At 36.9% G+C, this 57671-nt stretch carries 50 protein-coding genes, 1 tRNA gene and 2 pseudogenes (1 of these 53 running past the window's edge); 20 read left to right on the forward strand and 33 right to left on the reverse strand.

Annotated elements, in window-relative coordinates; genetic code table 11:
* The first annotated feature begins 160 nt into the window (after positions 1-160).
* Positions 161-688, forward strand: a complete 528-nt coding sequence (gloA, locus tag KO509_RS17130; protein ID WP_159820038.1) for a lactoylglutathione lyase — start codon at positions 161-163, stop codon at positions 686-688.
* Between the two features lie 139 nt (positions 689-827).
* Here the strand turns inward: gloA and KO509_RS17135 are convergent, their stop codons facing one another.
* Entirely contained in the window at positions 828-1232 is a 405-nt protein-coding gene (locus tag KO509_RS17135) for a GNAT family N-acetyltransferase (protein WP_252727694.1), read from the reverse strand.
* 128 nt (positions 1233-1360) lie between these two features.
* Between KO509_RS17135 and KO509_RS17140 the strand changes: the two are divergent.
* A pseudogene (locus KO509_RS17140) lies at positions 1361-1492 on the forward strand (IS110 family transposase); the annotation flags it as partial.
* A 351-nt stretch (positions 1493-1843) separates the two neighbouring features.
* Positions 1844-1975, forward strand: a pseudogene (locus KO509_RS17145) (IS110 family transposase); the annotation flags it as partial.
* 217 nt (positions 1976-2192) lie between these two features.
* On the opposite strand, the gene KO509_RS17150 reads toward KO509_RS17145, so the two are convergent.
* The 6 genes from KO509_RS17150 to KO509_RS17175 all read right to left on the reverse strand — a co-directional run bounded on the left by KO509_RS17150 (position 2193) and on the right by KO509_RS17175 (position 8653).
* Positions 2193-2690: a hypothetical protein gene (locus tag KO509_RS17150; RefSeq protein WP_215974484.1), complete on the reverse strand. Its 498-nt coding sequence runs from the start codon at positions 2688-2690 to the stop codon at positions 2193-2195.
* Between the two features lie 672 nt (positions 2691-3362).
* Positions 3363-4016 carry a hypothetical protein gene (locus tag KO509_RS17155; protein ID WP_215974485.1) on the reverse strand — a complete coding sequence of 218 codons (654 nt, stop codon included), beginning with the start codon at positions 4014-4016 and terminating at the stop codon, positions 3363-3365.
* Between the two features lie 108 nt (positions 4017-4124).
* On the reverse strand, positions 4125-4901 hold the full coding sequence (locus KO509_RS17160) for a hypothetical protein (RefSeq protein WP_215974486.1): 777 nt from the start codon (positions 4899-4901) through the stop codon (positions 4125-4127).
* Positions 4902-5009: 108 nt separating this feature from the next.
* The gene (locus KO509_RS17165) at positions 5010-5282 is read right to left on the reverse strand and encodes a hypothetical protein (protein WP_129947049.1); all 273 of its coding nucleotides are present in this window, start codon (positions 5280-5282) and stop codon (positions 5010-5012) included.
* 1028 nt (positions 5283-6310) lie between these two features.
* Positions 6311-6401, reverse strand: a tRNA-Ser gene (locus KO509_RS17170).
* Between the two features lie 455 nt (positions 6402-6856).
* Positions 6857-8653, reverse strand: a complete 1797-nt coding sequence (locus tag KO509_RS17175; RefSeq protein WP_215974487.1) for an acyl-CoA dehydrogenase C-terminal domain-containing protein — start codon at positions 8651-8653, stop codon at positions 6857-6859.
* A gap of 512 nt (positions 8654-9165) precedes the next feature.
* Here KO509_RS17175 and KO509_RS17180 point away from each other — a divergent pair.
* The 6 genes from KO509_RS17180 to KO509_RS17205 all read left to right on the forward strand — a co-directional run bounded on the left by KO509_RS17180 (position 9166) and on the right by KO509_RS17205 (position 14437).
* Positions 9166-9828, forward strand: a complete 663-nt coding sequence (locus tag KO509_RS17180) for a nitroreductase (protein WP_215974488.1) — start codon at positions 9166-9168, stop codon at positions 9826-9828.
* 5 nt (positions 9829-9833) lie between these two features.
* The gene (locus tag KO509_RS17185; RefSeq protein ID WP_215974489.1) at positions 9834-10769 is read left to right on the forward strand and encodes an alpha/beta hydrolase; all 936 of its coding nucleotides are present in this window, start codon (positions 9834-9836) and stop codon (positions 10767-10769) included.
* A gap of 92 nt (positions 10770-10861) precedes the next feature.
* Positions 10862-11989 carry a DUF2855 family protein gene (locus tag KO509_RS17190; protein WP_215974490.1) on the forward strand — a complete coding sequence of 376 codons (1128 nt, stop codon included), beginning with the start codon at positions 10862-10864 and terminating at the stop codon, positions 11987-11989.
* Between the two features lie 50 nt (positions 11990-12039).
* Complete coding sequence (locus KO509_RS17195; RefSeq protein WP_215974491.1) at positions 12040-12978, forward strand: bile acid:sodium symporter family protein; 939 nt, start codon at positions 12040-12042, stop codon at positions 12976-12978.
* 128 nt (positions 12979-13106) lie between these two features.
* The gene (locus KO509_RS17200; RefSeq protein WP_215974492.1) at positions 13107-13715 is read left to right on the forward strand and encodes a glutathione S-transferase family protein; all 609 of its coding nucleotides are present in this window, start codon (positions 13107-13109) and stop codon (positions 13713-13715) included.
* Between the two features lie 29 nt (positions 13716-13744).
* Positions 13745-14437, forward strand: coding sequence for a crotonase/enoyl-CoA hydratase family protein (locus KO509_RS17205; RefSeq protein WP_215974493.1), 693 nt, complete (start codon positions 13745-13747; stop codon positions 14435-14437).
* Between the two features lie 100 nt (positions 14438-14537).
* Here KO509_RS17205 and KO509_RS17210 read toward each other — a convergent pair whose 3' ends face one another.
* Both KO509_RS17210 and KO509_RS17215 read right to left on the reverse strand, forming a co-directional pair.
* Complete coding sequence (locus tag KO509_RS17210) at positions 14538-15446, reverse strand: haloalkane dehalogenase (protein WP_215974494.1); 909 nt, start codon at positions 15444-15446, stop codon at positions 14538-14540.
* A 118-nt stretch (positions 15447-15564) separates the two neighbouring features.
* Positions 15565-16563: an NADP-dependent oxidoreductase gene (locus KO509_RS17215; protein ID WP_215974495.1), complete on the reverse strand. Its 999-nt coding sequence runs from the start codon at positions 16561-16563 to the stop codon at positions 15565-15567.
* On the opposite strand from KO509_RS17215, the gene KO509_RS17220 reads away from it, so the two are divergent.
* A complete protein-coding gene (locus tag KO509_RS17220) occupies positions 16562-16747 on the forward strand; it encodes a hypothetical protein (RefSeq protein ID WP_215974496.1) in 186 nt (61 codons plus the stop codon). The genes KO509_RS17215 and KO509_RS17220 overlap by 2 nt on opposite strands.
* Here the strand turns inward: KO509_RS17220 and KO509_RS17225 are convergent.
* The 12 genes from KO509_RS17225 to KO509_RS17280 form a co-directional block, all read right to left on the reverse strand.
* Positions 16736-18394, reverse strand: a complete 1659-nt coding sequence (locus KO509_RS17225; protein WP_215974625.1) for an AMP-binding protein — start codon at positions 18392-18394, stop codon at positions 16736-16738. The two genes, KO509_RS17220 and KO509_RS17225, sit on opposite strands and share 12 nt — an antisense overlap.
* A gap of 119 nt (positions 18395-18513) precedes the next feature.
* Positions 18514-19695, reverse strand: coding sequence for an acetyl-CoA C-acyltransferase (locus KO509_RS17230; protein WP_215974497.1), 1182 nt, complete (start codon positions 19693-19695; stop codon positions 18514-18516).
* 119 nt (positions 19696-19814) lie between these two features.
* Positions 19815-20735 carry an SDR family NAD(P)-dependent oxidoreductase gene (locus KO509_RS17235; RefSeq protein ID WP_215974498.1) on the reverse strand — a complete coding sequence of 307 codons (921 nt, stop codon included), beginning with the start codon at positions 20733-20735 and terminating at the stop codon, positions 19815-19817.
* A gap of 37 nt (positions 20736-20772) precedes the next feature.
* Complete coding sequence (locus tag KO509_RS17240; protein WP_215974499.1) at positions 20773-21234, reverse strand: MaoC family dehydratase; 462 nt, start codon at positions 21232-21234, stop codon at positions 20773-20775.
* Between the two features lie 99 nt (positions 21235-21333).
* Positions 21334-23139, reverse strand: coding sequence for an acyl-CoA dehydrogenase (locus KO509_RS17245; RefSeq protein WP_215974500.1), 1806 nt, complete (start codon positions 23137-23139; stop codon positions 21334-21336).
* A 101-nt stretch (positions 23140-23240) separates the two neighbouring features.
* Positions 23241-24002: an SDR family oxidoreductase gene (locus KO509_RS17250; protein WP_215974501.1), complete on the reverse strand. Its 762-nt coding sequence runs from the start codon at positions 24000-24002 to the stop codon at positions 23241-23243.
* A gap of 151 nt (positions 24003-24153) precedes the next feature.
* Complete coding sequence (locus KO509_RS17255) at positions 24154-25185, reverse strand: phosphotransferase family protein (protein WP_215974502.1); 1032 nt, start codon at positions 25183-25185, stop codon at positions 24154-24156.
* A gap of 85 nt (positions 25186-25270) precedes the next feature.
* On the reverse strand, positions 25271-26479 hold the full coding sequence (locus KO509_RS17260; RefSeq protein ID WP_215974503.1) for an acyl-CoA dehydrogenase family protein: 1209 nt from the start codon (positions 26477-26479) through the stop codon (positions 25271-25273).
* Between the two features lie 64 nt (positions 26480-26543).
* Positions 26544-27659 carry an NADH:flavin oxidoreductase gene (locus KO509_RS17265; protein ID WP_215974504.1) on the reverse strand — a complete coding sequence of 372 codons (1116 nt, stop codon included), beginning with the start codon at positions 27657-27659 and terminating at the stop codon, positions 26544-26546.
* A 146-nt stretch (positions 27660-27805) separates the two neighbouring features.
* The gene (locus KO509_RS17270; RefSeq protein ID WP_215974505.1) at positions 27806-28573 is read right to left on the reverse strand and encodes an SDR family oxidoreductase; all 768 of its coding nucleotides are present in this window, start codon (positions 28571-28573) and stop codon (positions 27806-27808) included.
* Positions 28574-28609: 36 nt separating this feature from the next.
* A complete protein-coding gene (locus KO509_RS17275) occupies positions 28610-29341 on the reverse strand; it encodes a histidine phosphatase family protein (RefSeq protein WP_215974506.1) in 732 nt (243 codons plus the stop codon).
* 464 nt (positions 29342-29805) lie between these two features.
* Positions 29806-32271: a TonB-dependent receptor gene (locus KO509_RS17280; RefSeq protein WP_215974507.1), complete on the reverse strand. Its 2466-nt coding sequence runs from the start codon at positions 32269-32271 to the stop codon at positions 29806-29808.
* 544 nt (positions 32272-32815) lie between these two features.
* On the opposite strand from KO509_RS17280, the gene KO509_RS17285 reads away from it, so the two are divergent.
* From KO509_RS17285 to KO509_RS17310, 6 genes are all read left to right on the forward strand, one after another.
* Complete coding sequence (locus KO509_RS17285) at positions 32816-33424, forward strand: DNA-3-methyladenine glycosylase I (protein WP_215974508.1); 609 nt, start codon at positions 32816-32818, stop codon at positions 33422-33424.
* Between the two features lie 140 nt (positions 33425-33564).
* The gene (locus KO509_RS17290; protein WP_215974509.1) at positions 33565-34233 is read left to right on the forward strand and encodes a Bax inhibitor-1/YccA family protein; all 669 of its coding nucleotides are present in this window, start codon (positions 33565-33567) and stop codon (positions 34231-34233) included.
* Positions 34234-34357: 124 nt separating this feature from the next.
* Positions 34358-34756 (forward strand): sulfurtransferase complex subunit TusD, encoded by a 399-nt coding sequence (tusD, locus tag KO509_RS17295; protein WP_252727695.1) that lies wholly within the window; start codon positions 34358-34360, stop codon positions 34754-34756.
* Entirely contained in the window at positions 34756-35127 is a 372-nt protein-coding gene (gene tusC / locus KO509_RS17300; protein WP_215974510.1) for a sulfurtransferase complex subunit TusC, read from the forward strand. Before tusD ends, tusC begins: the two co-directional genes overlap by 1 nt.
* Positions 35128-35183: 56 nt before the next feature.
* Positions 35184-35513 carry a sulfurtransferase complex subunit TusB gene (gene tusB / locus KO509_RS17305; protein ID WP_215974511.1) on the forward strand — a complete coding sequence of 110 codons (330 nt, stop codon included), beginning with the start codon at positions 35184-35186 and terminating at the stop codon, positions 35511-35513.
* Complete coding sequence (locus tag KO509_RS17310; protein ID WP_215974512.1) at positions 35504-35836, forward strand: TusE/DsrC/DsvC family sulfur relay protein; 333 nt, start codon at positions 35504-35506, stop codon at positions 35834-35836. The genes tusB and KO509_RS17310 overlap by 10 nt, the downstream gene beginning before the upstream one ends.
* Before the next feature lie 291 nt (positions 35837-36127).
* Here the strand turns inward: KO509_RS17310 and KO509_RS17315 are convergent, their stop codons facing one another.
* From KO509_RS17315 to gndA, 3 genes are all read right to left on the reverse strand, one after another.
* Positions 36128-37579, reverse strand: coding sequence for a glyceraldehyde-3-phosphate dehydrogenase (locus KO509_RS17315; RefSeq protein WP_215974513.1), 1452 nt, complete (start codon positions 37577-37579; stop codon positions 36128-36130).
* A 539-nt stretch (positions 37580-38118) separates the two neighbouring features.
* On the reverse strand, positions 38119-38490 hold the full coding sequence (msrB, locus tag KO509_RS17320) for a peptide-methionine (R)-S-oxide reductase MsrB (protein ID WP_215974514.1): 372 nt from the start codon (positions 38488-38490) through the stop codon (positions 38119-38121).
* Between the two features lie 55 nt (positions 38491-38545).
* Positions 38546-40075 (reverse strand): NADP-dependent phosphogluconate dehydrogenase, encoded by a 1530-nt coding sequence (gndA, locus tag KO509_RS17325; protein ID WP_215974515.1) that lies wholly within the window; start codon positions 40073-40075, stop codon positions 38546-38548.
* A 353-nt stretch (positions 40076-40428) separates the two neighbouring features.
* Here gndA and gap point away from each other — a divergent pair, with 353 nt between their 5' ends.
* Entirely contained in the window at positions 40429-41433 is a 1005-nt protein-coding gene (gene gap / locus KO509_RS17330) for a type I glyceraldehyde-3-phosphate dehydrogenase (RefSeq protein WP_215974516.1), read from the forward strand.
* Between the two features lie 253 nt (positions 41434-41686).
* Here gap and pyrF read toward each other — a convergent pair whose 3' ends face one another.
* The 9 genes from pyrF to gyrA all read right to left on the reverse strand — a co-directional run bounded on the left by pyrF (position 41687) and on the right by gyrA (position 52681).
* Positions 41687-42379 (reverse strand): orotidine-5'-phosphate decarboxylase, encoded by a 693-nt coding sequence (gene pyrF / locus KO509_RS17335; protein ID WP_215974517.1) that lies wholly within the window; start codon positions 42377-42379, stop codon positions 41687-41689.
* Positions 42380-42681: 302 nt separating this feature from the next.
* Positions 42682-43851 carry a lipopolysaccharide assembly protein LapB gene (gene lapB, locus KO509_RS17340; RefSeq protein ID WP_215974518.1) on the reverse strand — a complete coding sequence of 390 codons (1170 nt, stop codon included), beginning with the start codon at positions 43849-43851 and terminating at the stop codon, positions 42682-42684.
* Positions 43852-43865: 14 nt separating this feature from the next.
* Positions 43866-44111 (reverse strand): LapA family protein, encoded by a 246-nt coding sequence (locus KO509_RS18145; protein ID WP_215974519.1) that lies wholly within the window; start codon positions 44109-44111, stop codon positions 43866-43868.
* 153 nt (positions 44112-44264) lie between these two features.
* Positions 44265-44552, reverse strand: coding sequence for an integration host factor subunit beta (gene ihfB, locus KO509_RS17350; RefSeq protein ID WP_215974520.1), 288 nt, complete (start codon positions 44550-44552; stop codon positions 44265-44267).
* A gap of 145 nt (positions 44553-44697) precedes the next feature.
* Positions 44698-46359: a 30S ribosomal protein S1 gene (rpsA, locus tag KO509_RS17355; RefSeq protein ID WP_215974521.1), complete on the reverse strand. Its 1662-nt coding sequence runs from the start codon at positions 46357-46359 to the stop codon at positions 44698-44700.
* A gap of 144 nt (positions 46360-46503) precedes the next feature.
* Positions 46504-47184: a (d)CMP kinase gene (cmk, locus tag KO509_RS17360; RefSeq protein WP_215974522.1), complete on the reverse strand. Its 681-nt coding sequence runs from the start codon at positions 47182-47184 to the stop codon at positions 46504-46506.
* Between the two features lie 85 nt (positions 47185-47269).
* The gene (gene aroA / locus KO509_RS17365; RefSeq protein WP_215974523.1) at positions 47270-48550 is read right to left on the reverse strand and encodes a 3-phosphoshikimate 1-carboxyvinyltransferase; all 1281 of its coding nucleotides are present in this window, start codon (positions 48548-48550) and stop codon (positions 47270-47272) included.
* Between the two features lies 1 nt (position 48551).
* Positions 48552-49640, reverse strand: a complete 1089-nt coding sequence (serC, locus tag KO509_RS17370) for a 3-phosphoserine/phosphohydroxythreonine transaminase (protein ID WP_215974524.1) — start codon at positions 49638-49640, stop codon at positions 48552-48554.
* A 323-nt stretch (positions 49641-49963) separates the two neighbouring features.
* Complete coding sequence (gyrA, locus tag KO509_RS17375; RefSeq protein WP_215974525.1) at positions 49964-52681, reverse strand: DNA topoisomerase (ATP-hydrolyzing) subunit A; 2718 nt, start codon at positions 52679-52681, stop codon at positions 49964-49966.
* A gap of 305 nt (positions 52682-52986) precedes the next feature.
* On the opposite strand from gyrA, the gene ubiG reads away from it, so the two are divergent.
* The 3 genes from ubiG to nrdB form a co-directional block, all read left to right on the forward strand.
* Positions 52987-53715, forward strand: coding sequence for a bifunctional 2-polyprenyl-6-hydroxyphenol methylase/3-demethylubiquinol 3-O-methyltransferase UbiG (gene ubiG, locus KO509_RS17380; protein ID WP_215974526.1), 729 nt, complete (start codon positions 52987-52989; stop codon positions 53713-53715).
* A gap of 465 nt (positions 53716-54180) precedes the next feature.
* The gene (nrdA, locus tag KO509_RS17385) at positions 54181-56451 is read left to right on the forward strand and encodes a class 1a ribonucleoside-diphosphate reductase subunit alpha (protein ID WP_215974527.1); all 2271 of its coding nucleotides are present in this window, start codon (positions 54181-54183) and stop codon (positions 56449-56451) included.
* 151 nt (positions 56452-56602) lie between these two features.
* Positions 56603-57671, forward strand: partial view of a class Ia ribonucleoside-diphosphate reductase subunit beta gene (nrdB, locus tag KO509_RS17390; RefSeq protein WP_215974528.1) — the 5' portion only. 62 nt of this gene lie beyond the right edge of the window; 1069 of the gene's 1131 nt are visible here — the first part of the coding sequence; it begins with the start codon at positions 56603-56605; its stop codon lies off the right edge, out of view.

A 57671-nucleotide genomic window follows, 5' to 3' on the forward strand; every position in this document is an offset into this window, starting at 1 on the left:
AGTCTGTGTTGTTCAAATTTAAACAACTGTCTCTGTTAATTCGATTCGTCAGTTAATTCGTCAATGCTTTTTAGGCAGTTTAAATTAAAACTTCGGTTGATTATAATAACTTAAGCATTATATCTATGCTTTCGCTTTATAAACTTTAGAAAGGATCACCATGTCTAGCTATAACGAATCTCCAGAGGAAATTGAACAAGCCACTAAAGGCTATGTGATGCAACAAACCATGTTGCGTATTAAAGATCCAAAGCCGTCGCTCGAATTTTATCAAAATGTATTAGGTATGAAGTTATTAGGTAAGTATGACTTTCCTGACATGAAGTTTACTTTGTACTTTTTAGGCTACGAACCAGAGCAACCGCAAGGTGATGATAAAACAAAAGCTAAATGGGTATTTGGTCGCCCTGCACTAATTGAGCTTACTCATAACTGGGGAACTGAAAACGACGATAGCTTTGAAGGCTACCACAGCGGCAACCAAGAGCCTAAAGGCTTTGGTCATATTGGTATTAGCGTGCCAGATGTTTATGCAGCCAGTGAACGCTTTGCAAAATACGATGTAGAGTTTGTAAAAAAACCGGATGATGGCTCAATGAAAGGCCTAGCATTTATAAAAGACCCTGACGGCTACTGGATAGAAATACTCTCACCAGAGGGCATTACCGATATTATTTTTGGTAAATAACCTGCTTACTAAATCCTAAAAAACCAGCCGTAAAGCTGGTTTTTATTCAAATAAACAATTACCTATAAGTAAAAGTCACTTCATCCATTTAGCTGGAGTTAGAGCGACTGTCCTCATTAATTTAATTAATTTAAACGTACTATAAAGCAATTTTCATTTTAAAGTAAGAAACATCAGCTTTATAAAAACGTTCTCCGTATGGCTGCATACCGAAACGCTGATAGAAAGTTAAAGCTGATTCTCTAGCATCACACCAAAAAAAATTTACAACCGTATTATTAAGAGAGTGAAGAATAAATTTTAGCATTTGAGAGCCAATGCCTTGGCCTTGACAATCAGTTTTAGTAGCAAACTTACGTAGGCGAGCTTTATTTGATTTTATGTATACGGAAGCAACACAAACAAGCTCGTCATTAGCAAAGGCACCAAAATGCATTGCGTCATGATCACCATCTACATGGCAATATTCAGGAGGCTTGTTTGGCCAAAGAACACTTTGTCGAAGCGGGATTGTTTGCTCCCAGGAAATATTGCGAATTTCCATATAATTTTGTAGAGCCTCCATAGGCATATAGACACAATGACTCCCCACAAGATACTAGCCTCTGAACGTGGGTTAATTTTACAAGCCAGAGCCATAATATATGTCAACAATATACAACAGAGGTTAGCATGACAAAACATAACATACTTTTCATTAGTTTAGATATACATAAAACACTCACTGAAGTGGCTTATATAGAAGACCAACGCGGAGCTAAGCCAATACACTTAGGTAAAATTCTAAGCAACAAAGCAGCCTTTTAACAAATTAGCAAAATTAAAAGAGCACCCATTTATAAAGCATTAGCTGCCAAGTCTGTGTTTTTCAAGTTTGAGCGACTGTCCCTGTTAATTCTTATTGAATTAGATTGGCTTGTATTTACACTTATTTGTGGGGATACCGTCAGATTAACACTTGGTGATGGATTATTAGTTAACGATTGACTAAAAGTTGCTTTAATTCTGATATATAAGTTTGAGCGACTGTCCCTGTTAATTCTTCCATAGGCATATAGACACAATGACTCCCCACAAGATACTAGCCTCTGAACGTGGGTTAATTTTACAAGCCAGAGCCATAATATATGTCAACAATATAAAACAGAGGTTAGCATGACAAAACATAACATACTTTTCATTAGTTTAGATATACATAAAATACTCACTGAAGTGGCTTATATAGAAGACCAACGCGGAGCTAAGCCAATACACTTAGGTAAAATTCTAAGCAACAAAGCAGCCTTTTAACAAATTAGCAAAATTAAAAGAGCACCCATTTATAAAGCATTAGCTGCCAAGTCTGTGTTTTTCAAGTTTGAGCGACTGTTCCTGTTAATTCTCTACTACAACAAGATATGCCAGAAGTTAAATATTTTATGGATATGTTTTTATAAGCTTGTTCTGCAACTGTAGATAAGCTTTTCACACAAAAATAAATAACTTCTTCGGGTTATATCTCTATCTACTTTTTAAGTAGCGCAAAAATGTAGGTATACGCATATAAAGTAGTAAAAAGAATACTTGGTGCAACCGTTAACAATAAATTAGGTGTTTGATTAATAATATTCACTAACAATACCAAACTGGATTGCACCGCGATAGGAAAAATAGGTGCAAACAAAGTCCCTGCTAATTTTTTATCTTCCAAATACGACGCTGACAATGTAATCGCATTATTAAAGCTTTGTCGAATTGCAATATTTTGCGGTGTTTTAGAATGAAACATACACAAAATGGGCGTTACAAAAGCTAAAGAAATGCAGCTTCCTCGGTACTTATTAACAACTTTCTCTAAGATAAAAGTAAAAAATAAGGTTACAAAACCACTGTACCCACCTTGAACTAAAGCCGCTTGAAGCGTAACAGACTGAGGAATATTATCTGCACTATTAGCCCAATATGCCCAACCAAAATAAAAAACAAAAGACACAACACCAGATAAAATAAGTCGACCGTTCAATTTAATTCCTTAATATCATACTAAAACAATTTAAATAACAATTAAGCACTCATACCTAAAGACTGATGCCTAATAACTAATGCCCAATGACTCATAAGACCGTAAATCTGATGGTTTCATTCATAACATAATCAACTTCAGCTTAACTTAATAAATCACTCTAATGAATTAAATAAAAGAAATAGATAAGGAAAGGTAAATTTTTTAACCTAAAAAGTAGATTTTATGGCACAGTTTAGCTTGCACAATTAAAGTGGCTGTCTAGTTTAATTTCTAATGCTGGCCTTTCAAAAAACGGTAACAGAGATACTTATATTGCAGCCACATTAGAAAAGTTGCTTGAAAATATGCAAAGAAATATTGATTTTCACAAAGACAAATCCAATCCCAAGTTGCTATACATTCTTGCTCATTATCAAGAACTCGCCGATGGCAACATTGATTACTTAGATAAGTTGCAAGGTTTGTTATTATAATAAGTAGTGTTAGCGAACTGCGTATTAAAAAATTTGAGCGACTGTCCTTGTTAATTGGTCCTTGTTAATTGTTATTTAATAGATAATCTCATTTTTTTAAATGCCGATGTGAAGGCAAATATAACGCCGCCAGCACGTGCTGCTATGTAGTGGAGGCGAAGCCGCAACTGAAAAGCTGTCGCCGTGACTGGCTTTGTTATGAATTCTCTGGTCCATGAACCATAACTCGCTCCCAAACTTCCTGCTTATATTCAATACCAGCTTTGGAAAATGCTAGCATTGCATGATCTTCCCACTGAACGTCATTTTCTAAGGAAAACTTCTTTCCTGAATCGATGCTGTTGAGGTAACTAATAACCTCAACAGCATCGATGATTAGACGAGCCGTACAAGGAGTAGGAACATTAGCAGACCCTTTCTGTTCATACCAAGTTGTTGCCTCGTCTCTTTGGTGATCTTTTTTTGGAATTCCACTAATTTTAGTTTTAAGATTCAAAATCAAGCCTCGTTGATCTTTTGTAAGAATCCTGTTCACGGCAATTAGTTCAACTACAAGTGAGTCAATACAGCTCATATCAACTTGGCTAAAACCCGAATACGAGGGGCGTAAAGGATTCTCGAACTCATCAACTAGCTGCTTTAGCCAACCTTGAAAGTAATTCTTTATCAGGTGCACCTCATTATCCAGTCCACGTTCTAAGGCATCAGCACGTTTACTATGCGTTCGTATAGTAAGCCAATGTCCGATATACACAGACAGCAGTGTGAATAGAGCCCCAGCAAGAGCTATAAGCCAAGGTTGATATTCGAATATTGTGGCTACTATATCTTTACAGCTATCAAATTCCATTCCAGCACCATTCATAACGCCTAATTAACAGGCAAAAAGTAGTTGGCTAAAATAAGTGAACGGAGTGAACAAAAAGCCAACTGTTTTTTGTCCTTGTTTAATTTCTTGTTAGGTTAATACATCATCAGGCATCAAATTTAACATTGATAGTAATGCCTTTATGGAATGATTAACAAATAATTGATGCTCTTTATATGGGTCGATTATTAAATAAATAATAACAAGAATAAATACAACACTTTTTTTGTGTTTTAGGAAATCCCCCATACTCTCAACGGTAGGTATTCCATTTGTATGAGCATATATTATTTCGTTTCTTTTATTAGCCTGTTTTTTAACATATTTAAGAATCTCATCAAATTCAGATTCATTTGCTATTTGATTTAGCTCATTAGCAAAGTCATATTCTCCTCCGTTGTACTTAAAAGAAAAGTTAAGGGGAGGATATGGGTATGCCCATTTTTCTTCAATGTTATTAAATGAGTCTTGAAAGAATTGTGTATACCTTATTCTTACAAGCGTTTCACCGTTAGGTGATAGTTCCTCATTTAACACTATTTTAGGGTCTTTAATAACCTCTTTTAGCTGAGCAAGATTTCGAGTAATAGCGCACACAAATGGGTAAATCGCAGATTTATGAACATGGCTCCTAAAATTTAGTGACTTTGATCCAGGATATTTTAGCCTTTTTAGTGATTTAATTATCGCTGTTGCAGCTTCTTCTTCAGCGCAAATAGCTCTAAATACAGCCATCTCAGGATCAATATTTTCTATTTTAAAAGCCATTTCTATATGATTAATGGCAGCTCTTGCAGAGTGCTTTGCTGGTGCGGGCCTCTCTTCTAAAAGCTCTATGATTTTATCTTCGAACTCGGTAGTGAGCATAAATCCCTTTATTAACCTAACGCCACGCTAAGCGGCAAAAAATTGTTGGCTAAAATAGCGAGGAACGAGCAAAAGCCAACTGTTTTTTGTCCGTTCTTGAGCGCCTTGTTATATCTGAGGTTGAACGAAGCTTGGTTGAATTAGTGGGCTTCCTTTTTCAATAGATTTTTTCTGAACTTCTGTTTGATCTTTCATTCGTTCAGTCAAATTCTTTTCCCACTCTTTGCGAACAGCTTCATCGCCTTTTAAAAACTGAATGTCGGCTTCTGTTTTTTTCTCAATAAGTGTTACATAAGCCTTAACTAATTCGGAATTTTCAGGGTTGGCTTCAATAACTCTTTCCAAAAAATTCCTACAATTGTTGAAATTGAAATCATTCATTACATACTCCTTGTAAGATATAACAGTATATTATCCATAATTCACGATAGTAACGGATTATGAAATAAAAGAATAACAAAACAATAATAATTAAATCATTACCTGTCAAAGCTTTATAGTAAAATAGGTGATTTTATTTTAAACATTAAGTTTGTAGAAACTAAGCACTGCGTCATACTCAGCTATTTTGTGCTGAGTATGACGCAGTGCTTAAAAATTTAAATACCATAAATCAATAAATTAGAAATTCACCTATGTAAAAAGTGAGCATATTAGTGCTCACTTTCTACACAAAAAAACTGCGTTTTTGTTGAAAACACATTATAACTGTATAAATACACAGCTAGCTGGGATGTTTTTATAATTATCAAATCTCCTTTTTTACTGTCGCTTCAAGATGTAATTCGAGTTAAACGTTACAGATAACAAACAGAAAAAACTTGAACTCTACTCGAAGATGCAGCGCTACAAACCACGGAGTTGTATTTAGCAAACTTTAGACGAAAAAAAACCGCAACTCGTTAAAGTTGCGGTTTCTTAGAATGTGGCGGTGAGATAAAAATTTGAACTCTACTCGAAGGTGTAACGCTACAAACCTTATTTCCTATATTACTAAAAGCAAAAAACCCGTTAATCTCTCGATTAACGGGTTTCTCTAAATGTGGCGGTGAAAATAGCGATTTGAACTCTACTCGAAGATGTAACGCTACAAACCACGGAGTTGTATTTAACAATCTCCAGACGAAAAAAAACCGCTATAAATTAATATAGCGGTTTCTTAGAATGTGGCGGTGAAAATAGCGATTTGAACTCTACTCGAAGGTGTAACGCTACAAACCTTATTTCCTATATTCCTAAAAGCAAAAAACCCGTTAATCTTTCGATTAACGGGTTTCTCTAAATGTGGCAGTAAAAATAGCGATTTGAACTCTACTCGAAGATGCAGCGCTACAAACCTCGGGTTTATATTTAACAATCTCCAGACGAAAAAAAACCGCTATAAATTAATATAGCGGTTTCTTAGAATGTGGCGGTGAGATAGAGATTTGAACTCTAGAAGGGCTACAAACCCTTGCCGGTTTTCAAGACCGGTGCTTTCGACCACTCAGCCATCTCACCTGAAGTTAAAAAGCATTGCTGCTTCAGAACGAGGCGAATATTAAAGTTTCGTTACGCTCTTGTAAAGTGCTAATTTCGCTTATTTTGCATTTTTTTACTTTATTTTGATTAAGTGCTGAATTAATCATCAGAAACTAATGGTTCTTATGTACTTTGTTCATATTTCAGGCATTTTTATTTATGTTTATATTTTCGCTTATGCCCCCTTTTATTAGTTTCATTAATATTCTGGCTTTATTATTAGGTTGTTATTTTTCACTATTGGCTTTTTATTGGCAATAATTAGCCTGAGTTCAGGCTAATTAAACTAAATTACATTGTTTATAAAAAACAAAAGTAGTTACCAACGCTATGAGCCAACATTAGTTACTACTTTGTATTACTATTTTATATTGCTGTGCTTATGAAATTTAACCATTAAAATATTACTGACGCTAACGTTGCGTTAATAATAATTAAAAGGCGAAGTTTTCACTTGGTATTGCCATCATTGAGTCAACACCACCTTCAATACAAGCTGCGTGTCCTTGAGCGCGCGGCAATATACGTTTAAAGTAAAAATCTGCGGTTTGAAGTTTTGTTTCATAAAAAGCTTTATCTTCACCAGCACTTTCTAATTTACTGTGAGCTACTGCTGCCATTTTCGCCCAAAAATAAGCTAAGGTTACATAACCAGCAAACATTAAGTAATCTACCGATGCGCCACCAATTTCATCAGCATTGCTCATTGCTTTTTTACCCACGTCTGTCGTAATTTCTTGCCATTGTTTACAGTAAGCACCTAATGCTTGTATATGTTGCGCCATTGCAGGATTACCAGCATTTGCCTGACAAAATGCGCCAATATCAACCATAAATGGTTCTAGAATCGCACCTTTACTGCCTAATACTTTACGTGCAAGTAAGTCTAAGGCTTGAATACCGGTAGTACCTTCATATAAACAACTAATTTTAGTATCGCGCATTAGTTGTTCCATGCCCCACTCTTTTATAAAGCCATGGCCACCAAAAATTTGTACGCCGTGACTTGTACATTCAAACCCTAATTCACTTAATAGCGCTTTTGCTATAGGTGTTAATAAAGCAAGCGTTGTATCTGCTTCAGCTATTTTAGCTTTATCCTTTCCTGCATGCGTTATATCAACTAATTGTGATAAATACCCAACTAGTGCTCTACCACCTTCAGCAATAGACTTCTGGGTTAACAGCATACGACGAACATCAGGGTGAACAATAATGGGATCAGCAGGACCATTAGGGTTTTTAACGCCACTAATAGATCGCATTTGTAAGCGGTCTTTTGCATACGCTAATGCACCTTGAAAAGACGCTTCAGTAGCTGCCGTGCCTTCAAGTGAAACACCTAAACGTGCAGCATTCATAAAGGTAAACATACAGTTCAAACCACGATTTACTTCACCAATAAGATAACCTTTGGCACCATCGAAATTAATAACACATGTAGCATTGGCGTTGATACCCATTTTATGTTCAATCGAACCACAATTTACGCCGTTTCTATCGGCAATGGTACCGTCGTCGTTCACATTGAATTTTGGTACGATAAAAAGAGAGATACCTTTACTGCCTTCAGGCGAGCCTGGAATACGTGCAATAACAATATGTACAATATTGTCAGACAAGTCATGTTCACCTGCTGAAATAAATATTTTTGTGCCCGTTAATGAATAACTGCCGTCGTCATTTAATTCGGCTTTTGTGCGAAGCATACCTAAGTCAGTGCCACAATGAGGCTCGGTTAAACACATTGTGCCGGTCCAGCTGCCTTCAACAAGCTTAGGCATAAACTGTTGTTTTTGTGTCTCAGTACCGTGCGCTTCAATGGTTGCAAGTGCACCATGACTTAAACCGGGATACATCGCAAAACTATGATTAGCAGAAGACATCATTTCGCTAATGGCACTATTAAGTGAATGTGGCAACCCTTGCCCACCAAACTCTACACTTTGTGATAATGTCGGCCAACCGCCGTCAACATATTGTTTATAAGCATCTTTAAAACCATCAGGTGTTGTTACTACACCCTCTTTCCAAGTACAGCCTTGTTGATCACCAATTTGGTTTATCGGAGCAATAACCTGTTCAGTAAATTTAGCCGCTTCAGTTAGAATAGCATCTATCATATCTTCTGTGGCATCAGTGTAACCGAGTTGCTGGTAGTGTGTATCACAATCTAACAACTCATTCATAACAAACTTTATATCTCTAATTGGCGCTTTATACTCAGGCATTTTTCTCTCTCCGTATTATTTTTTTAATCAAAAAATTTAATCAGTTTTTTTATCAATACCGATTTAAATACTCAGTAACAGTAGGAGCAGCTATATCAATTCGCCAGTACGTTTAGGTAGCAAGGTGATTACTGAACATTCGCTATTACCTTTACTCTACTAGTCATGCTAATTACCCAAGGTATATAAAACAAATGAATATTACTTATAAGAAACTATTAATTATTCGTATACTCAAGAAAATTAAGCATCGCTATTATTTTGACTAATTCTCGGTAACTTCCTTGTTATTCCGTTACTACAAGGGATATTTATTTTTTCATCCCGCTTATTTTGATAACTATATGTTTTATGAATACATCACAATGATAATTATTCATTGGCATTATAAAAATATCGGCTTTAGCATGAGTGATACTAAATTACATACATTTATCTTTAAGTTACTGTTAATGCTATTTTTAACATATAAAAGTAACAGTTATTAATTTACACATTATTAAGGTTTTCTTATGTTATTGAATGCTCTATTAGAAAAACGCTATTCTGTTCGCGCTTATTTAGACAAACCTGTACCACAAGATTTATTAGAATCAATCTTTAGCCAAGCCCAACAAGCACCTTCAAATTGCAATGTACAGCCTTGGCAGACCTGCGTTGTTTCTGGCAATACAAAAGAGCAATTAAAAGCTGATTTAGTTGCTGCAGTGATGAAAGGTATTGCACCTAACCCTGATTTTAATTGGGTAGCTAAATATGAAGGGATTCATCGCGAACGTCAGTTTGGCTCTGCTAATGCGCTATACAGTTCAATAGGTGTTAGTCGTGAAGATAAAACAGGACGACAAATGTCGATGTTACGCAACTGGCAATTTTTTGATGCACCTCATGCTGCCTTTTTTACTATGGACAAATATTTAGACATTATGGGCGCGGTCGACCTTGGTATTTATGCACAAACACTAGCCTTACTACTGGAAGAACATGGAATTTCATGTTGTATGCAAGGTGCCTTAGGACAATTTCCAGATCCGGTTAAAAAAGTCCTACAGTTACCTGAACAACGCGGTATTTTGTTCGGCATGTCGTTTGGTTACGCCGACGAAAGTGCTGCGGTCAATAACACACGTACCGAACGTGAATCACTTAATAACGCTGTTTCTTTTTTTAATTAATCACCATGAAACTTCAAAGTAACTTCGTACTTATTGATGACGTTAACATTCATTACGTGTCAGCGGGTCCTACTAAAAATAAAGCTTTAGAAGGCTCTACTTTACTATTTTTACATGGCTTTCCTGAATATTGGCAAACGTGGCAAGCTCAACTCGATTACTTTTGTACTGATTATCATGTTATTGCGCCTGATTTACCGGGCTATAACATGAGCGGTAAACCTGAAGATGTTTCGTTTTACGAAATACCTAATTTAATTGAATTTTTTACCAAGTTTATTCGTGCTGTCAGCCCAAGTAAAAAAGTCTACTTAATCGCTCATGATTGGGGCGGCGCAATAGCTTGGCCATTAGCTGCTTTCTACCCCCAATATATTGAAAAACTGATTATTTTAAATGCTGCTCATCCAAGTACTTTTACCCGTGAAATGATCAATAATCCAATTCAACGAGAAAAAAGTGCCTACATTCATCAATTGATCAGCGCGGGAGCTGAACATTTATTAGCTGATAATAATTATAAATTCTTACGTGAAAAGATATTAGTAGCGTCAACTCCAGCTATTTTTACCGACGAAGAAATTAACAATTACCAGCAAGCATGGCAACAACCTGATGCCATTAACGGTATGCTGCAATATTATCGTGCGATGCCACAACTTGCTGCTAATCCTAATTCGCACCATGAAAAAGAAAGTAAGGATAATCCCGTACAAGTCTCTGATCTAAGCAAAATGAGAATTCCAAAAATAAGAATCAATCTGCCAACACTTATTCTCTGGGGGGAAAATGATCAAGCTTTTGTCAATGAGAACCTTAGTGGTATTGAAGAATACGTACCCGATTGCCGTATTGAACGTTTTTGTGATGCTACGCACTGGCTTACGCATGAAAAATCAACCGAGATTAACAGCGCAATTGCCCACTTTATTAACGAGTAATATTGCCGTAAACATCCCCTTGTTGCTAGCTAAAACTTACCAAGGTGACAAGCATAGTAAATGGACAAATATGACAAGTTAAGGAAATTAAAATGCAAGGTACTAAAATGCAGGATATTAACGTTCAAACATTTGAGGTTGAAAAAGCCAATTTACAAACAACACGCTTAACAACATCAACAATAACAATGCCACTGGGCGAAAATGAAGTTGTGCTTAAAGTCGATAAATTTGCCCTTACCGCCAATAACATCAGTTATGGAGTAGCGGGTGATAGTTTAGGTTATTGGCGATTTTTTCCTACAGAGCAAACAAGTGAAAAACAATGGGGTCGATTACCAGTGATGGGATTTGCTAACGTTGTTGCATCAAATAATGAGCACATTAGCGTAGGCCAACGCGTTTGGGGCTTCATGCCGATGGCAAGCCACGTAAAAATTATAGCAGGTAACGTTAATAAAAATGGTTTTTCAGATGTAAGCCCCTATAGAAAAGGACTTGCTCCTTTATATTCAGTATTTGAACTTGTAAGTGCTAACCCTTTTTATTCAGTAGAAAATGAAGATTTCGACATACTTGTTCGTGGTTTATTTACTACCTCCTGGCTGGTTGATGATTTTATCGATGACAATCAGTATTTTGGTGCTTCGCAATACTTAATTACCAGTGCATCAAGTAAAACCAGCATAGCCCTTGCCTTTGCGATTAAACAGCGAGGAACAATCCCGAGTATTGGTATTACTTCTGCAACTCATCGTGATTTTGTCGCCTCTTTAGGTTGCTATGATGAAGTCATTAGCTATGACGAAATTGCCACCTTAGACGCTAAGCAATTATCAGTTGTGGTTGATATGGCTGGTAGCCAAAGTATTTTGTCAAAAATTCATTATCATTTTGGCGATCAATTACGTTATTCATGCCGTATAGGCGTAACCCATCATGATGATTCATTACCAGATGAACTAAGTAAAATATCAACCTTACCTGGCGTTACGCCAACCTTCTTTTTTGCCCCGACACAACTTAAAAAGCGGATAGATGACTGGGGTACTAATACAGTAATGCAAAAAATCGGCTTGTCATTACTCAATTATATTCAATTTTGCCAAAGCACCATCACGATAGAGCACACAACAGACAGTGAAAAAATCAACACTATTTATCAACGCGTGTTATCAGGAACGTCAAATGCTAATACGGGGCAAATAATCTCTTTATGAGTTAACTAACCCCACAAGACATAAACTATTTAATAATTGGAGATATGAATATGGAAGGCACAGAGTTAATAACAATGGTCAATACGAAAGTCGTTCCTATTTGCATATTTCTCATTATGATGGGGATGGGATTATCGCTTGTTCCTAACGACTTTAAGCGCGTATTAAAATACCCAAAAGCAGTGTCCGTAGGTTTACTCAATCAGCTAATACTTTTACCTCTGATTGGTTTTGGATTAGCTAATATTATGCCACTAGAGCCTGAATATGCCGTTGGTTTAATGCTACTCGTGCTATGTCCAGGCGGAACCACCTCAAACATGTTTACCCATTTGGCGAAAGGCGATGTTGCCCTGTCAGTTACCATGACAGCGGTAGCTAGTTTGATAACCGTTTTCACTATTCCGGTTGTGTTAAATTTATCTTTGCAGCATTTTATGGGGCAAGGCAATGAATTTCAATTACCTATGATGGCAACCATGATAAGTTTAATGAAGTTAACGATAGTACCTATTATTATTGGTATGTTAATTAAAGCGTTTGCCCCTAAATTTGCCGATAGCTCACAAATACATGTAGCAAGATTTGGCGTATTATTTTTAACCCTATTAGTCATGTTTTTAACCTATATTCAGCAAGACATTATTGTGTCTGCCATTATTGCAACTGGCCCTGTGTCACTTATTCTTAATATTTCTACCATGGCATTAGGCTATTATTCGAGTCGTTGGTTTGGTTTGAATGCGGCACAAACCACTTCTATTACAATTGAAGTTGGCCTGCAAAACAGTACTTTATCAATGTTTATGGCACTCACTTTATTAGCGAATTATCAAATGTCATTTACGCCAGCAATATACACTTTAATTATGCTGTTTACTGCAGGAATGCTAGTGCGATTTTTTCGCTCGAAAGTTAACGTAGAGCTAGCACTAAAACAACAACAAAAAGTTAAAAAGCAAAGCAATGTTATTGATGAGCTTGCGTAACTTTAATTTCTTGTTGTTACGGTAAGTTATAAGCAGTTTTTTTAAGTTATACTGTTATTCTATTACTCCATTTACAGCTTAAACTCTAGTGTTGAAGCTGTACAAAAAATTTAAGGCATTACCTTATTATGATAACGATTCACCATTTAAATAAGTCACGTTCAACTCGCGTTATTTGGTTACTAGAAGAACTGAATATGCCCTATAACATAGTTAATCACGAACGAGACTCGCAAACAGGTTTAGCGCCTGAAAGTTTGAAGAAAATTCACCCATTAGCTAAGGCTCCTATTATTGTTGATAACGATGTTACCTTATGTGAATCCGGCGCAATAATGGGCTATATTCTTAACCAAGCAAGCAATGATACTTTAAGACCTAAGATTGATAGCGCTCAATACTATCAATATCTAGAATGGCTTCATTTTGCTGAAGGGTCATTAAGTTTACCAATAATCAGTAGCTTATTAATGTCGATGGAAACCCGTGAGGGTAACAAACCGCTTGATGGTTATATTGCGAAAGAACTACAGCTAGACTTTTCATATATTGACGATACGTTAAGCCAACGTACTTATTTTGCTGACGGTGCTTTTAGCGCAGCAGATATTATGATGACAATTATGTTAGACATCGCTGATAACCTTGGCTTGTTAGAAAACAGAACACATATCAAAGCTTATCTTGTAAATATGAAGCAAAGACCTGCCTATCAAAAAGCAGCAAGTTTTGGTTAGATTATAATTATTTAGCACGAGGAAATACCGTGGAATTAATCGATTTAGATATTACTGAACAAATTGCAACAATTACCTTAAAAAATGGCAAGGTTAACGCTATTTCTCCTCAGGTGATTGTGGAAATAAATGATGCTTTAGATCAAGCAGAATCGGCAGGTGCTGTCGTTATTTTAACTGGCCAACCGGGAATATTCTCAGGTGGTTTTGACTTGAAAACTATGAAAGAAAGTTCAGAGTCAGCGGTAGCATTAGTTACTGCGGGTTCAACATTATCACGTCGGATGTTGTCATTTCCATTCCCTATTATCGGCGCATGTACTGGTCATGCAATAGCGAAAGGTGCCTTTTTGTTATTGAGTTGCGATCACCGTGTTGGCAGTTTAGGCGCATTTAAAATAGGCTTAAATGAAGTTGCCATTGGTATGACGATGCATCAAGCGGGTATAGAAGTCGCGCGTAATCGCATTCCAATTAATTATTTAACACGTTCAGTCATTAACGCAGAATTGTTTTCACCAGAAGCAGCAATTCCCGCAGGTTTTTTAGATACGGTAGTAGAGCCGGAGCAGTTAATGGTAACGGCGAAGCGTATCGCTAAACAAATGCTAACGTTAAATATGACAGCACATCATGGTACTAAATTAAAAGAAAGAAAAGGTATGTTAGCGGCTTTAGATGCAGCTATCGTACTTGATTCAACCATTGTATTAAAGCTGTAGTACAAGCAACTGTACGAAAAAAAAGAGGACTGTTTAAGTCCTCTTTTTTATTTTAACAAGTAGAAATGATCTCATCGTTAGTGAGATTGGTATTAAAAGCTTAGTTATTGGCTTTGATAAAATCAATAATAACTTGCGCTATTTTCTCACCTTGATCTTCTTGTAAGAAATGCCCGCCATTTTCAATGGTTGTATGCGCCTGCCCTTTGGTACCAGGAATAAGTTTTTGTAATATTTTATCTGCACCGCAAGTAATAGGATCGTTATCACTAAATGCTGTTAAAAATGGCTTATTCCACTGAGTTAACACCTGCCAAGCAGCAATATTACTTTTTGATGCGGGATCATCAAGGCTAGTTGGCACCAATAATGGAAACTGACGAGCACCTTCTTTATAACTTTCTTCCGGGTAAGGAGCATTGTAGCCAGCGAGGATTTCCGGCGTTAAATCTGAATTTGTACCGCCATTAATAACACTAGCAGCTGGAAATACTGGCATTTCTTGCGAGTTTTTTTGCCACTTCATAAAAGCTTCGCCCGGAGAATGTTCTCCTGTAGGTAGCATAGTATTTGCTGCAACAACTCGGGCAAATCGATCACTTTGCTCTGCGACTAAACGTAAACCGATTAACCCACCCCAATCTTGACAAAATAACGTAATAGTTGTTAATTCCAACTGATTAAGCACACTGTGCATCCAGTCAACATGACGTTGATAGGTATAATCAGTGCGTTTTGTTGGTTTATCAGAGCGACCAAAACCAACCAAGTCAGGTGCAATAACGCGATAACCTGCCCCAACCAGTGGTGGTATCATTTTACGGTATAAATAGCTCCATGATGGCTCACCGTGTAATAACAATATTGGCTGGGCATCTTTAGGGCCTTCATCAACATAATGGACTCTAAGTTGCCCACCTTCAGTATCATCAACTGATAAATAATGGGGTGAAAATTTATAACCTTCTAACGTTGAAAAGCAACTATCGTCAGTTCTTAAAAAGTCCATATGAGTCCTTATTTTTTATAATTATTGGTGTTATGTGATTAAGCTAAGTTAAGTTAAGTTAAGTTAAATTCAGTTAAGTTAAATCCATTTAAGTTAAAATAAGTCAAAATGAGTTTACTTAAATTTTAACAATCAACTTACCTTTGTTTTTGCCAGTAAAAAATAAGTTCAACCCTGTCATTGCTGACGGTAAACCATCAAGAACATGCGCACGATGTTTGATTTTCCCTGCCATGACATACGGTGTAAGTTTTTCTAATAACGCTGGAATCTCACCGAAATGATCTGGCATGGTAAAACCTTGAACCGTTAAACGCTTTTTAATGATAGGTATCCAGTTTGGACCTAAATCTGGTGTTTGCTTTGGATAATCCGCAATCAAGCCACAAACAGCAATTCGGCCATGGGCGTTCATGCGATCAAATACGTGATGTTGTATTGGCCCACCAGTATTCTCAAAGTAAACATCAACACCACGTGGCGTTAGTTTGGCTAACTCTTCAGGCAAGTTTGCTGATTTGTAGTTAACCGCGCCATCAAAACCTAATTCGTTAATAACCCAATCGGCTTTCTCATCACTACCAACGACACCTATAACCGTTAAACCGTCCGCTTTAGCTAGCTGCCCCACAATAGAGCCAACTGAGCCTGCGGCACCAGACACGACTAAGGTTTCACCTTTTTGCGGCTTACCAATACTATATAAACCTTGTGTAGCCGTTAAACCAGGTAAGGCAAAAACAGATAAAATAGCTTCGTCTGGGAGTGGCGCAGACACTTTATTTAATCCTGTGCCGTCACTTAAATGGTATTCTTTCCAACCCATCATGCCCATAACACGATCACCTACGTTAAAATCAGGATGATTACTTTCTACTATTTCACCAATACCAGAGCTGCGCATAACATCACCTAATGCCACGGGTGGAATATAGCTTTCAGTATCTGGGCTCATCCAACCAAACATTGCAGGGTCTAACGACATGTGATTTTGTTTTACTAAAAATTGCCCGTTACCCACCGTTGGCATATCAAGTTGTACAACGTCAAATAATTCTGGACCTATTGGCCCTCCAGTTGGACGAGCGATTAAATTAATTGCGGTATAAGTAGTCATGATGTTTCTCTTTTTTGGTGCTGCCCTGATGTGCGGCGTTGAGGTACAGCAATGTGATACAGCGTTATCTAATGAATCAACACATCAGATAACGCTGTTGTTACTTTCTATTAAGCCTATATTGGCAAATAGTCATGTTAATAAACTTAATGAAAGTGCTATTACTTGTGACTTATTCTCGTAATTCTTTTCTTAAGACTTTTCCGACATTTGTTTTCGGTAAGTCATCCATAAATTCAATAAATTTAGGACGTTTATAGTTAGTCAGCATTTCATGACACAAATCGAAAATATCTTTTTCTGATAAGTTAGGATCCTTCTTAACAATAAATACTTTTACGGCTTCACCAGTAACCTCGTTTTTAACACCAATGGCAGCTGCTTCTAGGATCCCTTCATGCATAACAAGCACTTCTTCAATTTCATTTGGGAAAACATTAAACCCTGAAACAATGATCATGTCTTTTTTGCGGTCAACAATATTGAAAAAACCGTTTTCATCAACGGTGGCAATATCACCCGTTGCTAGCCAACCGTCTTGCAATACTTCATCAGTTGCATCTTGACGGTTATAATAACCTTTCATTACTTGTGGTCCTTTCACCCACATTTCACCGGGCTCACCTAACGCAACTTCTTTACCGTCATCACCAATTAAACGTATATCGGTTGACGGTGCTGGTACACCAATAGAGCCATTGTAGCTTTCTTGGTTATAAGGGCTCATCGTCACTAATGGGGCACATTCCGTTAGGCCGTACCCTTCTAATAAACGTGTTCCTGTTACTTTTTCCCAGAATTCGGCCACTGGACGCTGTACCGCCATACCACCAGCAAAACCTAGTTTTAAATGACTAAAGTCAAGTTGCTCAAAGCCTGGCGTATGCAATAAACCATTAAATAAAGTGTTAACCCCTGTAATAGCAGTGAAAGGATATTTAGCTAATTCTTTAACAAAACCATCTAAATCTCTTGGGTTGGTAATTAATAGATTTGCGCCCCCAAAAGGCATAAAAGACAAGCAATTAGAGGTTAATGCAAAGATATGATACAAAGGTAAAGCCGTGACCATTATTTCTTTACCTATTTCGTAAACATTTTTAGTCGATGCATTAGATTGTTCAATATTTGCAATTAAATTACGGTGAGTTAACATTGCGCCTTTTGAAGGTCCTGTTGTACCACCGGTATATTGTAGAAAAGCTAAATCTTCACCATTAACAGGCACTGAGGTAAAGTTAAGCTTCGCACCTTTTGCCATGGCTTGATTAAACCTAACTGCATTTGGTAAGTTATATGCTGGTACTTGTTTTTTAACGTATTTTAAGACGAAATTAACAATTGCCCCTTTCACTTTACTTAATCGGTCACCAACACCAGTAATTATGACTTTCTCAACATCAGTGTTATCAATAACGCTTTCCAATACATTGGCAAAATTTTCAAGGATTAGGATAGATTTGGCACCAGAATCCTTTAATTGATGTTGTAATTCACGCGGTGTGTAGAGTGGATTCACGTTTACGACCGTTAACCCAGCAATCAGAGCACCAAAGAGTGCAATAGGGTATTGCAAAATATTAGGGATCATAATGGCGAACTTATCACCTTTCACTAATCCTAAATCGCATTGTAAATAGGCAGCGAAGTCGGTAGCTTGCTGCTCAAGCTCTTGATAAGTAATGCTAGTATCCATATTAATGAACGCTACATTATCCTTATATAATTTAGTGTATTTAAAAAACAACTCCGCTAAAGAGCTATATTTATCTGGGTTTATCTCAAATTCAACATTTGCCGGATAACTCTTCTCAAGCCAAATCTTTTCCATTATTTTCTCTCCCCAATCACTAATTTTAGTGCCATTGTTATTATTGTTCATAGCACTCTTATTTATGAAAACTTATTTACTAATACATGATTACTGATATTTATTTACTAACCCTACGATTATAGTACTTCGAACAAGCCTGCTGCCCCTTGACCACCACCAATACACATACTAATGACAACATACTTTACACCGCGTCGTTTGCCTTCAATTAATGCGTGCATAACCATACGTGTACCACTCATGCCATAAGGGTGCCCTATTGAAATCGCACCACCATTTACATTCAAACGATCTTCTGGAATGCCCAATTTTTCTGCACAATATAAAACTTGCACAGCAAAAGCTTCATTAATTTCCCACAAACCGATGTCATCCATCGTTAAATTATTACGTGCTAATAATTTAGGTATAGCATAAATAGGACCTATACCCATTTCATCGGGTTCACAACCGGCAACAGCCATACCTCGATACGCACCTAATGGTTTTAAACCACGTTGCTCGGCTAATCCGCGTTCCATCACCACAACCGCAGCTGCGCCGTCAGAAAGCTGAGACGCATTACCGCCGGTAATGGTACCGTTTTCTTTTACGGTTTTTAATGTTGATAAGCCTTCGAGGTTAGTCGACGGACGGTTACCTTCATCTTTAGTTAGCGTAACTTCTTCTTTGCTGATATCACCTGTTGCTTTATCCATCACTAACTTGGTTGCAGTTACAGGGACAATTTCATCGTCAAATTTGTTTTCAGCTTGAGCTGCTGCTGTACGTTGCTGAGATTTAAGGGCATAAGCGTCTTGTGCTGATCTTGAAATATTGTAACGTTCAGCGACAACTTCTGCGGTATCTAGCATTGGCATATATATCGCTGGACGATAAGCTTTTACACTTGGGTCAACCGCACGGTGCATATTCATTTTATCATTTTGTACTAAACTAATAGAGTCACACCCACCAGCAACAACAACCTGAGCACCATCACAAACAATATGATTTGCTGCCGTTGCTATCGACATTAAACCTGATGAACATTGACGATCAATCGTCATACCAGCAACTGATACTGGTAACTCGGCAGCCATAGCAACTTGACGACCAAAGTTCATGCCTTGATTACCTTGCGTTAATGCTGCACCAAAAATACAGTCTTCAATTTCGTTAGCATCAATGCCCGAACGCTCTACTGCTGCTTTTACCGCAACCGCTGCCAATGTTGGTGCTGATAAATCATTAAATGCGCCGCGATATGCTTTACCTATTGGCGTACGCGCTACTGATACTATTACTGCTTCTCTCATGATGACTCCCCATTACTTCTATGAATTAGTTCAATGACTTAGCTCAATGACTTAGTTATTAGTTACTTATTAATTACTACCTACGCTTTTAAATGTTTAATGAACAAAGTGCTGTATGACTATTTTTGTTGTGACTTCATAAACGCCATCGCTTTTAACACAAACTTTTCACCTTGTTTATCACCTGATATTAACGCTGCTTGCCCTGTTTGGTCGGTTAATTCAGACCAGTGCTCAAGTACAGTTTCAGGGCTTTGTTTATGCTCTGGAATAAAACATCCTTCGGTTTCAAACATACCAGCACTTGAGTAGCCACCTGCCCCTGCACATAAAATAAAGCGATTTGGCGCTTCTTCGTCACACAGGGTTAACATACCCGCTGTTACTGCTTCAGGAGCAAAGGCTTGCACAATTTCTGGAGGCATTAAGTCTTCTGTCATTCTTGTGCCAGCAGTTGGCGCTAAGGCATTCACGCGAATATTGTTCTTTGCACCTTCTAGCACTAACGTATTCATAAATCCTAGTACCGCCATTTTTGCAGCGCCGTAATTTGATTGCCCAAAATTACCGTACATACCACTTGATGAGGTCGTCATCACAATACGGCCATAATTTTGTGCACGCATAATTTCCCAAACGGCTTTAGTACAATTAACCGATCCCATCACGTGAACATCCATCACGAGTTTAAAGTCATCTAACGTCATTTTTGAAAAAGACTTATCACGTAAAATGCCTGCATTGTTGATAAGAATATCAACACGCCCCCATTTTTCCATGGTCTGATTAACCATATCTTGCACTTCATCGAAGTTGGCAACATTAGCACCATGGCTAATTGCTTCGCCGCCATGCGCTTCAATTAAACGCACTACTTCTTGAGAAGCTTCTGACGAGGCACCGCTACCGTCGCGAGCACCACCTAAATCATTAACAACAACTTTTGCACCACGGGCTGCAAGTGCCAATGCGTGTGAGCGACCTAAACCGTTACCTGCGCCAGTAACAATGGCGACCTTACCTTCAAAACTGATTGACATAATACTTCCTTAAAAAATCTTTTTATAATTAATACAATTATTTAACCATTTGTACAGAAACCCATTCAGCAACAAGTGCAGGGGTATCACAACCTTCTATTTCAACAGTTACTTCTGTGCATAAACGATATTGCCCAGGCTTTTTCTCTTCAATCTCTAGGGTTTTAGCATGTGCTCTTACGCGACTATCAACTTTAACGGGTTGTAAAAATCTGACTTTATCGAAACCTGCATTTAAGCCCATATAGAAGCCGTCGATAATGACACTGAAATCTTCAGCAAAATGCGACAATAGAGATAACGATAAAAAACCATGTGCAATGGTAGAGCCAAAAGGTGTTGCTTTCGCTTTTTCTTCATCAACATGGATAAATTGATGATCGAGCGTACAATCTGCAAATTGATCAATTTGCTCTTGGTTTATTACGTGCCAAGGTGTTGGCGCTGATTGAAAGCCGATGTATTCGGCTATTTGATCTTTTTTTATAATTGTTGGCATAGTAAATCCTTATTTAGCTAAACATTTTTTATGTTATTTATTATTAAAATTTATTTTTAGCTATAGTGTTAAACATAGTTAAAAACTATAGCTATACGCTTAAAACCAAGCTACTTTCATATCGTATGTTGTACTGTCACTAGTACGTAAAATATTTGACCACAACGCTATTTCTGGCAATTCAAAACGATAGAAATACTGTAATGCTTGTAGTTTGCCATTATAAAAATCTTCATCTGCTTGGTGCGGCTGCTTGCGCAACGCTTCACTAGCAACGACACCTTGCTTTAACCATAACCAAGCAATGATAACGTGACCAAATAGTTCTAAATATTTCACTGAGTTTGCCAATGCAAGGTCGATATTTGTCGCTTGCATTGCAGTTAATACCACATCCGTAGTTTGCTTTAATGTTTCAAGTGCATCACTAAGCTGTGCTGAAAATGCAGTTAAATTGCTATATTGCTTGGCTTGTTCAATCGTTTTATAAATTTCACTCAACGTTGCTGAGTAGCCCGCCATTTTATTCATCGGTACTTTACGGGTTAATAAATCTAGCGATTGAATACCGGTTGTACCTTCATGAATAGGATTTAAACGATTGTCACGATAAAACAACTCAACAGGATGTTCGTTAATATAACCATGCCCTCCAAGTACTTGAATCGCTAGATCATTCGCTTTAGTGCCATATTCAGACGGCCAAGTTTTGATAATAGGAGTTAGAAAGTTCAATAGTACGTGCGCATGTGCTCGTGCTTCTTCTGTCGGTGCTGTTTTTTCGTCATCACTCAGTTGAGAGCCGTAAAGTACTAATGACAACGCGCCTTCGGCATAAGCTTTTTGTGCAAGTAACATACGACGAACATCAGCATGTTCGATAATATTCACCATAGGTGAAAGCGGATCTTTACAAGAAGGTAAACGACCTTGAGGACGGTTTTTTGCGTAGTCAACTGAATATTGATAACCAGCAACGGCAAGTGTAGCGCCACTTGTGCCAACCATAATACGAGCTTCGTTCATCATATGAAACATGTACTTGAGGCCTTGGTTCTCTTCGCCAACTAAGTAGCCAATAGAGCCATTTTTTTCACCAAAACTTAACGCGGTAGAAGTTTGTGCTCTGCCCCCCATTTTGTGAAATAAGCCTGCAAGGGCAACTTCATTATCAGCACCTAACGTACCATCGTCATTTACTAAAAATTTAGGTACCACAAACAAAGAGATACCTTTAACGCCTTTTGGTGCGCCTTGAATTCGAGCCAAAACTAAATGAACAATATTTTCACTTAAATTATGATCGCCACCAGAAATATAAATTTTATTACCACTAATACGGTAAGTGCCATCGTCGGATTTCACGGCTTTCGTGATTAGGTCGCCTAGCCCTGAGCCACTGCCGGGTTCAGTCATCGCCATGGTGCCCATAAAACGTCCAGAACGCATCGGTTTAACCCACTTTTCAATTAACGCTTCACTGCCGTGAGCTTCAAGTAAGTTAGCATTGGCATTGGTCAGCATGTTATAGCCTAAACCAACACCACCTGCAGCCGTTAAATAGGTGCTCGCCACACTGGCAACTATCGGTGGTAACTGCATACCATTTAATTCGTAATCAGCCGTTGCAGAGGAGATACCTGAGTCAATAATCGCTTCAATAGCTGGCTTAAGTTCAGGAATAAGTGTGACTTTTTTGCCATCAAATGTTGGTTGATGAGTATCAAGTTTTTGCCGAATAGGTAAGAAGTATTTTTCTGCTATCGCCTTCGCAGTATTAATGACTTCATTAAAAGTCTGACGGTCATGGTCTTGATATCTATTGCGTTTGATCAGCGCTTCACTGTCAAAAAGCTCATAGAGCATAAATTCAAGATCTCGTTCATTCATTAATGTGGCTGTCATACTATTCTCTTCTTATCTTTTTACTTATCGATATTATTAGCCATAAAAAATAATGATTTATGGCTAATATACTGCGCTATAAATGCGTGTTGCTTTACCGCTTACTGTGCAGATACACCACCATCTATTGCGATGCATTGTCCTGTCATATAGGTATTTGCTGGTGATAACATCATCAGCATCATGGCAACAATCTCTTTAGGCTCACCTAATCGGTGCATAGGTGCACCTCTGCTCATGCGTTTTTGCTGCTCATCATCAGCAAAGTTTGTCACCATTGGCGTCAAGGTAAAAAACGGACAAATAGCATTAATACGAATATTGTTACGACCATATTCAACGGCACCGGTTTTGGTTAAACCAATAACCGCATGCTTAGCCATTGCATAAGCACTGCCTCTTGCTGCGCCACCTAAACCGGCCATAGAGCTAACATTTAAAATAGCGCCTTCGCCCTGTTTAAGCATTTGTTGTATTTGATGACGCATACCAAATTGCACGCCTTTAACATTAACCGCAAATTGAGAGTCCATAATGGCTTCATCTATGTCATGTAATGGCATAAATTCGTGGGCAATACCGGCATTATTAACGCCAATATCAACTTTACCAAAGTGCTTAATTGCCGCATCTACCATTGCTTTACAATCATCATTTTTTGCAACGTTACACGCCATGGCAATAACGTCTGCACCAGTCGCTTTAATGCCGTCAGCAACTTTCATTACACCTGCTTCGTTAATATCACTAATCACTAGTTTTGCACCGCGCTGCGCTAATTCTTCAGCAAGCAGCTGACCAAAGCCTTGAGCTGCACCAGTTATAACGGCAACTTTTCCTGTAAAATCTAATAGTGGATCCATGGTAAATTCCTTACGTTACAAATATCGTTTAATAATTTATTGTTTAGATAACAATTTCTTTTGTTCTTAGTTGTTATGCATTACTTTATTTTTTGCTAATTATTTTATTTTCTTTATCCGTAATTCTTCATCAAACAGCATTAATCACATTTTATTCATCACTAATAATACTCAAGGCCATTTGTGCCAATGGTTCAACAAAAGCGCCCACTTTATTCGCTTGTTCATTTGTGGCATTGCCTTGAGAAGCTCGTTTAGCAACGCCTTGTGCAATAGCCGCTAATTTAAAGAAGCTAAAAGCAAGGTAAAATGTCCAATTTTCAATACGTTCAATTCCCATACGCTGACAGTAAGCCGCAACATATTCTTCTTCTGTAGGAATACCTAAACTTGCTCTGTTTACGCCTTGTAATCCATCAATAGTTCCCATGCCTTGTGGCATACGCAACTGCATACATTGATAAGCTAAATCAGAAAATGGATGTCCGAGTGTCGATAATTCCCAATCGAGCACCGCTATCACTTCTGCTTTGTCTTTTCTAAACATGATATTGTCTAAACGAAAATCACCATGAACTAAACAAACTCGACCATCATCAGGCGGTAGGTGTGTTTCAAGCCATGATATTAAGTTATCCATCGCATCAATTTGTTGCAACTCAGTAGCACGATATTGTGATGTCCATCGCGAAAATTGACGCTCGAAGTAATTTCCTGCTTTGCCATAGTCACGTAAATTAACTGCATCAAGATCAACACTATGTAATGCAACTAAAGCCTTATTCATAGTGTCGTATAGTTGACTTCGATAAGCGTTAGTTGATACCTCACGTAATGAAGCACTCCAATAAACAGTACCATCACAATATTCCATTAAATAAAACATCGAGCCGATAATGCTGATATCGATACACAGATGATAAACCTTAGCTACAGGTACATCGGTATCTTTTAGGGCATTAAGTACCCGAAACTCTCGATCTACTGCGTGTGCAGATTTCAATAAATTTCCTTGCGGTTGGCTTCGTAGTACATAAAGCCCCGACTTAGCATTGACTTTAAAGGTTGGATTTGACTGACCACCAGGAAACTTCTCTAAACTGATAGGACCAACAAACCCCTCAACATTAGACTCTAAATAGCGAGTCAATTTTTCTATATCAAAAGAAACGGTTGCTGACATTTTTTATCTCTTCCATTTATTTAACGTACTAATGATTAACTCTTCACTAACAAAAATTACCGCTAGTTTTTAGCCGAATTAAGTACTATGTTGATTTTTTTACTAAGTCGCGTCCAAGTTGCATCATGTGTACTTGATCAGGACCATCAGCTAAACGTAACGTTCTTTGGCCGGCAAACGCATGAGCTAAAAAGGTATCTTGGCTAACGCCTACAGCACCATGACATTGAATAGCCCGGTCGAGTACATCTAGTGACATACTCGGAGCAACAATTTTTATCATAGCGATAATATCTTTGGCCGCTTTATTGCCTTCTAGATCCATCTTTTGAGCCGCTTTTAACGTCATCAGTCTGGCTTGTTCAATTTGACAAGCCGAAATAGCAATATCTTCTCGAATAGATTGTTGTTTGATCATTGGACGACCAAATACAATGCGATCGTTAACACGCTGACACATTAAATCTAGCGCGCGTTGTGCGACACCAATTGAACGCATGCAATGATGAATGCGACCTGGGCCTAATCGCCCCTGTGCAATTTCAAAACCTTTACCTTCACCCATAATGATGTTTTCAACAGGTACGCGAACATTGTCAAAGGTGATTTCTGCATGTCCTTCTGGTGCATCGTTATAACCGAACACTTTCATTGGGCGTACCATAGTGACCCCTGGTGTTTTCATTGGTACAAGTACTTGAGATTGTTGAATGTAGCGGTCAGTGTTATCTGGGTCAGTTTTACCCATCACAATCATAATTTCACACTGTTTTCGACAAGCGCCACTGATGTAAAATTTTCGACCATTGATAACGTATTCATCACCATCGCGCACTATGCTTAATTCAACATTAGTTGCATCACTAGAGGCAACTTCTGGCTCAGTCATCGCGAAAGCCGAACGAATCTTTCCTTCAAGCAACGGCTCTAACCACTGTTTTTTTTGTGCTTCGTTACCATATTTAGCTAATACTTCCATATTGCCCGTGTCTGGCGCAGCACAATTAAATACTTCAGGCGCCCAAAATACTTTGCCCATAATTTCAGCAAGAGGGGCATATTCTAAATTAGTAAGTCCTGCACTGTATTTGCCATAACTAACGGGTAAAAATAAATTCCATAATCCCTGTGCTTTCGCTTTCGCTTTCAGCTCTTCCATTAAAGCAGGTGTTGTCCATTGATTTTGTGCTACTTGCTCATGCATTTCTGCTTCAGCAGGATAAACGTACTCGTCCATAAATGCGCTAACACGTGCCATTAATTCTTTAACTTTGTCGCTGTATTCAAAATCCATGGGAAATCCTTATTATTTTTACTATAAAGTTATGTAAGTGATTAACTAATACCTTATTAAGCGACTAACTTAATTTCATTAACGCCTCTTTATTAAACGGCGCTATTTCATCTTCTTTATTATGTTCAATTTTATTTACCCATTCAGGGTCAACCAATAAGGCACGGCCAATAGCGACTAAATCAAATTCATCATTATTTAAACGCGTTAATAATCCTTCGATTCCCGTTGGGTTAGACGTACCAGCAAGATCAACACTACCTTCACCGGTAAAATCGCTGTCTAAACCAACACTACCAACAGTAATTACAGGTTTATTGATTAATTTTTTTGTCCAACCGGCAAGGTTAAGATCAGAGCCTTCGAATTCAGGTAACCAAAAGCGTCGAGTACTTGCATGGAAAATATCAACGCCTGCATCACTTAATAAGGTTAGAAAGATTGCTAATTCTTCAGGCGTTTGACAAAGTTTGGCGTTGTAATCTTGTTGCTTCCATTGTGAAAATCGAAAAATAATTGGAAAGTCTTTACCTACTTTTTCACGAATAGCCTTGACTATTTCAACGCCAAAACGGGTTCTGTTTTCTAATGATCCACCATATTCATCATCACGTTGGTTAGTGCCCTCCCAAAAGAATTGGTCAACCAAGTAACCGTGTGCACCATGTACTTCGATAGCATCGAAACCAATAGCTTTCGCGTCTGCAGCAGCTTGGGCAAATGAAGCGACGACATCATCAATATCTGCTTTACTCATAGCAACACCGTTTGGTGCGCCCGGTTTATATAAACCTGATGGGCTATAGCCCGGAACTTCTTTATCTGGACCAATACCTTCTTTACGTACCGAGCCTACATGCCAAAGTTGTGGCGCTATTTTTCCGCCTGCAGCATGAACTTCGTCAACGACGTGTTTCCAACCCGCTAAAGCCTCATCACCAAAAATTGCTGGTACACGTTCATAGCCGTTTGCGGCTTTATGAGAAATAAATGTCCCTTCGGTAATAATTAAACCAACATTGCCCTCTGCTCTGCGGCGATAGTATTTTGCTACGTCATCTGTTGGAATATAGTTAGGTGAAAACGTACGTGTCATGGGTGCCATCACGGTGCGGTTTTTTAAGTTTAAGCTACCTGCTGAGAATGACTCAAATAGTTTTGCTGCGTTATTGTTGCTCATTTTATTTCCTAACATTCATTTGCTAATTATCTATCGTTAACATGCTTGCTAACTTGATATTGTTTAAATTTACACCGTACACTAGTAAAGAAAACTTACGGCTTATTTATCTACTCAATCGAATACTTTGTTTTATCTGTCGCGATTTATCCGATCAAGTAGCCGCCATCAACATTTATTGCCGTGCCAGTTGTGTAACTAGAAGCATTAGAAACTAAATACAGTACCGTGCCTGCCATTTCTTCTGGCTGGGCAACACGTTTCATTGGTACGTGATGCATTAGTTGTTCTAATATTTTTGGATTATTGACTAAGGTTGAAGCGAATTTAGTATCCGTACCACCAGGTAATAAGGCATTAACACGAATATTGAATTGTGCACATTCCTTAGCAAACGTTTTTGTCATAGAAATAACCGCGGCCTTGGTAATAGAATATATACCTTGATAATCACCAGGAATTATTCCATTGATTGAGGCAACATTAACAATGGCTCCACCACCATTTTCTTTCATTAATTTAGCGCCAATAGTAGACATAAAGAAGTAGCCACGGATATTAACGTCAACCGTTTTTTGAAAAGCTAACAGGTCTGTATCTAATACATGGCCAAAATAAGGATTTGCTGCAGCATTATTCACTAATATATCTAGTTTGCCGTGCTCAGTTGATATTTGCTTAAATATGCTTTCTATCTGTTCCATCTCACCAATATGACAAGCAATTGCTTGAGCACTACCACCGGCGGCAATGATTTGGTCAACGACAGCTTGGCAACCGTCTATTTTACGGCTCGATACAATGACATGAGCGCCATTTTCAGCGAGTAATTTTGCTATATGCTCACCAATACCTCGACTTGCGCCGGTAACTAAAGCCACTTTTCCTGTTAAATCGAACAAATTAGTACTCATATCTAAATTCCTCTTTAAAATTTTTGTTAACGACCTTTATCTAAAGGTTTCCCAGTCATGACCTGCTTGAGTTAAGTGACCATAATTATTCAAATAATCAATGCTTAGGCTACCTTTGGTAAAGAGTAGCTTTGTGACACTAGTATTTCGTAATTGTTGATTAATCGATAATGTGTTTTGATCAGATAAGCCTAAAATATGTTGAACCAATACTGAAATAGTACCGCCAGAAGTGAAAATACAAATGTTATTTGACGGTGTGATGTTACTGAATTCTTTCTTAGCATTGAGCTCTTGGTTAATTACGTCTTTTAATGCAGTAATACAGCGCTTTTTAAACTGCGACCAACTTTCCATATAATCTCCATCATATTTACCGCTAACCCAACGATTAAGCGCCAAAGAAAATTCTTTTTGAAACACTTTATTTGCTTCTGGTTTTTGACTAATTAGTGCAGCCATTTTGGCGTAATTTTTCCATTGACTATCATAACGCGATAACAAATCAACATGATTAAATTCATCAAAACCAGAGTGCAACACTGTAGATGGTTTATCGCCCTGATAACCTTTTAAAAAGTTTTCAAGTGTTTGTTCATGACGTAACAATGCACCTGAAAATAACTTTCCTGGTTTATTCTGAGTCTTAAGCGTTTGCCAATATTGACCAAGTAATTCAGATTGCTGACAACCTTTATCAGACAGTTGATCATAATCAGCTTTGCCGAATGAAGCCTGCCCATGGCGAATAAGATAGATAGCAGACATAAGTTACGCTGCTATTATCAAGGTTGGGTGTTGCACTGGGATAATGCTTATTATTTTTATCATCTTATTTATTACCACCAATATAGTTAAACAGTTAATTGATATAATTAAAAACAGCTTTAACACTCTGGATTAATGTGAATAACTCATGCTATGCCTAATCGAATGATTAAACAAATGAATAGTTCTTATAACTTACTATTCTCCATACGAATTAATAGTAGTAAATAAAATGATCAATACTTAGTAATAAGCAAACAACAAAAAACCTATTTAAGCATCTGATTTATAATTATTTTATTAAAAATTTACTGGGTATAGAACCCTAGAATAAGAAACAGCCTTGTAATAAAAATTACAAGGCTGTTTAATTGACACTCACTATCAATTCAACTCGACCATAAAATCGACTTGAGTTTGATATGCTTCTTAAATGTGCTTACGTTTTTGTTTAATCCTTCTGTTTAAAATTCATAAGAAATAGAAGCACCATACATACGAGGCTGGCTTGGGTAAGCATTATAACTACCTGCCTGTATTGGTGGTGGGAAGGCAGAATGTAGGTATTCATCATTATTTAGATTACGTACCCAAAGTTGAACATTAAGTCCATTGTCAAAGTTTAATCCTGCTGTCGCATTTAAGGTGCCAACTTCGCGTGTTAGCGACTCCGGCACATTTTCAGCGAGGTACACTTCACTCTCATAAATATAATCAGTTCTTACATAACCATATGCACCATTTTCTAATTCATAGCTGTAAGTAATGCCGGCCGTTATGCTGCGTTCATGAATACCCGCTGGTTTTTCACCTGATAAATCAACAGGACCATCTAACCCTGTTGCTCCAACAAATGAGTCATAGACAGGATCAAGAAAAGTACCTGCTAACGTAAATGACCAGTTTTCAGTTGGGTTGTAAACTGAATCAAATTCCAGTCCTTGCGTACTTTGTTTACCGGCATTTGCCAATACGTAACCAGTACCAATAAAGATAGATGACTGAAACCCTTCAATCGTTTGGTCAAATAAAGTTACGTTAAATGCCCCTTTTTTAAATCTCGCTTTCACGCCAAGCTCATAAACTTTTGCTTCCTCAGGTGAAGCAAAGCGACCACCGTAGGTTTGATTAGCAAGCGCAACACCTGCACTTTCCATTGCTGCTTGATCTGCAATAAAAGGGTTACTATTTCGTCCTAGATTCCATGATGATGCTTTAAAGCCAGTCGCTGCCGTTGCAAAAACATTAAAGTTATCGTTTACCTCGTAGGCTAAGCGCATTGACCAAGTTGTTTTACTATCTTCAGATTTACTCTGTTCAACGTCGTTAGGTAAACTCGGCATGGGTGGTAACAATTGAATGCTATTTAAAATAGGAATGGCTGGTGCAAGTGTTGGAATAAGCGATAATGGTACACCAAATGCTGTTAATTCAGTGTCTATATCAAGGCCAGACAATACATCTTTATTGATCTGTTCCGCTGTTATCGTTTTTTCATCTTTCGTGTAACTAACACCGAAAATAGCCGTAAAATCTTCCGTTATATGATAATCAAAATTAGCGAATAATGAATAAGCGTCATTATCTTGGGTAAATTCAGAGTTTACAAAAGATTCATTAGAAAAAAACGCCCCCTGTTCAAGCCCGTAAACTTGTTCAACACCCGCTAATAAACCATCTGCACCACCAGCGGTCATCAACGCATCAAAAAAGCTACGAATATCATCCCCGTAATATAGCGTATCGCCTGTAATTACTTCTTCTTGGAAAATATACGCACCTATCATCCATTCCAAAGTTTGCTTTCCTGTTGAAGTCAAACGAAATTCTTGAGTAAGAGTATCAATTTTGGTGTGACCTCCTTCTCGTAAAATATCTAACGAGGTATAGTCTACATCGTTTAAAAAATCGGAATCATTACTACGCAGCGCACTAATTGAGGTAAAAGAAAAGCCATCAAAATCAATATCAAGTTGAACTGAAACACCACCATCTTGCACTGTATTGTCAGGGTCAATATTAAGTGATGATTGATAAGAGAATGGATCGTTATCTTCTAACACAACACCACCTAATGCACGTACCGCTGCAGTTGTCGGACCATTAATAACATCGGCGGCAGTACAACAGGCTTCATCTATCTCACTATAATCAGCAATAACACGTAAGGTTACATCTGTAGTAGGCTCATATAATGCCTGACCACGAATATTCCAGCGATCGCGATTATTAATTTTATTTAGTCCAACAACACTATCGGTGTAACCATCACGTTTATTGAAACCACCTGATAAACTGAAAGCCAACTCTTCCGTAACACCATTAGTAATATAGCCTTTAACAAGTTTTTGATTAAAATTACCAGCACCAAGTTCTATGCTTCCTTCAAGCGAGTGAGCAGGCTCCATCGTTCGAACATTAATAACACCAGCAGATGCATTCTTTCCAAATAACGTACTTTGAGGACCACTTAACACTTCTATTTGTTGTAATCGTGGTAAATCACCAATTTGAGCGGCAGCTCTCGAACGATAAACACCATCAATAAAAATACCTACCGATGGTTCAATACCGGTATTATTTGTACCATTACCAAAACCTCGTATAGCAAAATTAGTATTTATAGACCGCTGTAAAGGGGTGACACGTAAGGTTGGCACCAGCGTTTGTAAATCATTCATATCTAAAACTTTTGCTTGATCAACAGCGAGGCCACTTACAACGGTTATGGCTACAGGAGATTCTTGTAGCCCTTTAAGTCGCTTAGATGCAGTGACCATTATCCTTTCTACATCTTTATCATCGTCTTCAACAGCTTGATTAACTTCCTGAGCACTTACTGCGCTTAGGTTGATTGCACTTAATATTGCTGAAACAAGTAATGTACGTTTAAAATATTTTGTTGTTCTTGTTGTTGGTATATCTCTCATCTTGAATCCCCAATTTTGCTATAAATACTAAAAAACACGTATTCACTAATATGATCCCATTCAAATACTTTGTTTGAACATGAATTATTGTATAAAGTACATTTCAGTAATTACTGACTAAGCCGTACTTATTATTGTCACCACCTGTTGTCACTATCAGTCCAACGTTAATGATTCCTCAAGCACAATTTTTGTACTATTAATCATGCTAGGTCTAGCTATTAGATTTAACAAATGAATAGTTCTAATAACTAACTATGCATATTGAGAATAGTGATAGATATACCTCAAAATAAAGAAGATATTATGATGGAAAACTCCATGTTTTTAGCTGGATAAAGCGAGGTTTTTCGATAAGAGTTGAGCTGTTTTTTATAGTGATAATATCCAAGACTTAAAGTTATATGGTTAATTTATTATCAACGACCATCGGACAAAATACAGAAAATCATTAAATATAAAGAGCCTGTAACCTTATTAAGCAAAACAAGATAACTAGGTGATACAAGTAAGTGAAATTAATTTAAATATAAAAGAGGTATCTGTGGAAAATCAACAAAAAGAGCTATCAGCATGTCGCTGTCCATGGCTAGATACATCAAAGCCTGATTATGTTGCTTATCATGACGAAGAATGGGGTGTTCCCGTTTATGATGATCAGAAATTGTTTGAGTTTTTATGCCTTGAATCTGCACAAGCGGGTTTGAGTTGGTACACTATATTAAAACGTAGAAATGGCTATCGTGATGCATTTGCAAACTTTGATGTGAATATTGTTGCACAATATGATCAGGATAAAGTTGAGCAGTTATTGCTAAACCCTGACATTATTCGTCATCGAGGTAAAATTAACGCCGCGATCAATAATGCACAATTATTTATTAAAATTCAGCAGGAGTTTGGTAGCTTCAGTAACTATATGTGGGGCTTTGTCGATAACAAAACCATAGTTAAAGAATATAAAACATTGAGCGATTACCCAGCCACAAGTCCAGAGTCAGATGCTTGGAGTAAAGATTTGAAAAAGCGTGGTTTTAAATTTGTTGGTTCAACGATTTGTTATGCTCATATGCAAGCATGTGGCATGGTTAATGATCACAGTTTGTCATGTTACAAACGGAAACAAATTATTGATAAATATCAGCAGTGCTAAACTAGCTATTTAAAAACCCCCATGTCATAATATGTCAGAAGGTCGTTAGTCAATGTTAAGAAAAATACTTGAACTTTACGTAAACGCCCTTATCTTAGCTTATATAAAGTAATTATAATTAAGTTCTTAAAGGAAGAGTTATGCAAACTAATATGAATTTTCAAACCGCGAGTAAAAGCTCAGCGATTGAAATTAACAAAGTATTAAAAAATACTTATATGCTTTTATCTATGACACTAGCATTTAGTGCCGTAACTGCTGGCGTTTCAATGGCAATCAACCTGTCTCACATGGCAGCACTTGTGATGATGTTAGTTGCTTTTGGTTTAATGTTTGTTGTTAATAAAAAGGCTGATTCTGCTAGTGGTATTTACTGGATTTTTGCTTTTACTGGTTTAATGGGTGCATCATTAGGACCAATGCTTAATGGTTATGCAGCTATGCCTGGTGGTCCAGCAATGATTATGCAAGCACTTGGTGGTACAGCATTAATATTTTTCGCTTTATCTGGATACGCTTTAACAAGTAAAAAAGACTTCTCATTTATGGGTGGTTTTTTGATGACAGGCTTAATTGTTGTATTTGTTGCTATGATAGCTAACATATTTTTCCAAATTCCAGCGTTATCATTAGCGATTAGTGCCGGTGTTATCATGATTATGTCTGGTTTAATTTTGTTTGATACTAGCCGTATTATTAACGGTGGCGAACGAAACTATATTAGAGCAACTGTTTCATTGTATTTAAACATTTATAATATTTTTGTTCACTTGCTTCACCTTTTAGGTGTTTTCGGTGGCGATGACTAATAGAAGCTGTATAACAGCTTAAGCTAATTAGCTTTTAGTCTCAAAAAAAAACGTTATAATATCAAGCCTCGCTATTGCGGGGCTTTTTTATGTCTAAAGTATGATTTTTTCATTAGCATAATATATGACGTTTATTAATAGACAAATAGAGATTTTAATCGTGAAGAAACTTGCCGTTCTTGTCACCACCTCCCCTTATAGTAATCTAAGTGTTACAGCACTTGACTATATTGAAACTGCGCTAAAAAGTAATATTGAGCTTGTGGGGGTTTTCTTTTATCAGGACGGAGTTATGCATGCGAGTAAAAATATCCAAATAGCCAGTGATGAATTTCAAGCAATACAACATTGGCAACGATTACACCACACCTATAACCTCCCCTTACATCTTTGTATTACGGCAGCAGAAAAACGCGGCATAAGTGATGAACACAATGACTCTATTCACGCAATTTTTACTGTTTCAGGTTTAGGAGAGTTAGTTGAACTTACGACAAAGGCTGATAGGATGGTGCAACTGTAATGAGTGATCACGCATTAAAAACACTCGCAATACTGAATAGTAAAGCCCCTTATAGTGATAGCGCTGGTAAGGATTCAGTAGATATTGCCTTAGTTTTTGGCTCTTTTGAACAACCTGTATCACTGTTCTTTCAGGGGGATGGTGTTTGGCAGCTAGTACAAGGGCAAGATGGCTCGGCTATTGCCGTGAAAGATTATCTTAAGACCTTTTCAGCTTTTGAATTTTACGATATTGAAGATATTTACGTATGCCAAAACTCGTTAGAACAGCGGAATTTACCTGCTACTTTTCATATTGAAGCAGTACAGGTATTAAATCAACGAGACTTTGCAGAGCGATTAACATCACACCATACTATTTTCAGGTTTTAGTGTTAATTTATTAATAATTATACTAATTTACGAATAAACGCTAAGGAATTACGTTGATGACTACACTACATATTGTTCGTCAAAGTGCTTTTAATACCAATGATTATGCTCAATGCTTACAAGTACTTGGTGATAACGATGTCATCGTTTTTATTGATGATGGCTGCTATAACTTACATCATCATTTAACAAACAACTTAATCGATAACTTAAATAACAATTTATCTAAGAGCAATGTAAGCGCAATTAACATAAAATTAAAGGTGATTGCGCAGCATGCTAATGCTCGGGCAATTAAGATCAATGAAGCAGTTGTTAGTAAAATTGAGATGACAGATTTAGTTTCACTGACTTTTGAAAATGACAGAGTGATAACATGGCAATAGACTTTAAAGGCATAAAAATTGATACTGACAAACAAGGATACCTATTAGATTACACTCAATGGCAATCCGATTTAGCACAAATAATCGCAGATCAAGATGGTTTTACACTGACAACTGAACACTGGGAAATAATCAATTTTGTTCGTCAGTTTTACTTAACCTATAACACTTCTCCAGCAATAAGAGCCCTAACAAAAGCAATGAAAGCTGAGTTTGGTGAGGATAAAGCCAATAGCCGTTATCTTTTTCGTTTATTTCCTGATGGGCCGGCTAAACAAGCAACTAAATATGCTGGTTTACCAAAACCTAAACGCTGTTTATAGTGCCACGAAGATATACATGTTTCGCTAAACACGAGAGTTCAAAGCTAGCACACTAACTATGTGTCATTTCTACTTGTTAACGTCACCAACGACATCGTTATTTATTTAATAATTAGAACTACGAGTTATTGAAATAAATGCCTGGTATTGGGCAATTTTTTCTTCGTATAAAATTGCTCACCTAATTAATGAAACTGGTATAACATGGAAATTTAATAAATTTTAAGCATAAAAAAACGCCTACAATTTAATGAAGGCGTTTCAATGTGTTACTTTCAGTTAATGTTATTACTAGTTCACTGGTAAGGTTGGAATTGTAATACCTGCCATTTCTAACATAACACGTACTACCTGACAGCTATAACCAAACTCGTTATCATACCATACGTATAAAACAGCACGATCACCATCAACAATAGTTGCTTGTGAGTCTACAACACCCGCATAGCGTGAGCCCACTAAGTCTGTTGAAACAATTTCATTTGAAGCAGTATAATCAATTTGATTTTGTAGATCAGACTCTAAAGACATCTCACGTAAATAGTTGTTTAAACTATCTTTATCAGTCTCTTTTTTCAGGTTTAAGTTCATAATAGCCATAGATACATTTGGCGTAGGAACACGAATAGCATTACCCGTTAACAAACCTGCCAGTTCAGGTAGCGCTTTTGCAACCGCTTTTGCTGCACCTGTAGTGCTGATAACCATGTTAAGTGGTGCACTGCGACCACGACGAGGCGCTTTATGATAATTATCAATTAAGTTTTGATCATTTGTATAAGAATGAATGGTTTCAACGTGGCCATTACGAATACCAAATTCATCATTCAATGCTTTAAGAACAGGAGTAATCGCATTCGTTGTACAACTTGCAGCTGAAACAATTTTATCTTCCGGTAAAATCATACTTTGATTAACACCATAAACGATATTTTTGATATCACCTTTAGCAGGGGCTGTTAATAAAACTTTAGCAACACCTTTAGATTGTAAATGTTGGCTTAAACCCTCTTCATCAGTCCAGATACCAGTATTATCAACAACAAGAGCATTGTTAATGTCATGCTCAATGTAGTTTACTTCTGAAGGTGAATTTGCATAAATAACTTTAATAAAAGCGCCATTGGCTTTGATGACATTATTTTCTTTATCAATAGTAATGCTACCATTGAATGCGCCATGCACAGAGTCTCTACGTAGTAAACTTGCACGTTTTTCTAGGTCGTCTCCGCCTTTACTTGGACGTAATACAATAGCACGAAGATTTAATTTAGCATTAGGACCTGTTTGCTCAATTAACAAACGAGCAAGTAGTCTGCCAATACGTCCAAAACCATATAAAACAACATCTTGCCCTTGATCTACATTATTTGTTGTATTGACTGTTTCTAATTCTTTTTCTAAATATTGCTCAATAGACAAGCCATTAGACTGCTCTTTAAATAAGTAACGATATGCCAATTTACCTACATCAATACGTGCAGGAGCCAATGACATTTTGCTTAACGCTTCAACAAATGGAAAACTTTCACGTAAACGTAGTTTGCTTTCTTCATGTAAAGCAACGGATTTATGCGCTTTAATGATATCAATAGGAGAAGCATTTAATAACGGTCTACCATAAACAGATATTTCAATTCCTTTATTTCTAAATAATTGACCAATGATTGGTTGCATATTTTCTGCGAAAGTTTGGCGTTCTTGCCAGCTGATCTGATATTCTTCCTCAAGATGAGACGTCATTAGTTAAGCCTTATATTTCAAGTGATTGAGCGAGAGTTTAATAAAATAATCTTAGACTAATTAAAAAAAATATAAAACTAGACTAAGGTGGATAATTAATTTTGGCATATTGTAATGCAAGACGTAATATTTCTCTATAGGTTACATAATAATTTAATGAGAAAAACTACAATTATTACAACGCTATTAATTCGTTATTACCTAGCCTGATTTTAAGGTAATAGATCAATATTATTGATATACAATTAAAATTTATAGGTCACCCCTTAGAATAGACAATCTTTATCAACGCGTTATTTTATTCATTTATCTTCGTTATTCTATAAATAATATTATACGTTGTTTTCTTTGATAGGCATTGTAGTAAACGATTTCCTTTAGGCGATGGAAACCGTTAAATTATTTGCTATAAGGAATGGTAATTTAAGGTTGTGACACAAAGTGATTGTATAAATGACTCACCAAGATGTGAGTCATTTTGTTCGCAGCCATTAACAGTAAAATGGTAGAGATAATTATATGCTTAGAGATAGTAATGCTTAATTGTTTTTAAAAGTTAAACTGAGCGAATTCACACAATATCTTTTGCCGGTTGGCATAGGTCCGTCGTCAAATACATGACCAAGGTGTGACTGACAATCCTTACATTGGATTTCTGTACGGCTCATATTATGAGTTTCATCTTCAAAGTAGGCAACATTGCCTGCGATAGAAGAAGAAAAGCTAGGCCAACCACAACCAGCATTGAATTTACTGTCACTATTAAATAAAGGTTTATCGCAACAAGCACACAGATAAGTACCTGATAGCCAATGATCATTATAAATACCCGAAAAGGGCTGCTCTGTTGCAGCTAAACGGCAAACTTTGTAAGCGTCTTCACTTAGTTTATCTTTATAATGATCGTTCATCAATATTTCTCCTAAAGGCTATAAACCTTATTAATATGTATTTTGGTACCTAAAACTAGTCTACAACAACCGTTTTACGCTCTGCAGTAGACCATTCAACATGATATTTTTTGCCATCCGCTTTATCAAGACGCTCAAAAGTATGCGCACCAAAAAAATCTCGTTGCCCTTGCAATAAATTTGCTGGCAACATTTCACTACGTATAGAGTCATAATATGATAATGCAGATGAAAGGGCACCATTAGGTATACCAAACATAGTGGCACCACAGATAGCTTTACGCCAATTAAGCTGACGTGTGTTCAACTGCTCAGCAAAAAAACTGTCTAATAGTAAGTTATCTAGGTTTTCATCTCTTGCATAGGCTTGAACAATAGATTGTAAAAATGTCGCTCGAATAATACACCCAGCACGCCAAATTTTTGCAATATTAGCAAAATCAAGCGTCCAACCATGTTCTTTCGCAGCTAATTTCATTAGCTGAAAACCTTGTGCGTACGCACACATTTTAGCGCAGTAAATAGCATCATGCAGTTGTTCGATATAATCATGTTGTTCTTGGCTTGATAAGCTTGTCTCTGCTGGTCCACTTAATATTGTGGATGCCTTAACACGTAAATCTTTAAATGATGAAATTGAACGAGCATAAACGGCTTGAGCAATAGTAGGTGCTGGACAACCTACCTCTAAACTACTCATCGCGGTCCACAGACCCGTACCTTTTTGTCCCGCTTTATCAAGGATAAGATCAATAAGTGTTGTGCCTGTATCAACTGATTTATGGCGAAGCACTTCCACACTAATTTCCATTAAATAACTATCAAGTAAACCACCATTCCAGTTTTCAAAAATATCAGCTATTTCATCAGAAGATAAACCCAAACCGGATTTTAGAATATGATAGGCTTCACAAATAATTTGCATGTCCGCATATTCAATACCATTATGCACCATTTTAACATAATGCCCTGCACCAGCAGGCCCAATATAAGTGGCACAAGGTTCACCTTCAGTAACAACTTGGCCTGGTTTTGTTCGTTCAATAGGCTTGCCTGTATTTGCATCAACTTTAGCTGAAATGGCTTCCCAAATAGGTTTAACCCGAGTCCAAGCATAAGGTGAACCACTTGGCATTAATGAAGGTCCAAAACGTGCTCCAACTTCTCCTCCTGAAACAGCTGAAGAAAATAATAAAAAATTATTTTTATATTTTTGTTCACGAGCAACGGTATCAACCCAAAGGCTATTGCCTGTATCAATAACAATATCGTCTGGCTGAACTCCAGCACCAATTAAACTCTCACAAACTTGATCAACAGGCGAGCCAGCAGGAACACTCAACACAATAAGGTGAGGTGCCTTTAACTGAGCTAATAATTCAGTGTAGGATGAGCATCCATAAACACGAGGTAAACCCGTTGTGTTTTCCTCTTTATCTTGCTCAATAACGCTTTGAACTTTTTCTGCTGATAAATCAAAAGCTGCTATATTGTAGCCATTATCGGCAAGATTCAGTACAAGGTTTTTACCCATAACGCCTAAGCCAATAAAACCGATGTCACACAAAATTTTATCCTGTGTCATAAAATTATTTTCCTAAAGATTAATGCTCTACACTAATGTGTTGACTTGATATTGATAAATTTTACTATATGAAGCTTATACTGATGTAACGATTTTGATCTTTATTTCCCAAAGATAAAATATAAAAGGTACATCGGAATAACATTATTCTAACATGCAGCTATTGCTAAATCATGAAAATAGCGAATAAAGCTACATATTCTGAAATATTCTACAATAAATATCTATTTATTAGCAAAAACATGTAAATAATTAACTTAAAATGACATTTTACGTCATATATGCAAACTTTAACTTGAATTTTTCCTAAAATGATGTAATTTTACTACATATTGAGTTTCTGGGAGAGTTCTATGACAATTAAAATAGGTATAAATGGTTTTGGCCGTATTGGTCGTTTCGTATTTCGTGCTGCTGCAGCAAGAGATGATATTGAAGTAGTTGGTATTAATGATTTAATTGATATTGATTACATGGCATACATGTTGAAATATGATTCAACGCATGGTCGTTTTAATGGTACTGTTGATGTTGTTGACGGACAACTTATCGTTAACGATAAAGTAGTACGTGTTACGGCAGAGCGTAATCCTGCTGATTTAAAATGGAATGAAATCGATGTTGATGTTGTAGTTGAATCAACAGGTTTGTTCTTAACAGACGAAACAGCACGTAAACATATTGAAGCTGGCGCTAAAAAAGTTGTGCTTTCGGCACCTTCTAAAGATGATACGCCGATGTTTGTTTGTGGTGTTAATTTAGCTGAATATGCAGGACAAGATGTGGTATCTAATGCTTCTTGTACCACTAACTGCTTGGCGCCAATTGCAAAAGTATTAAATGATAACTGGGGCATTAAAGATGGCCTAATGACAACAGTTCATGCGACTACAGCAACTCAAAAAACTGTAGATAGCCCTTCTGCTAAAGATTGGCGTGGTGGTCGTGGTGCTGGCCAAAACATCATTCCATCTTCAACAGGTGCAGCAAAAGCTGTAGGTAAAGTTATTCCAGCATTGAATGGTAAGTTAACTGGTATGGCATTCCGTGTACCTACTCCTGATGTTTCTGTAGTTGATTTAACAGTTAACCTTGAAAAACCAGCTACTTATGCTGAAATTTGTGAAGCAATGAAATCGGCTTCTCAAGGTGAATTAAAAGGTATTTTAGATTACACAGAAGATGCTGTTGTTTCTAATGACTTTGTTGGTGAAGTATGTACTTCAGTATTTGATGCTAAAGCAGGTATTGCTTTAACTGATACTTTTGTGAAAGTTGTATCTTGGTACGATAATGAAATTGGTTACTCAAACAAGGTATTAGATCTTGTTGCTTTCATCAGTCAATACGAAAAATAACTTTTATTTATCATAAGAAAAATATCAAACCAGGTAATTTAATTACCTGGTTTTTTTTGCTTAAAATATTAAATAACGACTTTTATTTCAAATAGAAGAATCTCTATCAACTAGCATTAACCCATACTGCTATAGCGAATATCAATGCGAACAAAGAGTTTAACCATAAGATAAATCTTATAACTAAACTCTTTCAATAAAGGAGAATTTACTATCTTAATTTTCAGGAGTAAACCTGAAAATAAGTTAAAAATTAAATTGAGGCGTTAATTTGTTGTAAAACTAATTGTGGATCAGCCGCTTTAGTAATAGGACGTCCGATCACCAAATAATCGACACCAACATCAATAGCTTGTTTTGGGGTCATAATACGTTGTTGATCGTCTTGTGCTGAGCCTTCAGGTCTTATTCCTGGCGTGATCAATTTAAACTCTTTACCTAAATCATGCTTTAATTGTTCTGCTTCCCATGCTGAACAAACGACGCCATCAAGGCCACTTTGTTTAGTTAATTTTGCTAAAAAGTTAACTTGCTCTGCTGGTGTTTTATTAATACCTAAACCTGTTAAGTCATCTTGTGCCATACTAGTTAATACCGTAACTGCAATTAACAGTGGTGCATCGTTACCATAGTTATCTAATGCTTGTTTTGCTTTAGTCATCATTTGACTACCACCACTAGCATGTACATTAACCATCCAAACACCTAAGTCAGCCGCAGCCGTTACCGCTTTTGCCACGGTATTAGGAATGTCGTGAAACTTTAAATCAAGAAAGACATCAAAGCCCTTCCCTGTTAACGTTTTAACAAAATCTGGACCAAAGTAGGTAAACATTTCTTTGCCTACCTTAAGTTTGCACTCTGTCGGAGAAATTCTGTCTACAAACGACAAAGCATCATTTTTTTTATCAAAGTCTAAAGCGACAACAACTTTTGGGTCAAACATGGGAGTTCCTATTTTCAATTCTTTCACGCGACAATGTCGCTCTTACAGTATAATTTATGTTAATAGCTATAGATTCCGACTTAAGACACAACCGGAAGGGCGTGTTATTTGAAACTTATAATAACAATGTTAAATTAGTCGGCTTTATTTACTTAACTGCTTAACTAAATTACGATCATTTTATTAATAATGACTTCTTTCAAAGTTCTATAGTTCAAGAGCAAAGAGAAAGCACGGAGTTGACGATAGTCAATGAGTACTTCCGATGCAGTTATTGAGCTTTAGAACAAAGAAAGATTAAATTATTCACCTTCAAGGCCTCGAACTGGCTTAAGCTGTTCCCATTCGTGACATGATGGACAAGACCAATAATGGGTCGAACTATTAAAACCACAACTACGACAACTATACCTGTGTTTAAGTTTTAAATATTCACTGATTAGATCTTTTATTAAATCTAAACTAGCCTTGTTCTCTATTTGGTCACTTTGGCTCATTTCCATTTTAACTAGGTGTTTAAAGCCTCGAATAGTGGGTCTGCGTTTAAGTGCTGATAATAAAAACTCTTTAGCTTTTTTATTGCCATGTTTTTTTTCAACATGACTTAAATAAGAAATAAGCGCACTGGAACTTGCCGTTTCATCATAAACTTTTTTAATAAAACTAAAAAATTCATCACTAGCATCAAGGTCAAGATAACATTGATGCATTTGATCGATAACGTCAGGAAAGAAATCTTTATCCTGTGTATAGATATCTTGATAACATTTTCCCGCTAACTCGCACTGCTTATGATTTTCATAAATCTTAGCCATCAACCAATTAGCACGGCAAGAATTAGGATCCAACTTGAGTGCTTGTTCAAGTAATTCAATTACCTCAATAAATTTATCTTGCTCAAAAGCAGTTGTTGCTTGTTCACAATAAAAATTAGCTAACGTATGTAATAAACGTTTATCATTAAATTTAATGGCTAATTTTTTATGACTAATACCACGTTGCCAATCTTTAGTAGATTGAAATATTTGCAGCAAATAAGTTAATGATTTCAGTCCATAATCAGGAGATTTTAATAATTTATTAAACATTTTTTCTGCACGATCATATAGACCTGCACTTAAAAAATCTTTACCTAACTCGTAGACTGCTTGTTGTTTGTCTTTTGTAGGTAGGTTGCCATGACGAACTAAATGTTCATGTACTTTTAATGCTCTATCCAATTCACCTCTTTTACGAAAGAGATTAGCCATGGCAAAATGTGCTTCCACACTATCATCTTCAACTTTTAATGCATCAAGTAGTGAGTCTATTGCTTTATCTTTTTGATTAGAAAGTAAGTAGTTTAGTCCGGTGGAGTACTTGATAGACAAGTCTTGTTTAATGGTTTGATCTTTTTGCTTTATGCTATTTCTTCCCATAAACCAGCCATAGGCCATAGCTACTGGGAGTAGTAAGAAAAGGAGCTCTATCATTTGGTTACTTATTTCTATATTTCAGTTGAGCGGTTTTTGGCTAAAGACTTTTTACCCTTGCGGATCAATCGCCAAATAATGGTTGCTAACAAACCAAGAAAAAAACCAATCCCGGTAAATAAGCTAACAGCTGCTGCAATAGAAAGCTCAATTCTAGCGATCAAATAATTTAATGAAATTATTTGATCATTTTGGCTACCAAAAACAAAAGCAATGGCGAGTAAAATTAGAACTAATAAAAGAGTAAAATAAATTCGCACGTTGGACTGTCTCGCTTGAAGTTGTTGGTGAAATTACGTAAGCGTCTTTCGAATATAAAAAATAATTACCAAAAAAAAACGGCATACTAAAGTATACCGTTTATTATCCAATTTTTTTCTTGCTTTTGCAATGAGCTTACAATGATGCAGCGATTAAGCAGCTGAAAGATTAACTCTTTCTCGTAACTCTTTACCAGGTTTAAAGTGAGGTACGTATTTACCACTTAACTCAACTGATTCACCTGTTTTTGGGTTTCTACCAACTCTAGGAGCACGATAATGTAATGAAAAACTACCAAACCCTCTAATTTCAATGCGTTCTCCTTTAGATAAAGATTGCGCCATTAATTCTAAGATTTCTTTAATCGATTGTTCTACATCTCTAGCTGATAAATGGCTGAATTTATCACCTAGTTTTTCAATGAGTTCTGATTTGGTCATATGACCCTCCAGTATTCATCTAGCATCGTGCTAATGAGGTTAATATAAGAGGAGAATAATAACATTCTCCTCCCCTAGTCTTTTTATAGTGTAATACAATCTATAAAAAGTGCAAAAAATAAAATTAGTATCTTGTTACAAGATATTAGTTTTTAGCATTTTTAAACGCAGCAGCCATAGCACTTAAACCAGTTTCTTCAACTTGGTTTAGGTTTTCCATTGCATCACGTTCTTCTGCTTGATCTTTTGCTTTGATAGATAAGCTGATAGTACGGTTCTTACGATCCACACCCATAAACTTAGCTTCAACGTCATCACCAACTTTAATTACTGTAGATGCATCTTCGATACGCTCTACAGAAATGTCGCTAACACGTAAGTAACCTTCAACACTTTCAGCTAACTCAATTGTAGCGCCTTTAGCGTCAACTTCAGTTACTTTACCAGTAACGATAGTACCTTTCTTCTTATCAGTTAAGTACATGTTGAACGGGTCATCTTCAGCTTGTTTAACACCAAGAGAGATACGCTCACGCTCAGGGTCAACTTGAAGAACGATAGCAGTGATTTCATCGCCTTTCTTATAATCACGAACAGCTTCTTCACCGCCAGCCCATGAAATATCAGATAAGTGAACTAAACCATCTATGCCGCCATCAAGACCAATGAAGATACCGAAGTCAGTGATTGACTTAATCTTACCTGATACTTTATCACCTTTGTTGAAGTTTTTAGCAAACTCTTCCCAAGGGTTAGCGATACATTGTTTAAGACCTAAAGAAATACGACGACGTTCTTCGTCAATTTCTAATACTAGTACTTCAACAGTGTCACCTAAGTTAACAACTTTAGATGGGTGGATGTTTTTGTTAGTCCAATCCATTTCAGAAACGTGAACTAAACCTTCAACGCCTTCTTGGATTTCAACGAAACAACCGTAGTCAGTTAAGTTAGTTACACGACCAGAAAGTTTAGAACCTTCTGGGTAACGGTTAGCAATTGCTACCCATGGATCTTCGCCTAACTGCTTCATACCTAGAGATACACGAGTGCGCTCACGGTCAAATTTCAATACTTTAACTTGAATTTCATCACCAACATTTACGATTTCACTTGGGTGCTTAACGCGTTTCCAAGCCATATCTGTGATGTGAAGTAGGCCATCAATGCCGCCTAAGTCTACGAATGCACCGTAATCAGTAAGGTTTTTAACGATACCTTTAACTTCTTGGCCTTCCGCTAATGACTCTAGTAATTCATCACGTTCTGCACTACCTTCTGCTTCGATAACAGCACGACGTGAAACAACTACGTTATTACGCTTTTGATCAAGCTTAATAACTTTGAATTCTAAATCTTTACCTTCAAGGTGAGCTGTGTCACGTACTGGACGTACATCAACTAATGAACCCGGTAAGAAAGCGCGAATATTGCTAACTTCAACCGTGAAACCACCTTTAACTTTACCGTTGATAACACCGATAATAGTTTCTTTTTCTTCGTAAGCTTTTTCAAGTACTTGCCATGCTTCGTGACGTTTAGCATCGTCACGTGAAAGTATAGTTTCACCGAAACCATCATCTGTAGCTTTAAGCGATACATCTACTTCATCACCAACAACCGCTTCAACTTCGCCAGCAGCGTTTTTGAATTGGTCGATTGAGATTACACTCTCAGATTTAAGACCAGCGTCAACAATTACGTTGTCTTTGGTTACTTTAACGATTGTGCCACGGATAATTGAACCCGGGCGAGTTTCGATTTCTTTTAAACTTTCTTCAAAAAGTTCTGCAAAATTTTCCATCATAACTTGTCTATTAACTCAGTTATTAATCCAGTCAACATCATTGTTTCATGGGGTTATTAATTTAGCCTCGGTACATCCATGACGTAGGCTTTAGTTAAATTTATTTTTATTTAGTTTTTCAACATCAATAAAAAAAATAAGGGTTTATGTTAACTTTCCATTCGCAAATGAAAGGACTTTATTGACCACTTCTTGTATAGAAAGGCCAGTAGAATCAATAATTAACGCACCTTCTGCGGGAATAAGAGGAGCGACTTCTCGGTTGCTATCTCTTTCATCTCGTTGACGTATGTCATCCAAAAGGCGCCCGATTTTAACATCAAAGCCCTTCTCTTTCAACTGATTAAATCGGCGTTCTGCTCTTTCTTCTGCACTAGCCGTCAAAAAAACCTTCACTGGTGCTTTAGAGAAAACAACAGTTCCCATATCGCGACCATCAGCAACTAACCCAGGAGCAACACTAAATGCACGCTGTCTACGTAATAAAGCTTCACGAACACGCGGAAAAGCAGCAACTTTTGATGCTAAAGCACCAATCTCCTCTGTTCGAATGGTGTCAGTAACATCTTCACCTTCTAAAATAACTTTACTTTCGCCTTCACCCGTTATTTCAAATTGTACATCAAGGTGCGCTGCCATAGGAATCAAGTGTTCTTCATCATCAAGATTAACATGATGATGTTGGGTTGCTACAGCAAGTACACGATAGATAGCACCACTATCGAGTAGGTGCCAACCAAGCTGTTCAGCAACAATTCTGGCAACAGTTCCTTTGCCTGCCCCACTTGGGCCATCAATAGTAATGACGGGAATGCTTTCCAGCATACATATTTCTCCTTATCTCAAAAATCGGCAGAATTATACTGGATTTATGTATTAAAATCGCCAAAAAAAATATTTTGTAACCTGTTTAACAAGAAACTTGTGCTAATTTGTCAAAGTAGTCAGGAAATGTTTTCGCCGTACATTTAGGGTCATTGATAGTGACAGGTGTATCACTTAATGCCACAAGCGAAAAACACATAGCGACACGATGATCATTATAAGTATCAATTTCAGCATGCTTTAATGAAGCCGGCGGAGTTATAGTAATAAAATCTTCACCCTCTATTACTTCTGCCCCTACCTTTCTAAGCTCTGTTGCCATAGCAGTTAATCTATCAGTTTCTTTTACTCGCCAATTATAAATATTACGAATGGTTGTTGTACCTTTCGCAAAAAGTGCCGCTGTTGCAATAGTCATTGCAGCGTCAGGGATATGATTCATATCCATATCAACTGCCGTCAATGGTTTACCTACAACACTGATTGATTCATCAGCCCAAGTAACTTCTGCACCCATTTTTTCAAGCACATCGGCAAAATGTTTATCACCTTGAACACTTAATGTTCCAACACCATGTACTGTAACTTTTCCACCTTTAATTGCACCGGCAGCTAAAAAGTATGACGCTGAAGAGGCATCCCCTTCAACCATGTACTTTTCAACAGCTTGGTATGATTGGTTACCTGTAACGATAAAGGATTGATAGTTATTATTTTGCACATCCACGCCAAATCGACTCATGATATTAAGTGTAATATCTATATATGGCTTAGAAACTAATTCACCTTCAATTTCGATATTGGTGTCTGTTGCTAATAAAGGGGCAACCATTAATATCGCTGTTAAAAACTGGCTTGAAATTGAACCATCAATACTAACAGTTTTACCTGTTAACGCTTTACCAGATATTTTTACTGGTGGGTAATCTTTATTTTCAAGGTACTCTATACCAGCACCAAGTTGTGCAAGTGCATCAACCAAATGACCAATAGGTCGCTCTTTCATTCGTGGTTCACCTGTTAAAACAAATTCCCCCTCACTGGCAGCTAATGCAGCACATAATGGACGCATTGCAGTACCTGCATTACCCAAATATAAGTCTAAAGGTTTATCTGTTTTAAAAAAGCCATTATTGCCAACAACAGTACATTCTGTACCACAATCACTTAACGTGTATTTAATACCAAGTGTTGTTAATGCGTTAAGCATATGCTCAATATCTTCACTAACAAGTAAGTTAGTAATTTTAGTCACGCCATTAGCCAATGCGGCAATTAGCAATGCACGATTAGATAAGCTTTTTGAGCCTGGTAAGAAAATCTCGCCGTTAATCTTGCCAATTGGCTGTAATGTTAACTGCTCCATACTACTTATTCCCCTTTTCAAATTCTTGCATAAAATCAACCAACGCTTGCACACCTTCAATTGGCATTGCATTGTATATACTTGCACGCATACCACCGACAATTCTATGACCTTGTAAAGCCATTAAGCCTTGTTGTTCAGCTTGTGCTAAAAACGTTTCATTTAAGCTTTCATCTTTAAGCCAAAATGGGATATTCATTTTACTACGATACTTGTGTTCAACAGTGTTTTGATAAAAATCACTGGCATCGATTGTTTGGTACAACAATTCAGCTTTAGCCTGATTAACTTTAGCTATGGCGCTCACTCCACCTAGTGCTTTAAGCCATTGAAAAACTAATCCTGCTAAATACCATGCATACGTTGGTGGCGTGTTATACATAGAATCATTATTGGCTGAAGTTTCGTAATTCATAATACAAGGTGTTGCTTTTTGTGCATTCCCAAGTAAATCTTCACGAACAATGACAATTGTTAACCCTGAAGGTCCAATGTTTTTCTGAGCTCCAGCATAAATAACACCAAATTTAGTGACATCTATTTCATGAGATAAGATAGTTGATGACATATCAGCAACAAGTGGAATGCCATTGGTATCAGGTACATCATTAATTTCAATGCCATCAACCGTTTCATTCGGACAGTAATGAACATAAGCAGCATCACTATTGAGTGGCCATTGTTCACTCGGCATTAAGCTTATTTCACCATCAGAATGCTCTTCTCGAATATTAATCACATTAATTTCACCGAAGTTTTGCGCTTCAATAGCTGCCGCTTTTGACCATGAACCATTCACGATATAATCAGCAGATTTACCTGGTGGCAATAAGTTTAGCGGTACCGCTGAGAATTGACCTCGTCCGCCACCATGGCAAAATAATACTTTATAATTGCTTGGGATAGCCATAAGTTCACGTAAATCTGCTTCAGCTTTTGCAGCCATAGCCATATATACACTACTACGATGACTTAGCTCCATTACTGAGCTACCTGTATTATTCCAATGAATAAACTCTTTTTGTGCTTTTGCCATTACCGGCTTAGGTAACATTGCTGGACCCGCACAAAAATTAAATATTTCTGACATTATCTTTTTCTCAAAATAGGTGACTTTAACTTATCAAGCCTTAAAATATACACTTGATATACCGTTCATCCTGAACATACACGTGCTTTGCCATCAGGATAATTGCTCCTTGCATAATCCTAATAAGTTACCTCCTTGTAACGACATGGCACCGCAAAATACTGCTCCTCTTGAACATACACGCTCTTTACCATCAGGATAATTGCTCCTGCATTATCCTAATAAGTCACATCCTTGTAACGACATGGCACCGCGAAATACCGTTCATCCTGAACATAAAAAAAGGCGGTTATTAGCCGCCTTTATTTCATATGTGACGCCTATTATTGGTCGTCGGGTGTACTTTCGTTATCTAATTGTTCATTACTTTCAGAAGTATCAGGGGATAATGTTTGCTCTGCTTCAATAGCATCTACATTCTCACCTTCTTCTCCTTCGGGTAATTCTGGCTCAATAACCTCATCAATACGTTGAAGTGCAACAACATGTTCACCTTCAACTGTACGAATTAAACGAACACCTTGGGTATTACGACCAATAACACTCACTTCATTAACACGCGTTCGTACTAATGTACCGTTATCAGTGATAACCATAATCTCGTCAAGATCTTCAACTTGAACAGCGCCAACAACTTTACCGTTACGTTCACTAACTTTAATAGAAACAACACCTTTCGTTGCTCTACTCTTCGCAGGATACTCATTTAGGTCAGTGCGTTTACCAAAACCATTTTCAGTAATGGTTAAAATAGGACCGTCATTCTTAGGAACAATCAGTGATACTACCTTTTGATCGTCTTCAAGTTTAATACCACGAACACCAGTACCGGTTCTACCAATAGGTTTTAACGCCCAACGTTGTTCACCTGTTTCAGGATCAAGCTTAATTTCACCTGTTTCACTATCACGAACTTTTTCGTTGAAGCGTACAACTTTACCCGCATCGGAGAACAGCATGATGTCATTATTACCATCTGTAATATCAACACCAATTAAGGTATCGTCATCACGTAGATTTAACGCAATAATACCGTTAGCTCTTTGATTTTTATAAGCAGTTAACGCTGTTTTCTTAACAGTACCAGACGCTGTCGCCATGATAATGTATTTATCTTCCTCATACTCACGTACAGGTAGAATTGCTGTAATACGTTCATCATTCTCTAATGGTAAAATATTAACAATTGGACGGCCACGGGCCGTTCTACTTGCTAGTGGTAACTGATAAACTTTCAACCAGTACAACTTACCGCGATCTGAGAAGCATAATATAGTATCATGAGTGTTAGCGACTAATAAGCGTTCAATAAAATCTTCTTCTTTCATCTTAGTTGCAGCTTTACCTTTGCCACCACGACGTTGAGCTTCATAATCACTTAACACTTGGTACTTAACATAACCTTCGTGAGAAAGTGTTACGACAACATCTTCCTCAGTTATTAAATCTTCTAGTGATAAATCATGAGACGCATTAGTAATTTCTGTTCGGCGTTCATCACCAAATTCATCTCTAATAACTTCTAGTTCTTCGCGAATAACTTCCATTAAACGCTCAGGACTTTCTAAAATAAGCATTAATTCAGCAATAAGATCTAATAACTCTTTGTACTCATTTAGAATCTTTTCATGTTCAAGACCACTTAACTTATACAATTGTAGTTCAACAATTGCTTTAGCTTGTACCGGTGTTAAGTAATACTTGTTATCACGAATACCAAATTGTGGTTCTAACCACTCAGGACGAGCTGCATGAGTACCTGCACGCTCCAACATCGCGCTAACATTACCTAGTTCCCAACCTTGAGCTACTAATTTCTCTTCCGCTTCTTTTCTTGACGGAGAGGTTTTAACTAATTCAATGATAGGTTCAATATTAGCAAGCGCAATCGATAGACCTTCTAATATATGTGCTCGATCACGGGCTTTTCTAAGTTCGAAGATAGTACGACGCGTAACAACTTCACGGCGATGAAGAACAAACTCTTCAAGCATTTCTTTTAGATTAAATATTTTCGGTTGGCCATTACCTAATGCCACCATATTAAAACCAAAAGATACTTGCATTTGCGTAAGTTTAAATAAGTTATTTAATACAACTTCACCTACGTCGCCACGTTTAATCTCGATAACCATACGCATGCCGTCTTTATCAGACTCATCACGTAATGCTGAAATACCCTCAAGACGTTTTTCTTTAACAAGCTCAGCCATCTTTTCAATCAGGCGTGCTTTGTTAACTTGGTAAGGTAATTCGTGAACAATGATTGTTTCCTTACCTGATGTTTCGTGAACTTCAATTTCCGCACGTGCACGAATCTTTATTTTACCACGACCTGTTCGGTATGCTTCTTCTATACCTGCTCTACCACTAATAATAGCGGCAGTAGGAAAATCAGGACCAGGGATATGCGTTAAAAGTTCTTCAAACGTAATGTCACTGTTATCGATTAACGCTAAACAACCGTTAATAACTTCTGTTAAATTATGCGGTGGAATATTAGTAGCCATACCAACAGCAATACCTGAACCACCATTAACAAGTAGGTTAGGAATACGGGTAGGCATTACTGCTGGAATAAACTCTGTACCATCATAGTTAGGTACAAAATCAACAGTTTCTTTATCTAAGTCGGCAAGAATCGAATGCGCAATTTTAGACATTCTAATTTCGGTATAACGCATTGCAGCTGCACTATCACCATCAACAGAGCCGAAATTACCTTGACCATCAACCAACATATAACGTAAAGAAAATGATTGCGCCATACGAACGATAGTATCGTAAACAGCAGTATCACCGTGCGGGTGATATTTACCTATAACGTCACCAACCACACGGGCTGATTTTTTATAAGGTTTGTTCCAATCATTCCCTAAAACTTCCATAGCGAATAATACGCGACGATGTACAGGTTTTAATCCATCGCGAACGTCAGGCAATGCACGCCCAACGATTACGCTCATGGCATAATCTAGGTAGGATGTTTTTAACTCATCCTCAATATTTACTGGAACTATTTCTTTGGCCAGATCTGACATATATAGACGTATCCCTTAACTTAAAATGTAACTATAAAATCACAATATTTTTATTATTATATTTTCATAAAAAATATATAAATCAACGCGGCATAATAGCACAATTTTGAGTGATGCCAAACAGCTTTATTTGCCCATTTACAAGGAGATGGAGTACTAATAAAAAAGTGATGATAAAAACAACAAATGCACAGTTAAATTGCTCTACTCTATTACTTTAGCTGCTGTTTGCGCTTCGTTTGCGCTTTGCTTAGTTAAAAGTTTCGTTTAGAATTGAATAATTCAAAAATTAACTAGACATAACCATGACAGAAACTAATAAAATGCTGAATGTGAATGATGCTGAAATTGCTAAATTTGAGCAAATTGCAAATCAGTGGTGGGATTTAACAGGTGATTTTAAACCATTACATCAGGTTAACCCACTAAGAGTACAATTTATATGTCAGCATATTAGCGAACAACAAAGCGAACTCTTTTCTAAAAAGGTAATTGATGTTGGCTGTGGTGGTGGTATTTTATCAGAATCTTTAGCTAAATTAGGTGCTAATGTTACTGGTATTGATATGGGAACTGAACCACTTAACGTTGCTAAGTTACACGCACTCGAATCAGGTTTAACAATTAATTACGAAAAAATAACCGCTGAAGAAAAAGCACAACAAAACCACGAAAGTTTTGACATGGTAACTTGTATGGAAATGCTAGAGCATGTTCCCGACCCTGCTTCTATAATAAATGCTTGTGCAAACTTAGTAAAACCTGGAGGTTTAGTCTTTTTCTCAACACTCAATAAAACAGTCAAATCTTATTTACTTGCTATTTTAGCCGCAGAGAAAATATTTAAGTTAGTACCTGATGGTACACATGAGCATGATAAGTTTATCAAGCCTTCGCAATTAATAAGTTGGGCTGAACAATGTGGGTTAAATTGTATTGATGCTAGCGGTATTCATTACAATCCAATTTCTGAGAATCATAAATTAACAAATAACTTAGATGTGAACTACATTTTGTGCTGTAAGAAAATATAATTTACGCATTTGTTTTTTTTTCAATCAAGTTGTTCAAACTACAAACAAAACAGCTAAGCAATTGATTTAAAGGATTATTTTTATTTCTCTCAAATTCCATATTTAATCGTTGTGAAAATATATTAAAATTAATTAAAATATTTTTAGCGAATTATTTATTTAAAAATAAAGATTGATTTTAGCAAATTACTAAAGCTTTTAATGGTAGTAGGTTAGTCATTACTAACCTAATGCAATCAATCGAAAAATCAAGTGAAATTAGCACTTTTTTATCACTTGCAATAATAACCAAACCTCATTATCTTGTGTCTATATTTACAAACAAACCCTAGATGTTGTGCATGCACTTTTTAACCAGTCTATTTATTAGGCTATTTGAAAAGCAGGTACAACACAGGACTCTTTAGTGATAAATAACGTTTTAAAACTAAAGAAAACAATAACAATTTACACCACAGGCCTTTCATGACTAATAAACTTTTTGTTACTAAGCGTAATGGCGAAAAAGAACCCATCGATTTAGAGAAAATTCACCGCGTTATTGCTTGGGCAGCTGAAGATCTTGATGACGTTTCTGTTTCTCAAGTTGAATTAAAATCTCATATTCAATTTTATGATGGTATTAAAACGGCTGATATTCATGAAACGATTATTAAAGCAGCCGCAGATTTAATATCAGAAGAGACACCTGATTATCAATATTTAGCTGCCAGACTAGCGGTTTTTCATTTACGTAAGAAAGCTTATGGCCAATTTGAGCCACCAAAACTATATGACCATATAGTGAAGCTGGTTGACTCAGGTAAATATGATCAACATTTATTAGTTGATTACGATGAAAGCGATTTCGAACATATGTCGCTATTTTTAGATCATAGTCGTGATTTAAACTTCAGCTATGCTGCAGTTAAGCAACTCGAAGGTAAATACTTAGTACAGAACCGTGTTAATGGTGAAATTTATGAAAGCGCACAGTTTTTATATATTTTAGTTGCTGCCTGTTTATTCGCTAAATATCCGAAAGAAACTAGGTTAAGTTATATTAAGGGGTTCTATAACGCTATATCAACCTTTAAGATATCGTTACCAACCCCAATAATGGCGGGGGTTAGAACACCAACTCGTCAATTTTCATCATGTGTATTAATAGAATGTGATGATTCTTTAGATTCGATTAACGCAACATCAAGCGCAATAGTAAAATATGTTTCTCAACGTGCTGGAATTGGCGTTAATGCAGGACGTATTCGTGCATTAGGTAGTACTATTCGTAATGGTGAAGCCTTTCATACCGGATGTATTCCGTTCTATAAACACTTCCAAACAGCTGTTAAAAGTTGTTCTCAAGGTGGTGTTCGTGGCGGTGCCGCTACCTTGTTCTATCCGCTTTGGCATTTAGAAGTTGAAAGCTTACTGGTACTTAAAAACAATCGTGGTGTTGAAGAAAACCGTGTTAGACATTTAGATTACGGCGTTCAATTTAACAAAGTCATGTATCAACGTCTGATTAAAGGTGGCCATATTACCCTGTTTAGCCCTAGTGATGTTCCAGGACTTTATGATGCATTCTTTGAAGATCAAGACAAGTTTGAAGCGCTTTATGTACAATATGAAAACGATGATTCAATTCGTAAAAAACGCATTAAAGCAATAGAGTTATTTACGTTATTCGCACAAGAGCGTGCGAGTACTGGCCGTATATATTTACAAAACGTTGATCATTGTAATACTCATAGTCCGTTTGACCCAAGCAAAGCCCCTATTCGTCAAAGTAACTTGTGTTTAGAAATTGCCTTACCAACTAAGCCAATGACTGATATCAACGATGAAAATGGTGAAATAGCACTCTGTACCTTATCTGCTTTTAACTTAGGTGCAATTGAGTCTCTTGATGAACTAGAAGAGTTGGCCGATTTAGCCGTACGTGCGCTAGATAACTTATTAGATTATCAAGACTACCCTATTCCTGCGGCCCGTAGTGCGAGTTTAGCACGCCGTACGTTAGGCATAGGTGTAATCAATTATGCTTATTATTTAGCTAAAAATGGCTTATATTATTCAAACGGTAGTGCCAATAATTTAACCCATAAAACCTTTGAAGCCATCCAGTATTATTTACTGAAAGCGACTAACGGTTTAGCAAAAGAAAAAGGTGCTTGTCCTAAGTTTGATGAAACTCGTCTTGCTCAAGGTATTTTACCAATTGATACTTATAAAAAATCTATTGATGATATTACCGGTGAACCGTTACATTTAGATTGGGAATCATTGCGCGCAAGTATTCAAAAATATGGTGTACGTAATTCAACTGTATCGGCTTTGATGCCATCTGAAACTTCATCTCAAATATCAAATGCAACAAATGGCATTGAACCACCTCGTGGTTTGATCAGTGTTAAAGCCAGTAAAGATGGCATACTAAAACAAGTTGTACCTGAGTATCAGAAACTTAAAGACAATTACGAATTACTTTGGAATATCCCAAGCAATGAAGGTTATTTAGAGCTTGTTGGTATTATGCAAAAATTTGTTGACCAAACTATTTCTGCAAATACCAATTATGATCCGGCTAAGTTTGACGGTGGCAAAGTGCCAATTAAACAAATTTTAAAAGACATATTAACTGCTTATAAGCTTGGTGTTAAAACCATGTATTACCATAACACTCGTGATGGTGCGAATGATGATATGGAAGTAGAAGATGATAGCTGCGCTGGTGGTGCTTGCAAAATATAATACCTAAGTGATTACGTAATCAGGTATATAACAATCATCAAATAATATAACGAACACAATTCAACAAATGAAATCAAATGAATCGGGTAATTTTACTCGATTCATTATTGTCGTTTAAAACAATGGCAATATATTAAGGGATAAATAAATAATGACGTACACCACGTTTAATCAGACGCCTAATAATGCTTTACTTGAACCAATGTTCTTAGGTAATAGTGTTAATGTTTCTCGTTATGACCAGCAACGATATGTCGCTTTTGAAAAATTAATTGAAAAACAGCTTTCATTTTTTTGGCGACCAGAAGAAGTTGATGTTTCAAAAGATAGATCTGATTGGCAAGGTTTAACTGACTCTGAAAAACATATTTTCATTTCAAATTTAAAATATCAAACTTTACTTGATTCAATGGCTGCACGTTCAGTTAATGCAGTTTTATTACCTCTAGTATCATTACCCGAAGTTGAAACTTGGGTAGAAACCTGGGCATTTAGTGAAACCATTCACTCACGCTCTTACACGCATATTTTACGTAATTTATTTACCGATCCAGGTGAAGTTTTTGATGACATTATTGTCAACCCGGCAATTTTAAAACGTGCAAGTAGCATTTCAAAATATTTTGATGACGTTATTCTAACCACACAATTGTTACAATCACTTGGTGAAGGCGCGTACGACATTGAAGGGAAAACTATCGAGGTAAGTAAACGTAAGCTTAAAGAACGTTTATATTTAGCTATATGCTCTGTTAACGCCTTAGAAGCAATCAGATTTTACGTTAGCTTTGCTTGTTCATTTGCTTTTGCGGAACGTGAATTACTTGAAGGCAATGCAAAAATTATTAAATTAATTGCTCGCGATGAAGCACTTCATTTAACGGGAACTCAGCATATTTTAAACAATTGGATGACAGGTAAAGACGATCCTGAAATGCAAGAAATAAGCATTGAATTACGTGATGCTGGTTTACAAATATTCTTAGATGTTGTTGAACAAGAAAAAGAATGGGCGCAATACTTATTTAAAGATGGTTCAATGATCGGATTAAATGCCGAAATATTAAATCAATACATCGAATATATTTCCAACCAACGCCTTTCTGCCATTGGTTTTGGTGCGCCATTCGATATAAAAAGCAACCCACTCCCTTGGATGAATGCTTATTTAGTTAGTGACAATGTACAAGTAGCTCCTCAAGAAACAGAGATATCAAGTT

The organism is Colwellia sp. C2M11, from assembly GCF_018860915.1.
In the GTDB taxonomy this organism is placed as follows: Bacteria; Pseudomonadota; Gammaproteobacteria; order Enterobacterales; family Alteromonadaceae; genus Colwellia.

What these genes read in the sequence shown, in the direction of transcription:
- KO509_RS17280 (WP_215974507.1), bottom strand. Translation starts at nt 32,271, where the DNA reads ATGAGAGATATACCAACAACAAGAACAACAAAATATTTTAAACGTACA.
- KO509_RS17155 (WP_215974485.1), bottom strand. Translation starts at nt 4,016, where the DNA reads ATGGAATTTGATAGCTGTAAAGATATAGTAGCCACAATATTCGAATAT.
- KO509_RS17255 (WP_215974502.1), bottom strand. Translation starts at nt 25,185, where the DNA reads ATGTCAGCAACCGTTTCTTTTGATATAGAAAAATTGACTCGCTATTTA.
- rpsA (WP_215974521.1), bottom strand. Translation starts at nt 46,359, where the DNA reads ATGATGGAAAATTTTGCAGAACTTTTTGAAGAAAGTTTAAAAGAAATC.
- pyrF (WP_215974517.1), bottom strand. Translation starts at nt 42,379, where the DNA reads ATGTTTGACCCAAAAGTTGTTGTCGCTTTAGACTTTGATAAAAAAAAT.
- nrdA (WP_215974527.1), top strand. Translation starts at nt 54,181, where the DNA reads ATGACTAATAAACTTTTTGTTACTAAGCGTAATGGCGAAAAAGAACCC.
- KO509_RS17165 (WP_129947049.1), bottom strand. Translation starts at nt 5,282, where the DNA reads ATGAATGATTTCAATTTCAACAATTGTAGGAATTTTTTGGAAAGAGTT.
- KO509_RS17245 (WP_215974500.1), bottom strand. Translation starts at nt 23,139, where the DNA reads ATGACAGCCACATTAATGAATGAACGAGATCTTGAATTTATGCTCTAT.
- KO509_RS17270 (WP_215974505.1), bottom strand. Translation starts at nt 28,573, where the DNA reads ATGAGTACTAATTTGTTCGATTTAACAGGAAAAGTGGCTTTAGTTACC.
- serC (WP_215974524.1), bottom strand. Translation starts at nt 49,640, where the DNA reads ATGTCAGAAATATTTAATTTTTGTGCGGGTCCAGCAATGTTACCTAAG.
- KO509_RS17175 (WP_215974487.1), bottom strand. Translation starts at nt 8,653, where the DNA reads ATGCCTGAGTATAAAGCGCCAATTAGAGATATAAAGTTTGTTATGAAT.
- KO509_RS17200 (WP_215974492.1), top strand. Translation starts at nt 13,107, where the DNA reads ATGATAACGATTCACCATTTAAATAAGTCACGTTCAACTCGCGTTATT.
- KO509_RS17160 (WP_215974486.1), bottom strand. Translation starts at nt 4,901, where the DNA reads ATGCTCACTACCGAGTTCGAAGATAAAATCATAGAGCTTTTAGAAGAG.
- KO509_RS17290 (WP_215974509.1), top strand. Translation starts at nt 33,565, where the DNA reads ATGCAAACTAATATGAATTTTCAAACCGCGAGTAAAAGCTCAGCGATT.
- KO509_RS17225 (WP_215974625.1), bottom strand. Translation starts at nt 18,394, where the DNA reads ATGGAAAAGATTTGGCTTGAGAAGAGTTATCCGGCAAATGTTGAATTT.
- KO509_RS17315 (WP_215974513.1), bottom strand. Translation starts at nt 37,579, where the DNA reads ATGACGTCTCATCTTGAGGAAGAATATCAGATCAGCTGGCAAGAACGC.
- KO509_RS17275 (WP_215974506.1), bottom strand. Translation starts at nt 29,341, where the DNA reads ATGTCTGCTATCTATCTTATTCGCCATGGGCAGGCTTCATTCGGCAAA.
- KO509_RS17185 (WP_215974489.1), top strand. Translation starts at nt 9,834, where the DNA reads ATGAAACTTCAAAGTAACTTCGTACTTATTGATGACGTTAACATTCAT.
- gyrA (WP_215974525.1), bottom strand. Translation starts at nt 52,681, where the DNA reads ATGTCAGATCTGGCCAAAGAAATAGTTCCAGTAAATATTGAGGATGAG.
- ihfB (WP_215974520.1), bottom strand. Translation starts at nt 44,552, where the DNA reads ATGACCAAATCAGAACTCATTGAAAAACTAGGTGATAAATTCAGCCAT.
- gndA (WP_215974515.1), bottom strand. Translation starts at nt 40,075, where the DNA reads ATGACACAGGATAAAATTTTGTGTGACATCGGTTTTATTGGCTTAGGC.
- KO509_RS17220 (WP_215974496.1), top strand. Translation starts at nt 16,562, where the DNA reads ATGATGTTTCTCTTTTTTGGTGCTGCCCTGATGTGCGGCGTTGAGGTA.
- tusB (WP_215974511.1), top strand. Translation starts at nt 35,184, where the DNA reads ATGACTACACTACATATTGTTCGTCAAAGTGCTTTTAATACCAATGAT.
- KO509_RS17230 (WP_215974497.1), bottom strand. Translation starts at nt 19,695, where the DNA reads ATGAGAGAAGCAGTAATAGTATCAGTAGCGCGTACGCCAATAGGTAAA.
- KO509_RS17250 (WP_215974501.1), bottom strand. Translation starts at nt 24,002, where the DNA reads ATGGATCCACTATTAGATTTTACAGGAAAAGTTGCCGTTATAACTGGT.
- gap (WP_215974516.1), top strand. Translation starts at nt 40,429, where the DNA reads ATGACAATTAAAATAGGTATAAATGGTTTTGGCCGTATTGGTCGTTTC.
- KO509_RS17260 (WP_215974503.1), bottom strand. Translation starts at nt 26,479, where the DNA reads ATGGATTTTGAATACAGCGACAAAGTTAAAGAATTAATGGCACGTGTT.
- tusC (WP_215974510.1), top strand. Translation starts at nt 34,756, where the DNA reads ATGAGTGATCACGCATTAAAAACACTCGCAATACTGAATAGTAAAGCC.
- ubiG (WP_215974526.1), top strand. Translation starts at nt 52,987, where the DNA reads ATGACAGAAACTAATAAAATGCTGAATGTGAATGATGCTGAAATTGCT.
- msrB (WP_215974514.1), bottom strand. Translation starts at nt 38,490, where the DNA reads ATGAACGATCATTATAAAGATAAACTAAGTGAAGACGCTTACAAAGTT.
- KO509_RS17235 (WP_215974498.1), bottom strand. Translation starts at nt 20,735, where the DNA reads ATGTCAATCAGTTTTGAAGGTAAGGTCGCCATTGTTACTGGCGCAGGT.
- KO509_RS17310 (WP_215974512.1), top strand. Translation starts at nt 35,504, where the DNA reads ATGGCAATAGACTTTAAAGGCATAAAAATTGATACTGACAAACAAGGA.
- KO509_RS17195 (WP_215974491.1), top strand. Translation starts at nt 12,040, where the DNA reads ATGGAAGGCACAGAGTTAATAACAATGGTCAATACGAAAGTCGTTCCT.
- cmk (WP_215974522.1), bottom strand. Translation starts at nt 47,184, where the DNA reads ATGCTGGAAAGCATTCCCGTCATTACTATTGATGGCCCAAGTGGGGCA.
- KO509_RS17240 (WP_215974499.1), bottom strand. Translation starts at nt 21,234, where the DNA reads ATGCCAACAATTATAAAAAAAGATCAAATAGCCGAATACATCGGCTTT.
- gloA (WP_159820038.1), top strand. Translation starts at nt 161, where the DNA reads ATGTCTAGCTATAACGAATCTCCAGAGGAAATTGAACAAGCCACTAAA.
- KO509_RS17215 (WP_215974495.1), bottom strand. Translation starts at nt 16,563, where the DNA reads ATGACTACTTATACCGCAATTAATTTAATCGCTCGTCCAACTGGAGGG.
- KO509_RS17135 (WP_252727694.1), bottom strand. Translation starts at nt 1,232, where the DNA reads ATGGAAATTCGCAATATTTCCTGGGAGCAAACAATCCCGCTTCGACAA.
- KO509_RS17180 (WP_215974488.1), top strand. Translation starts at nt 9,166, where the DNA reads ATGTTATTGAATGCTCTATTAGAAAAACGCTATTCTGTTCGCGCTTAT.
- KO509_RS17210 (WP_215974494.1), bottom strand. Translation starts at nt 15,446, where the DNA reads ATGGACTTTTTAAGAACTGACGATAGTTGCTTTTCAACGTTAGAAGGT.
- lapB (WP_215974518.1), bottom strand. Translation starts at nt 43,851, where the DNA reads ATGATAGAGCTCCTTTTCTTACTACTCCCAGTAGCTATGGCCTATGGC.
- aroA (WP_215974523.1), bottom strand. Translation starts at nt 48,550, where the DNA reads ATGGAGCAGTTAACATTACAGCCAATTGGCAAGATTAACGGCGAGATT.
- KO509_RS17265 (WP_215974504.1), bottom strand. Translation starts at nt 27,659, where the DNA reads ATGAGCAACAATAACGCAGCAAAACTATTTGAGTCATTCTCAGCAGGT.
- KO509_RS17190 (WP_215974490.1), top strand. Translation starts at nt 10,862, where the DNA reads ATGCAAGGTACTAAAATGCAGGATATTAACGTTCAAACATTTGAGGTT.
- tusD (WP_252727695.1), top strand. Translation starts at nt 34,358, where the DNA reads ATGACGTTTATTAATAGACAAATAGAGATTTTAATCGTGAAGAAACTT.